Source organism: Chromobacterium sp. INPA-IVC, from assembly GCF_059047085.1.
Window position 1 is genome coordinate 1 of sequence record NZ_JBTNLS010000014.1, and the last position, 56,767, is coordinate 56,767.

A 56,767-nucleotide genomic window follows, 5' to 3' on the forward strand; every position below is an offset into this window, starting at 1 on the left:
TATGTCTGGTGGCCTTAGCGAGGTGGTCCCACGCCTTCCCATCCCGAACAGGACCGTGAAACGCCTTAGCGCCGATGATAGTGTGGCATTCGCCATGTGAAAGTAGGACACCGCCAGACGCCCAATACGATAGCGCCGAGTCCATTCGACTCGGCGCTTCGCTTCGAAAGAAGCGAATCCAGAATTACGCGACAGCGTTCACGTTTTTTCTGGCGACCATAGCGAGATGGTCCCACGCCTTCCCATTCCGAACAGGACCGTGAAACATCTTAGCGCCGATGATAGTGTGGCATTCGCCATGTGAAAGTAGGACATCGCCAGATTCCCAATCAAAAGCCCCAGGCATTAGCCTGGGGCTTTTTGCATTTCTGGCTCCGGGCAGAGTCGGGGGTGAAATTTTTTGTCGCATCCTGCCGCTGTATATTAATCTGATCTATGAAATGCAGACAGTATTCGATTGCTATCAAATCTGAAATGCGTGCCGGCTTGGCGGGATATCGGAGCGGTTAGTCGGGTGAGGCTGCGGGCGAGGAGTGGGTTTGGTCATGCCTACGGGGTGAGGTCGCGATGGGTTTGATCTGCTTGGAAAGCCTTGCGCTGGCTGATTTTGATAGCGTTTAAGTGCTAAAGAATATTTTATATTGTCAAACAAAACTGTCATCTCTTGTATACAATAGACGGTTCACCCGGACGCGAGGCCGGGGCTGCAAACAATACCGGAGAAACCCATGCAATTCGAATCCTTTGCTCATCAGCAGTCCGCTCTGCGTGACGCCATCACCGCCGCCTACCGGCGCGATGAACGCGAATGCGTACAGGCGCTGTTGTCGCAGGCGGCGATGAGTCCCGAGCAAATCGCATCAGTGCAAGACCTTGCGCGCCGACTGGTGACCGAGGTCCGCCGCGAGCGCACCCGCTCCAGCGGCGTGGACGCGCTGATGCACGAGTTCTCGTTGGACAGCAGCGAAGGGATCGCCCTGATGTGTCTGGCTGAGGCGCTGCTGCGCATCCCGGACCGCGAGACAGCCGACAAGCTGATCCGCGACAAGATTTCCCGCGGCGACTGGAAGGCCCACCTGGGCAACAGCTCGTCGTTGTTCGTCAACGCCGCCGCCTGGGGCCTGCTGGTGACCGGCAAGCTGGTTTCCTCGCACAGCGCCAACGGCCTGTCGGCCGCGATGACGCGGCTGATCGCCAAGGGCGGCGAGCCGCTGATCCGCAAGGGCGTCGACATGGCGATGCGCATGCTGGGCAAGCAGTTCGTCACCGGCGAAACGATTGAAGAGGCGCTGGCCAACGGCCGCGAGCGCGAGGCGCGCGGCTACCGCTTCAGCTACGACATGCTGGGCGAGGCGGCGATGACCGAGGCCGACGCGCAGCGTTATCTAAAGGACTATGTCACCGCCATCCATGCGATTGGCAAAGAATCGAATGGCCGCGGCATTTACGACGGCCCCGGCATCTCGGTGAAGCTGTCCGCCATCCACCCGCGTTACAGCCGCCTGAAGCACGAGCGGATGATGGCCGAGCTGTTGCCGCGGCTGAAGGGATTGTTCCTGCTGGCCAAGCAGTACAATATCGGTCTGAACATCGATGCCGAAGAGGCCGACCGTCTGGAAATCTCGATGGACCTGGTCGAGGCGCTGGCCAACGATCCGGAGCTGAACGGCTTCGAAGGCATCGGCATCGTGGTGCAGGCCTACCAGAAACGCTGTCCCTTCGTGATCGACTTCCTGATCGACCTGGCGCGCCGCACCGGCCACCGCTTCATGGTGCGGCTGGTGAAGGGCGCCTACTGGGATGCAGAAATCAAGCGCGCCCAGGTGGACGGCCTGCCGGGCTATCCGGTGTATACGCGCAAGGTGTACACCGACGTGTCCTACCTCGCCTGCGCCAAGAAGCTGTTGGCCGCCCAGGATGCGATCTATCCGCAGTTCGCTACCCACAATGCCTACAGCCTGGCCGCGGTCTACAACCTGGCCGCCGGCAAGGATTACGAATTCCAGTGCCTGCATGGCATGGGAGAGACCCTGTACGACCAGGTGGTCGGCAAGGACAAGCTGGGCAAGGCCTGCCGCATCTACGCGCCGGTGGGTTCGCATGAGACGCTGCTGGCTTACCTGGTGCGCCGCCTGCTGGAAAACGGCGCCAACTCCTCCTTCGTCAACCGCATCGTCGACGAAAGCGTATCCCTTGACGAGCTGGTGACCGATCCGGTGGCCGAAGCGGCCGCCTCCGCCGGCATGCCGCACAGCAAGATTTCGCTGCCGGAGTCGCTGTACGGCGACGGCCGCCGCAATTCCAAGGGCCTGGATTTGTCCAGCGAGCACGTGCTGGCCACGTTGCAGCTGGGCCTGCAGACGTCGGAGCAGCAGCGCTGGGCGGCGTTCCCGATGCTGGGCGACGGCGACGTCACCGATGGCGAGCTGCTGGAAGTGCGCAACCCGGCCGATCATGGCGACGTGGTCGGCAAGGTATTGGAAGCCACTGCCGCCGACGTGGACCGAGCGCTGGCGCAGTCGGCGGCCATCGCCGCAGCCTGGGCCGCTACGCCGGTGGCCGAACGCGCCGCCAGCATCAAGCGCATGGCCGATCTGATGGAAATCAATATGCCGGCGCTGATGGGGCTGGCGGTGCGCGAGGCGGGCAAGACGCTGAACAACGCCATCGCCGAAGTGCGCGAGGCGGTGGACTTCTGCCGCTATTACGCGGCGCAGATCGTTTCCGAGTTCGACAACGCCAGCCACCAGCCGCTGGGTCCGGTGGTATGCATCAGCCCGTGGAACTTCCCGCTGGCCATCTTCATCGGCGAGGTTGTCGCGTCTTTGGCCGCCGGCAACACCGTGCTGGCCAAGCCGGCCGAACAGACCAGCCTGATCGCGGCCTACGCGGTGCGCCTGCTGCACGAGGCCGGCGTTCCGCGCGCCGCGCTGCAGTTCCTGCCGGGCCGCGGCGAGGTGGTCGGCGCCGCATTGACCGGCGACGCGCGCATCCAGGGCGTGATCTTCACCGGCTCCACCGAAGTGGCGCAGATCATCAACCGCACGCTGGCCAAGCGCCACGATGATCCAGTACTGGTGGCGGAAACCGGCGGCATGAACGCAATGATCGTCGATAGCTCGGCGCTGCCGGAGCAGGTCGTCACCGATGTGCTGAGCTCGGCTTTCGATTCCGCCGGCCAGCGCTGTTCCGCGCTGCGCGTGCTGTATTTGCAGAATGATATCGCCGATAAGGTGATCGCGATGATCAAGGGCGCGATGGATGAGCTGGAAGTCGGCAATCCGGCCAAGATCACCACCGACGTCGGCCCGGTGATCGACGCCGAAGCCCAGGCTGGCCTGCTGGCCCACATCGCCAGGATGAAGAACTCCGCCCGCGCGATGCACCAGACCAAGCTGTCCGCCGAGTGCGAGCAGGGCACTTTCGTCGCGCCGACGCTGTTCGAGATCGACAATTTGTCGGAACTGAAGCGCGAGGTGTTCGGCCCGGTGCTGCATGTGCTGCGCTACGCCGCGTCGGATCTGGACAAGGTGGTGGCCGAGATCAACGCCACCGGCTACGGCCTGACCCACGGCATCCACAGCCGCATCGACGAAACCATTGCCGACATCTGCGGCAAGATCAAGGTGGGCAACATCTACGTCAACCGCAACATCGTCGGCGCGGTGGTGGGCGTGCAGCCGTTCGGCGGCGAAGGCAAGTCCGGCACCGGTCCCAAGGCCGGCGGCCCGTACTACCTGTACCGTCTGACCCGCGCCGCCTGGCAGCCCAAGCTGGCGGCTGCGCATCAGACCGCCGATCTGTCCGCGCTGGATGCGCTGGCCGCCGCCGCCAAGGCGCAGAGTCTGTCGCTGGACGGCGTCATCGCCGCCGCGCGCAAGGAAAGCCCGCTGGCGCATAACGTAATCTTGCCGGGCCCGACCGGCGAGAACAATGTCTTGTCCTTCGCGGGCCGCGGCCGCGTCGGCTGCGTCGCCGACGACGCGCAGGCGCTGGCCGAGCAATTGGCCGCCGTCTTCGCAGCAGGCAACCGCGCGGTGGTCGCCGATGGCGAACTGGGCCGTCGATTCGCCTCCGCCTTGAACGGCCATGTATCTGTTGTGGCCGATGTGCTGGAAGCGGATGTCGAAGCGGTGTTGTACGCCGGCGCCAAGGCCGAGGAGGCCCGGCGCGAGCTGGCCGCCCGCGACGGCGCGCTGGTTCCGCTGATCCTGCGCGGCGAAAATGGCTACAATGTGCATCGGCTGGTGGTGGAGCGCGCGCTCAGCGTCAATACCACGGCGGCAGGCGGCAATGCCAGCCTGATGAGCATGACCGAATGATCAACTTGCCAGCCTCTGGCCGCGTTGGAATAATGCGGCCAGAGTTTTTACTTTAAGAGCAAGACTGGGATCCGGCCCCAAGCCGGTTGTGTAGAAGCGCGAAGTTGAAGCAACAAGGAAGAGGAACGAAGAGATGCAAGTATCCAAGCTGTCCACCCTGACCCTGGCGGTTGCAGCCGCTGTCGCCCTGTCCGCTTGCGGCAAGAAGGAAGAAGCCGCGCCCGCGGCCGGCGCCTCCGCTCCGGCCCAGGCCAGCGCAGGCGGCGACGTGATCAAGATCGGCTTTGCCGCTCCGCTGACCGGCCCGCAATCGCACTACGGCGAGGAATACAAGAATGGCGTGACCCTGGCCATCGAAGACGCCAACGCCGCCAAGCCGACCATCGCCGGCAAGCCGGTGACCTTCGAACTGGACGCCCAAGACGACCAGGCTGATCCGAAAACCGCCACCCAGCTGGCCCAGAAGTTCGTCGACGAGAAAGTCGCCGGCATCATCGGCCACTTCAACTCCGGCACCGCCATTCCGGCTTCCAAGATCTATTCCGACGCCGGCATTCCGATGATCGCGATGGCGACTTCGCCGGTGTTCACCTCGCAGGGCTTCAAGAACACCTTCCGCTCGATGACCTCCGACACCCAGCAGGGCAGCGTGATGGGCAAGTTCGCGGTTGAGAAGCTGCACGCGAAGAAGATCGTCATCGTCGATGACCGCACCGCTTACGGCCAGGGTCTGGCCGACGAGTTCGAAAAGGCGGCCCGCGCTTCCGGCGGCGACGTGGTTAAGCGCGAGTTCACCAACGACAAGGCCACCGACTTCACCGCCATCCTGACCTCGATCAAGGGCGCGAATCCGGACGTGGTGTTCTACGGCGGCGCCGACGCGCAGTCCGCGCCGATGGTCAAGCAGATGAAGCGCCTGGGTCTCAAGGCTCCGCTGATTTCCGGCGAAATGACCAAGACCCCGACCTTCCTGCAACTGGCCGGCAAGGAAGCCGACGGCACCATCGCCTCGCTGGCGGGCCTGCCGCTGGAGCAGATGCCGGGCGGCAAGGACTACGAAACCCGCTACAAGGCCCGCTTCAAGGCCGACGTGGCCACTTACTCGCCGTACGGTTACGACGCCACCCGCGCGTTGATCCAGGCGATGGAGCAAGCCAACTCGGCCGATCCGAAGGCCTACCTGCCGGTGCTGGCCAAGATCACCCACCAAGGCGTGACGTCCAGCAACTGGACCTATGACGACAAGGGCGATCTGAAGGATGGCGGCATCACCGTCTACAAGGTCCAGAACGGCCAGTGGACCGTGATGGAAACCGTGGGCGGCGGCGCGGCGGCCAAGGACGCTTCCGCAGCCAAGTAAGCGGATTCGCTTCATGGCAAACGGCGCGGATATCCGCGCCGTTTTTGTTTGCGCGGACAAGCGGCGAGGCCCGCGCTAATATCGTCAACGACACATTCAAAGGGAGAGGCGCATGAAACGGGCAAGCATGGAAACGCCGCCGCCGTCGCCCTGCATCGGCGTATGCCGTCTGGACGACGGCGGGCAGGTCTGCACCGGTTGCCGCCGCACGCTGGACGAGATCGCCGGCTGGTCCAGCTACGACAAGGAACAGAAGGAGCAGGTATGGCAGCGGTTGTTGGCCTTGCCGCTGCCGGTGCAAGCCAAGACCTGTCCGCAATGCGGCAATGGCTTCACCTGCGGCGCGGGGGGAGAGAGCGGCGGCTGTTGGTGCGCCGATCTGCCTCAGGAGCTGTCGCCGAGCGGCGCGGACAGTGACTGTTTGTGCGCGGTGTGTTTGCAGAAGCGGCTGCTATCCGGCAGTTGACGCAGGTGCCATGCGGTGTTTTCTTTGTTCTCTCTCGTGTTTTTGCGGTGGAGCGTGTCGTTTGGGCTTGCCATGGATGCGGAGCGCGGATTTAAATGCCATTGTGCTTGATGCGATGTTTCAGAATGGCATGATCGGCTGATCGCAACGGAGATCCCACCATGAAAGCAAGCGGAGCGGAAGCGGGGGCGGCATGGCCGTCCAGCTTGGAAGCGGCGTTGGATGACAGGCTGGCGATGTTGAGGCGGCAAATACGGGAGCGGGCGCAGGAGATTTCCAGCGCCCAGTCTGGAGGAGGCCCGACCGCGACCGGGATGGATGTCAGCGCGCTGGGCCGGGCGGTGGACGAGCTGCTGCAAGGGAGCTCGGTGGCGGAGCGGCCCGGCTTCTTTGATCTGTTTCCCCCTTTTACCTGCGTATGCGCGCTGCTGTGCCTGGCTTTCGCCAGCTTTGGCCTGCTGTTTCCATTGTTCGCCGACTCGGTGGCCGGCGCAGGCAAGGGCTCGGCGCTGGTGGCCGGTTTCCTGGACATCGCCAAGATTTTCGCCGGCGCGATCGTCGGCTCCACTTCTTCCGTCGTGCTTTCGGCGTCGCGCGCGTGCCGTTCCGGCTGATTTCGCTTGGGAAAAAAATATGGCTTATCAAGTGTTGGTTTCGGGCGAGCGCCGCGCGCTGGAATGGCGTGGCGAGTTGAGCGACGCATCCCAGGCGGTTGAGCTGGTTTCCGCCTGCATCGGCGAAGGCTGCGAACGCTTGCTGATTTCGCATGAGGTTTTGCCGGCGGCTTTTTTCCAGCTGAGCAGCCGGTTCGCCGGCGAATTCCTGCAGAAGCTGCAGAATTATCGATTGCAGACCGCGGTGGTGATAGACGCGGAGCGGGACTATGGCGAGCGCTTCGGCGAATACCTGCGCGAAGCGAGGCGCGGGCGTTTTTCGCGGCTGTTCCTGAGCCGGGAGGAGGCGCTGGCTTGGCTGGCGGCGCGCTGACAGTCGCCGCCGCGCTGCCGATAGATTGGCGCGGGCGCCCGCAAGCTTCGCCGGCGGTTGATTCGAGGCAGGCCGCGCCTGTTCGGCGTGGACGAGCCCGCGGTTCGGAAGGCTCGATCTTACAACTTGATGCCGCGCCCTGGCGGCGCGGCAGGCACGGAGGCGGGATGCTGGAACGGGATGTGGTGCGCAGCAAGGCGGAGGGCGGCATCGCACGGCTGGAGCTGAACCGGCCGGACTGTCTGAACGCGATGAACCGCCAGCTGCTGCGGCAGCTGCTGGCCGCGCTGGAGTGGGCGGCGGCCGATGACGCGGTGAGGGCGGTGATCATCACCGGCCATGGCCGGGTGTTTTCCGCAGGAGCCGACATCCGCTATCTGAACCGGGCGCCGGCGGCCGAAGTGCGGGAGCTGGCCAGGCTGGCGGTGGCGGTCACCGGGCGGATCGAGACGTTGGGCAAGCCGGTGCTGGCCGCGATCAACGGCGACGCGCTGGGCGGCGGCCTGGAGATTTCCGAGGCATGCGCTTTGCGGGTGGCGGCCTCGCACGCCCGCTTTGGCCATCCGGAAGTGAAGATAGGCGCGGTGGCCGGTTTCGGCGGCACCACCCGTTTGCCCAGGCTGATCGGCAAGGGCAGGGCGGCGGAGATGTTGCTGACCGGCAGGCTGATAGACGCCGAGGAAGCGTGCCGGCTGGGCCTGGTCAACCGGGTGGTGGCGGCCGAAGTGCTGATGACCGAGTCGGAGGCGCTGCTGGGCGAGGTGCTGGCCCAATCGCCGCTGGCGGTGAGGCTGAGCTGGGAAGCGATGCATCGCGGCTTGTCCTTGTCCGAGGACGAATCGGCGCGGCTGGGCGCAGACTACTTCGGCCTGGCGGCGCAGAGCGAGGACTTCCGCATCGGCACCCGCGCTTTTCTGGACAAACGGCTGCCCAAGTTCAAGGGGCGGTGAGGAGGCGATCATGAAGCCGCGCATCACCTTGCTGACGCTGGGCGTCGATGATCTGGAACGCTCGCTGGCGTTTTACCGCGACGGGCTGGGATTGGCGAGCGAGGGCATCATCGGCGCCGAGTTCGAGCACGGCGCCGTCGCCTTTTTCGAGCTGGAAGGCGGATTGAGGCTGGCGCTGTTTCCGCGGGATAGCCTGGCGCGCGACGCCGGCCTGCCGCGGCAGCCGGCCAGCGCCACCGAATTGACGATAGGCCACAACGTCGCTTCCCGAGCGGAGGTGGACGCGGTGATGGCGCAGGCCAGCATAGCCGGCGCGGCCATCGTCAAGCCGGCCCAGGATACGTTCTGGGGCGGCTACGCCGGGTATTTCCAGGACCCGGACGGCCATTTGTGGGAAGTGGCGTGGAATCCGGAGTGGGACGTGCCGGCGTGACGGCCGCTTAGCGCCGGCGCATGATTTCAGGCTTCCGGCCAACGCTCGTCGTAGACCAGATCGGCCAGGTTTTGCCGCCGCGCCCAGTTTTCCTGTTCCAGCATCGGTTTCTCGTAAAAGGCTTCGACGTGGCCGATGCACAGTATCGCCACCGGCCGCGCGCCGGCCGGTATGGCCAGCAGCGCGGCCAGCTTGGCGGGATCGAAGATGGATACCCAGCCCAGGCCCAGGCCTTCGGCGCGGGCGGCCAGCCACATGTTCTGGATCGCGCAGGCCACCGAGGCCAGGTCCATCTCCGGCAGCGTGCGGCGGCCGAACACGTGCCGCTCGCGGCCGTCCATCAGCGCCGCCACCAGCACTTCGCCGCAATCCAGCAGGCCCTCTACCTTCAGCCTCATGAATTCATCCTCGCGCTCGCCCAGCGCGCGGGCGGTCTGGACGCGCTCCTCTTCCACCAAGGCATGCAACTGGCGGCGCAGCTCCGCGCCGCGGATGCGGATGAAGCGCCAGGGTTGCATGAAGCCGACGCTGGGCGCGAAGTGGGCGGCGGCGAGTAGCCGCTGCAGGGTGTCGGGATCTACCGGGTCCGGCTTGAAGTGGCGCATGTCGCGGCGTTCGCGGATGGCGCGGTATACGGCGTCGATATCGGCTTGCGGGTAACGGTTCATGGCAGAAACAGGCTCGCTGCGGCTAGGGGATTGGACGGGAAGTAAGCATGGAAATAGCTGGCCAGCAGGCTACCGCGGCGGTACAGCGCCTCGCCGGTTCCGGCGCCGCTGGCGCGCGCGGCGCGGGCGATCGGTTCCAGAGCCGTTTCCAGCCGGGTGTAGTGGAAGGTATGGCCGCGCAGCGCGCCGCCGGGGAAGTCCATTTGCTGCAGGCCCAACCCGCACAGCCGCGCTTGCAGCGTGGCGTGGCCGGGCAGCAGCCCCAGCATCGCCGCGCTGTCGTTATCGCGGTTGGTCAGCCTGTCCAGCAGGTAGAGCATGCCGCCGCACTCGGCGTACAGCGGCTTGCCGGCCTCGATGTGCCCGTGCAGCGCCGCGTTCAGCGCAGTATTGGCGGACAGCGTATCCTGATGCAGCTCAGGGTAGCCGCCGGGCAGGTAGACGGCGTCGCAATCGGGCAGGGCGGCGTCGGCCAGCGGAGAGAAGAAGGCCAGCTCCGCGCCCAGTTGGACCAGGGTTTCGAGGTTTGCCGGATAGACGAAGGCGAAGGCCGCGTCGCGGGCGATGGCGATGCGCTTGCCGGCCAGCAGTTGCGGCCATTCTGTTTGCCTGGCGGCGGGAAACGCCACCGGCGGCGGCAGCGCGGCCAGCGCGGTGGCCGCGATCTGCGACGCCGCGCGGTTGAGGCGTTCGTCCAGATCGGCGATTTCCTGCGCCTGCACCAGGCCCAGATGGCGTTCCGGCAGCCGAACCGCCTCGTCGCGGCGCAGCGCGGCCAGCAGCGGCAGGCGCTCAGGCAGTTGCTGGGCCAGCATCTCGGCGTGGCGCTCGCTGGCGACGTGGTTGGCGACGAAGCCGTGAAAGGCCAGGCCGGGGCGGAAGCTGGCCAGGCCGTGGGCGACGGCGGCGAAGGTCTGCGCCATGCCGGCGGCGTCTATCACTGCCGCCAGCGGCACGCCAAGCAGGGCGGCCAGGTCGGCGCTGCTGGGCGTGCCGTCGAACAGGCCCATGCTGCCTTCGATCAGGATCAGGTCGGCGTCGGCGGCGGCCTGATGCAGCCGGGCGCGGCAGTCGTCCTCGCCGTTCATCCACAGGTCCAGGCCATAGACGGTGTGGCCGCTGGCCCGCTCGAGAATATAGGGATCGAGGAAGTCCGGCCCAGTCTTGAACACCCGCACCCGGCGGCCTTGATTGCGGTGATGGCGGGCCAGCGCCGCCGTCACCGTGGTCTTGCCCTGGTGCGAGGCGGGGGCGGTCAGGAACAGCGCCGGACAGCGGCGGGCCGTCATCAGAATTCCACTCCGCGCTGCGCCTTGATGCCCTGCTCGCGGTACGGGTGTTTGACCAGTCGCATCTCGGTGACCAGGTCGGCGGCCTCCAGCAAGGCTTCCGGCGCGTGGCGGCCGGTGACCACCACGTGCTGCATCGCCGGCCGGGCGGCGAAGGCGGCCAGCACTTCGTCCAGCGGCAAGTATTCGTATTTCAGCACCACGTTCAGTTCGTCGAGGATAACCATCTCGTAGTCCTCGCTTGCCAGCATCGCCAGCGCCTGTTCCCAGCCCTTGCGCGCGGTGGCGATGTCGGCCTCGCGGTCCTGGGTGTTCCAGGTATAGCCTTCGCCCATGGTGTGGAAGTCGCAGTTGTCGAAGCCGCCCAGCAGGTCGCGCTCGGCGGTGTGCAATGCGCCCTTGATGAACTGCACCACGCCCAGGCGCATGCCGTGGCCGACGGCGCGCAGGCCCATGCCGAAGGCGGCGCTGCTCTTGCCTTTGCCGGTGCCGGTGTTGACGATGAGCAGGCCCTTCTCGCCGGTGGCGGCGGCCTTTTTCTTCTCGAAGCCCGCCTTGCGCTTCTCGGTCATGCGCTGGTGGGAGGCCGGATCGGTTTTCATGGTGTCGTCCTTGTGTGGGGCCGGCGCCGTCAGCGGCGCAGCAGCCAGATGAAGAAGGCGCCGCCGACGGCGGCGGTGCCGACGCCCACCGGGATGTCTTCCGGCGCGATCAGCGTGCGCGCGGCGGCGTCCACCCAGATCAGGAACAGCGCGCCCAGCAGCGCGCAGGCCGGCAGCAAGCGGCGGTGGTCGGCGCCGACGCAGCGGCGGGCGATATGCGGAATCATCAGGCCGACGAAGCCTATCGCCCCGCTGACCGCCACCATGGTGCCGGTCAGCAGCGACGATGCGGCGAACACCGCCAGCCGCAGCCGGGTCACGCGGATGCCCAGCGTGACCGCGGTCTGCTCGCCGGCCATCAGCGCGTTCAGCGGCCGCGCCACCGCCAGCAGCGCGATCAGGCCCAGGCACAGCGCGGCCAGCGGCGCCGGCAGCAGCTCCCAGCGCGCCTGGCCCAGGCCGCCCAGCATCCAGAACAGCACCGCCGAGGCCGAGCGGTGATCGCCCAGATACAGCATCAGATTGGCCAGCGCCATCAGCAGGAAGGACACGGCCACGCCGGCCAGCAGCAGCCGCTCGGCTTGCAAGCGGCGCTGGCGCACGGCGATGCCGGTGACCAGCAGGGTGGCCAGCAAGGCGCCGGTGAAGGCGGCCAGCGGCAGGGTGGCGCCGCCCAGCACATTGCCGCTGAACAGCAATACCGTCACCGCGCCCAGCGTGGCGCCGGAGCTGACGCCCAGCAGGTGCGGGTCGGCCAGCTGGTTGCGGGTGGTGGCCTGCAGCGCTGCGCCCACCAGCGCCAGGCCGGCACCGACCATGCCGCCCAGCAGCACGCGGGGCAGCCTAAGCTGCCAGATGATCAGGTCCTGGCCCGGCTGCCAGGCCGGCGCCACCGGCAGGCCCAGCTGGTGCAGCAGCACATTGGAGCTGACGGCGAACTCGACCGGCGCGGCGCCCAGGCCGGAAGCCAGCGGCAGCGACAGCGCGAGCAGGACCAGCAAGGCGCCCAGCAGCGGCCAGGCCGGCGGACGGTTGGCGGCGGAGCGGATCACTTGGCGAAGGCCTCCGGGTGCAGGCCGCGCGCCAGCGCGCTGATCGCGTCGGCATTGGCGATGCCGGGCGTCGCGCTGTCATAGGGCAGCACGATGAAGCGCTTGTCGCGCACCGCCGCGATCTTGTTCAGCGCCGGGTGTTTCTGCAGGAAGGCGATCTTCTGCTGCGCGGTGACCTTGCCGTAATCGATGATCACGATGGCCTGCGGATTGCGCGCCACCACGGTTTCCCAGTCGACGCGGGTCCAGCTGGCGTTGACGTCGCTCAGGATGTTGCGGCCGCCGGCGGCCTGGATCAGCGCGTCGGGCATCGCCAGCCGGCCGGCGCTGAAGGGACGGTCCTCGCCGCTGTCGTAAACGAAGACCGACGGCGTGGCCTTGCGCTTGGCGACGCGGGCGGAGATGCCGTCCACTTTTGCGCGCATGTCGGCCACCACTTTTTGCGCGCGCGGCTCCACATCGAAGATGCGGCCGAGGGCATTGATGTCGCGGTAGACGTCGTCCAGGCTCGCCGCCGGGCGCTTCATCACGTGGGCGCAGGATTCGCTGAGCTCGTAGACATTGATGCCCAGGGGCGCCAGCGAGGCCGGCGTCACCGGACCGCCGACGCGCAGGCCGTAGTTCCAGCCGGCGAAGAAGAAGTCGGCGTTGCGGGCCAGCAGCGCTTCCGACGACGGATAGTCGCCGGCCAGCTCCGGCAGCGGGCCCAGCGCCTGCTTCAGCGGCGCGTTCAGCTTGTTCCAGGCGCTGATGCCGGTGTAGCCGACCATGCGGTTCTGCAGGCCCAGCGACACCATCATCTCGGTCAGGTTGATGTCGTGGCTGACGGCGCGCTGCGGCGCGCGCTGGAAGGTGACCTTGCGGTTGCAACTGTCCACGGTGAGCGGGTAGCGGGTGGCGTGGACTTGGGCGGACAGCAGCGCGGCCAGGCCGCAGGCGATGAGCAAAGGCGGATTCAGTTTCATGCGTTTTCTTCTTCCAACAGGGTGATGCGGGGATGGCCGGCCTGAGGGTGGCGGTCCACCAGCGCGTGCACGCCGAACACCTCGGCCAGCAAGGACGGCGTCAGCACTGCTTCCGGCGCGCCGCTGGCGACGACGCGGCCGGCCTTCAGCGCGTACAGCCGGTGGCAGAAGGCGGCGGCCAGGTTCAGGTCGTGCAGCGTGGCGACGGCGGCGATGCCCAGCCGGCGCACCAGGCGCAGCAGCGACAATTGGTGGCGCAGGTCCAGGTGGTTGGTCGGCTCGTCCAGGATCAGCAGCTCCGGCTTCTGGGCCAGCGCCCGCGCCAGCAGCGCGCGCTGCTTCTCGCCGCCGGACAGGGTGGCGAAAGGCTGGTGTTGCTGCGACGTCAGGCCCACCTGGGTCAGCGCCTCGTCGACGATGGCGTGGTCGGCGGCGCTGCCGCCGCGCAGCAGCGACTGGTGCGGAATGCGGCCCATGTCCGCCACCTCGCGCACGGTCAGGCCGAAGTCCTCCGGGAATTCCTGCAGCACCACCGCGACGCGGCGGGCGAAGGAGGCGGCGGATTGGCCCCAGATGTCGGCGCCGTCGAGTTTGGCTTCGCCGGCCAGCGGCTTGTTGAAGCGGAAGGCGCAACGCAGCGTGCTGGTCTTGCCGCTGCCGTTGGGGCCGATGACGCCGACGAATTCGCCGGGCCGCACGGTCAGCGCGATGTCGCGCAGCAGCCTCGCCTCAGGCGCTGTCGCGGCGTCCGGCGACCAGTCCAGGCCGCATAGTTCCAATGCGCTCACCGCCTAGCTCCAGTGCGCGCCGGTGATGTCGCGCAGCAAGGCCACCACGCGCGGGCGGCTGGGGTGGTAGCCGATGAACACCAGCTGAGCCTGGCGCGGCGCGGCCAGCGCCTCGTCGTGGCTCAACTCGATGCGGTTGCGCACGCCCTGGGCCAGCAGCCGGCCGGGGCCTTCGGCGCAGGCGGCGAAGCCCTTGATCCTGAGCAGCGGCTCCTCGCGGGCGATGGCCTCCAGCGCCGCCGCCAGCTTGTCGGCATGCTGGGCTTCCTTGCTGCGGATCATGAACGATTGCCAGCCAGGGTCCTGATCGTGGAAATGCTTGTGGGTGGACAGGCCGTGGCTGTGCGCGGCCTGGCCGCCGTGGCTGTGGCCGTCCAGCAAGGCCTGGTTGGCCAGCGGCCGCATCGCGAGCCCGGGCATGCTGGCCACCGGGCCGTAATGGCGGTGCGCGGCCGGCGAGGCTTCGTGCAGATGCAGGCCCAGCGTCAGCCGGGTGTCCAGCTTGGCTTCATAAGCCAGTTCGATGAAGCGGATCGACGGCGCCTGCCTGCGCACGGCTTCTTCCGCCGCCAGCAGTTCATCTGCCGACAGCGCGTCTATCTTGTTCAGCACCACGATGTCGGCGTGGCCCAGCTGCTGGTCGAACAGCTCCGCCACCGCGTCGGTCTTGCCGCCGTCTCCGGCCGGCGCGAAATGGCCGGCCAGCAGCAGCGGGGTGTCGACCACCGCCAGCGTGGCATCCAGCACGAAATAGGGCGCCAGCGCCTCGCTCTGCAGCTGCGCCATCACCGCGCTGGGCAGGGCGAGGCCGGAGGTTTCGATCAGCACGTGGTCTATCTGCTGGCGGCGTTGCCACAGCGCCAGCATGGTGGGCAGGAAGTCGGCGTCGTCGTCATAGGCGACCAGGCCGTTGGCCAGGTCGTGGATTTCCACGCCGCCGGCGTCGGCGTCGCGCAGCAGTCCGCCGTCTATCGACACCTCGCCGAACTCGTTGACCAGGATGGCCAGCCGGCGCTGCTTGTTGTTCTCCAGCAGCTTGGACAGCAGCGTGGTCTTGCCGGCGCCGAGGAAGCCGGTCAGCACGGTGACGGGAAGGCGCGGCGCGCTCATGCCTGGCCTCCCTGCGGCAGGGCCGCCAGCACGGCGTCAAAGTCGCTGAATGTTTGCGGATAGTCCAGTCGCGGCCGGTCGATGACGATGAACGGGATGCCCAGCGCCGCCGCGGCAGCCGCCTTGGCGTCGAAGCCGCCGGCCTCGCCACCGTCCTTGCTGATCACGCAGTCGATTTCCCAATCGCGCCACAGCGCCTCGTTGGCGGCCTGCGAGAACGGGCCTTGCATCGCGCAGATGCGCGAACGCGAGAGACCTAAGTCCAGCGCCCGCTGCAGGTGCTGCGGGTCCGGGGCTAGGCGGACGAACCATTGATGTTTTTGCACCGCGTCGGCAGCGACGAAGCGGTGCAGCTCCTTGCTGCCGGTGGCGAGGAAAACGCGTTTTCCTTTTGTCATCGCCAGCTTGGCGGCTTCATCGCTGTCGGCGCAACGGATCACCGGATGCTCGCTGCCGCTGGCCGGCCGTTCGTAGCGCAGATAGGGCAGGGCCAGCTCCTCGGCTAGCGCCATCAGCTGCTGCGACATCTCGCTGGCGTACGGGTGGGTGGCGTCGACGATGGCGCTGGCCTGGCTGCCGGAGAGCAGCTCGCGGCGGCGCTCAACGCCGAGACGGCCGCTGACGGTGGCCACGCCGGGCACGGCCTGCTGCGCCTGTTCGTTGCCGTAATCGCTGGCGCTGCTGATCACCACGGGGCGGCCGGCGTCGGCGATGGCGCGCGACAGCGCGTTGCCGTCGCTGGTGCCGGAAAACACCCAGGCGGCGCCGATGGGCAGCGTGTCGGCCTTCACCGTGTCGCTGGTGTTGTCCCAGTTGAAGTAGCCGCGCGGGGTGAACATCCAGTTGCGTTTGCGGCGGGTGAAGCGGTTGCCGATGACGATGCTGGTCAGCATGTCGAAGCGGCGGGTGCGCAGCTCGGCCAGCGTGACGATCTCCACTGCCTGGTCCTCGCGGTAGGCGTTGCGGACGATGCCGCACAATGTCTCAGGCTTTTTGTGCTCCAGCATGATGTCCAGGATGCGGTAGACGCCTTCCTGGCGCTGGCGGCTTTGCACGTTGTAGAACACCACCGCCAGGTCTGCCTGGGCGATGTGGCGGGCGCGGGTTTCGATCCATTCCCACGGGCACAGCAGGTCGGACAGGCTCAGCGTGGCGAAATCGTGCGACAGCGGCGCGCCGAGCAGCGACGCGCAGGAGTTGGCCGAGGTGATGCCGGGAATCAGCTGCACGTCGAAACCATCGTCCTCGCGCATGTCCTCGTAAGCCAGCGTGGCCATCGCGTAGACGCCGATGTCGCCGCTGGACAGCAGGGCCACGGTCTTGCCGGCGCGGGCTTCCTCCAGCGCCAGCTGGGCGCGCTCGCGCTCCTGGGTCAGCGGCAGCGTGCGGATGTCCTTGCCGGCGATCCAGGGTTGCACCCAGGTCAGGTAGAGATCGTAGGAGACGATCACGTCGCTTGCGGCTAGCGCCTGGCGGGCGAGGTCGGGGATCAGTTCGGCGCGGCCGGGGCCGACCGAGACGAGGTAGAGTTTGCCGGTCATGGATGTGTTCTCTTGATTTTGCATTCTGTAATTGTTTTGGCGCTGTTGATGTGTGGTTCCGCCCGGCGGGCGGGTAAGGGGGCTGCGCGGCCAGCCCCTACGCTGAGCGAATCAAAGATTCGCACGCTTACAACCCCAGGCCGCCCCTGCGTCGCGCGAATTCCCGGCAAACATCAGGCTGGCAAGGCGCTGCCGAACTCGCCGTGCGCTAGCGTCGCACGGCTCAAACAAGCGGCAGCTTAAAACCTTGCCAGCCTGATTTTTACCGGCGCGCGCCAAAGGGGAGTGGGGGCGCATCGATTGCGTTTCATGTTGCATTAGGACCTGCATGGCGACGCTTACGTTAAATTCCATGCTGGCTTATCCTCCACTACCGCCACCGTTACCCCATCCAACGCAGTCTTGGGCACGATCAACCTCCCCCGCGGGCTGGCGATCAGCGCGCACGGCTCGCACACGCCGTCGACGCCGACGTTCTGCCGCACCCAGTCCGACGGCGCGCCGGTCCAACCGCGGGCGGCGACGTCTTCGCGGGCGATGACGCGCAGCGGCAGCGCGTGGCGGGCGCAGAATGCCAACAGGCCGGCTTCGTCGGCCTTCAGGTCTATCGTCGCCGCTTCGCGAACGTCGGACAGCGGCCGGCCGGCCAGCGCGTGCAGTACCGCTTGCTCGATGGCTTCCATGCTTTTGCCGCGGCGGCAGCCGATTCCCAGCGCCAGCGGCTTGACGGCCTCGGTGGCGGTGGTTACGGCCGGGATGGCGCCGGTCAGCCGCGCCGCTTCGTAGGCAAGGTCATTCGCTCCGCCTTCGTGGCCGGACAACAGCGGGATGGCGAAGCGGGCGGCTTCGTCCATCACCACCACCGCCGGATCGCTGTACTTGCTTTGCGGCAGGCCGTCGAGATAGCGGACGGCGATGCCGCTGGCCATCACCAGCACCCAGTGGCTGTGCGCATGGAAGGCGGCGCGGAATTGCTCGCGGCCGCTGGCGTCGGGCTCCAGCCACGGCTGGTACAGCCGGGCGTCCAGCGCCGATGCCAGCCTCTGTCCCAAGGGCAGCGCCTCGGCGCGCACCAGCCACACGGCGCGGCTCATGCCTGGTTTTCTTTCTGCAGGCTGGCCCGCTTGGTCTTGCGCTCGTCGCCGTCGCGGAAGATGTGGGTGAAGCCGGCCGCGTACAGGCTGGATTCGACGCCGCCTTCGCGCGACAGCGCCTCGCCCACCAGCAGCAATGTGGTCAGCAGCCAGTCTTTCTGCTTCACCTCGGACAGCATCTTGCCCAGCGTGGAGCGGTGCACGGACTGGTCCGGCCAGCTGGCGCGGCGCACCAGCGCCACCGGGGTGCTGGGCGGGTAGTGCAGCGACAGGTCGGCGACGGTCTGTTTCAGCCGCTGGCCGGACAGGAAGATGCACATCGTCGCGCGGTGGGCGGCGAAGCTGGCGATGGACTCGGTCTCCGGCACCGCGCTGGCGCGGCCGCTGGTGCGGGTGAGGATGATGGATTGCGACACCTCGGGGCGGGTCAGCTCGCTGCCCAATGCGGCGGCGGCGGCGGTGAACGAGGACACGCCGGGAACGACTTCATAGGCAATGCCCAGCGCTTCCAGCCGGCGCATCTGCTCATTGGTGGCGCCGTAGATCGCCGGATCGCCGGAGTGCAGCCGGGCGACGTCCTTGTCCTCGGCCTGGGCGCGGCGGTACAGCGCCTCCTGTTGGTCCAGGTTCAGTTCGGCGGTGTCGTGGATCTCCGCGTCCGGACGGCAGTGGCTCAGCATCTCGGCCGGCACCAGCGAGCCGGCGTACAGCACCATGGGGGCCGAGCCCAGCAGGCGGCTGCCGCGCAGCGTGATCAGGTCGGCGGCGCCGGGGCCGGCGCCGATGAAATACACTTTCATGAATGGCGTCTTTCTCTGGCTGTCTTGCGGATCAGCATGGTGGCGAGGTAGCCGCTGGCGTCTGCGCTCAGTTGCGAGGCGTCGGCGCACAGCACTTCGCCGGGCAGGCCGATGCGGCGGGCGAAGGCGCACAGCTGGGCGATGCCCATCTGGTTCAGCAGCGCCAGCACGTCCGGCAGCCGCTTGCCTATCTTCATCAGCACCACGATGTCGTGGCTGTCGATATCGGCTTGCAGCTCGGTCATGTCGTCGGGGCAGGGCAGGATCAGGATGCGTTCCTTGCCTTCGCCCAGCGGCCAGGACAATGCCGACGCGGTGGCGGCGAAGCTGGTGACGCCGGGGAAGGTCTGCGTCTCCAGTTGCGGCAGCATTTCGCGCAGCGCCGCCAGCAGGTAGCCGTAGGTGGAGTAGGTCATCGAATCGCCTATGGTCAGGTAGGCGACGTTCCGGCCGGTTTCCAATTCGGCGGCCAGTCGCTCGGCCAGCGCGCCGTAATGGCGCGACAGCGCGCCGCGGTCCGGATTCATCTCGAATTCGATTTCGCAAAAGCGGCTTTCGTCCAGCCCCAGTCCGGCCAGGCATTGCCGGGCGACGGAGGTGTCGCTGGATGTCGCGCGCGGCAGGTAGACGATGTCGGCCTCGCGCAGCGCGGCCAGCGCCGCCACCGGAATCAAGCCGGCCGGTCCCGGCCCCACGCCTATGCCGATGAGCTTGCCCAGTTTCATGCGGCCTCTCCCAGCGGCGTGCCGTCCATGCTGAACAGCCGCACCGCCACCTGCCGCACGCTGGGCACCTTGGTGGCCATCAGCGCCGCGGTGCGGTGTTCTATTTCCATCCAGTAGCTGCGCGCGTCCGGCTGGCTGCTCATGATCTGCACTACGTTCTCCACGGTATTCGCTTGTTTGATTGTTTCCACCAGCTCGGGCGCATGGCCCAGGTCGGCGGCGACGCCGGCGACGGCGTCCATCGCCATGCCGCTCTTGCCGGAGTGGGTGTCCCACACGCCGTCCAGCAGCTTGGCGATCTTGCCGGGGTGGCCCAGCACCCACAGCGTGTCGAGGATGCGGCCCTGTTCGATCAGCACCGATTCGGCGAAGTCCAGCGAATCGCCGACGAAGTTGGCGATCTGCACCACCTGCTTTTTTTCCAGCCCCAGCGTGTCGGCGGCGTAGCCGCGGCCTATCTTGCCGGGGGTGAAGGCGATGGCAGTCGGCAGTTCGCCCAGCGCCACCCGCACATAGACTTCGATCGACGCGATCCACGCCGCCTGCGACATCGGCTCGACGATGCCGCTGGTGCCCAGGATCGAGATGCCGCCGACGATGCCCAGCATAGGGTTGAAGGTGCGCTTGGCGATCTTGTCGCCGTCGACGCAGCCTATCGCCAGGTCAATGCCGGGGTCGGGCCGGCCGGCCAGCACTTCGTCCACCGCCATCCGCATCATCTGCCGCGGCACCGGGTTGATCGCCGGCTCGCCGGGCGGGATGCGCAGGCCGGGCTGGGTGACCATGCCGACGCCGGCTGCGGCCAGGAAGCGTAGCGCGCCGCTGCCGTTGAGTTTTACCTCGGCGAAGATCGTCGCGCCGTCGGTGTTGTCCGGGTCGTCGCCGGCGTACTTCAGCACTTCGGCGCGGACGGTGCCCGCATCCAGCCAGGCCACGCTTTCTACCGGCACCGCCAGGTAGAAGTCCGGGTCCGGCAGGCTGATGAAGACCTCGTCGGCATCGACGCCGTCCAGCAGCAGCATCAGCGCCGCCTTGACGGCGGCGGTGGCGCAACTGCCGGTGGTGCGGCCGCGGCGCATGCCGTTGGGCGCGGGGGCGGCGAGGTCGTAAGGCTGGCGCACCGGGCTCAGACTTCCTGCTGTTGCTGATAGACGTGTTCGATTGCGTCTATCATCAGCGCGTTGACCACGGTGGCCGCCCACGGCGAGCCGCCGCGGGTGCCGCGGTTGGTGATGCGCGGCACTTGCAGCAGCGCGCGCAGTTCTTCCTTGCATTCGCGGGTGCCGACGAAGCCCACCGGCAGGCCCACCACCAGCTGCGGCCGCCAGCCGTGATCGCGCACCAGCCGCACCACTTCGCGGATGGCGGTCGGCGCGTCGCCTATCGCCACCACGCAGTCGTTGCCGAACTTCTGCCAGGCGCGGCGGATGCCGGCGGCGGAGCGGGTGAGGCCGCTGGCTTCGGCCAAGAGCCGGGTTTCCTCGTCGTGCACGCCGCACCAGGTTTCCACTTCCAGCTGGCGCAGCACTTCGCGTTTGAGGCCGGTTTCCACCATGGTGACGTCGGTGACCACGCGGCGGCAGCGCAGCAGCGCGCGCATGCCGGTTTCGCAAGCGCCGGCAGAGAAGAACAGGTCGTCCACGCTGTTGAAGTCGCCGGTGGTGTGCACCAGCCGCATCAGCGCGGTGCGCTGCTCGGCGGGGAAGGCCGACCAGTCGCGGCCTTCATCAATAATGCGCATGCTTTCCGCTTCGATAGGATGCGGGGTATAGCGTTTCCAGGCCGGCGGCTGATTGGCGGCAGGCTCGCGCTCCAGCAGGCCGCGCACCTTGCCGTGGTGGCCGCGTTGCGGCTCGCCCACCTGCTGCTCGAAACCGACAATCTGCACCCGGTATTTGCACAGCGCGCAGTTCATCGCCGCGCGGCCTTCCGCGCCTTCCTGCGCCCGCTCCAGGAACACCTCGGCCACTTGGGCATCCGGGCCCAGGTAGGCCGCGCTCAGCACCTCGATTTCCGGATGGCGCGCCGCCAGGTCCGCGGCCGCGCCGTAGATGCGCTTGACCAGCACGCCGTCGAACAGGAAGTAGGGCAGCACCACGATGCGGCGGTAGCCCAGCAGGGCGGCGGCGCGCAGGCCGTCGGCCACCAGCGGCTTGGCGGTGCCGGAATAGCAGACGAAGGAGGCGGCGAAGCCCAGGCCTTCCTCCAGCATCCGCGCGAGCTTGGAGATTTCGGAATTGGCGTCCGGGTCCGAGGTGCCGCGGCCGACGATGACCAGACAGGCGTCGTTGCGCGAGACGGTGTGCGGCGACGCCGCCTCGGCCTCGACGATGCGCTGGCGGCATAGCGCCAGCAGCCGCGGATGCAGGTCCAGCGCCGCGCCGAAGTGAAAGGCTACGCCAGGATGGGCCTGCTGCAGCGCCAACAGCTCGCTGGGCATGTCGTTCTTGGCGTGGGTGGCGGCCAAGAGCACGCCTGGCACCATCACCACGGTCTTGGCGCCGGCGGCGATCACCTGGCCCACCGCCTCGTCTATGGTCGGGGTGGCGAACTCAAGAAAGCCGTGGGCGACCGGCCGCTCGCCGGCGCGCGCCTTAAGCGCGTCCACCAGCTGCATGAACTCGTTCACCCCGTCCGGATCGCGGCTGCCGTGGCCGGCGAGCACGATGGCGTAATCTTGCTGGCTCATTTGTGGGTCGGCTCGATCTGGCTGTCCATAGGCGCGAGCGTGCGGATCAGCATGATGCTCATGTCGGAAAAGCGCTGCTCGGCGCATTCGGCCAGCGTGCCGCGCCATTCCGCCTCGTTGCGGGTCAGGTTTTCCCACACCTCCACCGGCTGGCCGGCCGGGATGCCGTTTTCCAGCAGATAGGCGGCGATGTGCCAGGGCATGAAGGAGCGCGCCTCGTCCCACGGGCAGGGGATCACGATGGCGTTGCGGCCATCTTGAAGCACGTGAACCAGGTGGCGCTTGAACGGGGTCAGGTCGCCGCGGCGGTGGAAGGTGATGAAGCTGGTCTCGTCGAAGCACACCTTGCCGCGCGAGGCCAGGATCTGCGCCGACGAGATGCCGGGTATCGTTTCCACCGGGTGGCCGCAGGCGCGCTCCACCCGCTCCAGGTACTGGAAGCCGCTGAAGTGGATGTCGCCCATGAACACCACCACGCACTTTTTGCCGGCGCGGTGGCGCTCGGCGACGATGTCCAGCTGGGCCACCTGGTCGCGGTAGCCCATCTGGATCACTTCGGCGCTGTCCGGGATCAGCGGGCGCACCACGTCCACCACCGCGTTGAAGCCGGCCACCACGTCGGCCTCGCGTATCAGTTGGGCCGAGCGTTGCGGCAGGTAGCCGATGTCGCCGGGGCCGGCGCCTATGCAGATGATCATGCGTATTCCTTCCTTGTGTCGTTGGCGGCGGACGGGCTACAGGACGCCAGCGCCACCGTCGGTCCGATGACGATCAGCGCCGGGCTGTGGATGCCGGCCGCGCTCATGTCTTGTTCCAGCGCGTCCAGGGTGCTCAGCACCTGGCGCTGCTGCGGCAGCGTGCCGTTTTCTATCGCCGCCGCCGGGGTGTCGGGTTTCAGGCCGTGGCGCAGCAGTTCGGCGCGGATCAAGGGCAGCCGTTTGACGCCCATATAGATCACCAGCGTCATGCCGCTTTGCGCCAGCGCCTGCCAATTGGGCTCGTCGCCGTCCTGGTGCGGGTGGCCGGAGACGAAGGTGACGCCGTGGACGAAATGGCGGTGGGTCAGCGGGATGCCCAGCGTGGCCGGCACCGCCAGGCCGGCGCTGAGACCGTTTACGATCTCCACCTCGACGCCGGCCGCTTGCAGCGTCAGCATTTCCTCGCCGCCGCGGCCGAAGACGAAGGGGTCGCCGCCCTTGAGGCGCGCCACGGTCTTGCCGGCGCGGGCCTCGTCTATCATCCGCTGCTCGATGGCCGCCTGCGGCGTCGACGGACAGCCGCCGCGCTTGCCGACCGGCACGATTTCGGTATCCGGCCGCAGCAGGGTGTGGATGTCGGGATGCACCAGATCGTCCACCAGCGCCACGTCGGCCAGCTGCAGGCAGCGCGCGGCCTTCAGCGTCAGCATTTCCAGGTCGCCGGGGCCGGCGCCTATCAGGTAAACCTTGCCCGTCATCTCAGCGGCCCAGTCTTTGTTGAATCGTCAATGTCAGCTGCTCGCCGGTCAGGGCGTCGCAAGCCAGGTATTCCGCGCCCAGCGCCTCGGCCAGCTCGCGGGCGCGGCCCAGGCGGACGAAGTCCTGCTCGGTGTCCAGCACCAGCGCCGGCGCGCCGACCAGCTGGCCGGCCAGGTCCAGCGCCTGCCGCCACGGGTCGCCGTCTCCGTCCAGCGCCACATTGGCGCGGCCGTCGCTGAGGATGACCAACAGCGGCGCCGGGCCGCCCAGCTGGCGGGACAGCGTGTCGGCGGCCAGCGCCAGCGCGTGCGCCAGCGGCGTGCGGCCGCCGGTGGGCAGCTCGCGCAATGCCAGCTCGGCCTGTTCGACGCGGTTGCACGGCGGCAGCAGCAGTTCGGCCTTTTGGCCGCGGAAGGCGATCAGCGCCACCTGGTCGCGGCGGCGGTAGGCGTCTTCCAGCAGGCTCAGCACCGTGCCCTTGACCTGCTCCATCCGCTGGCGCGCGGCCATCGATCCCGAGGCGTCGACGACCAGCAGGATCAGGTTGCCCTGCTTGGCGACGCGCACCTTGTCGTGCAGGTCGGCGCGTGTGACGGCGAAATGGTCCGGATCGCGCAGAATCGCGTGGCGCAGCGTGGCGTCCACCGCCAGCTGGGCCGGCTGCGGATTGGCCTCGGCGCGCACGTAATGGCCGCGCTGGCGGCTGGCGCCGTCGCTGCGGCGGCCGGCCGCGTCGCCAGCCGACGGCGCCTGGACGCGGATGCGGGCGATGTCGCCGGCCGGCGCGGCGGCGAAAATCTGCTCCAAGCCGTGGCCGGATGGATTCTGTTCCTGCTCGCTGTCGCCATCCGGCGGCGGCTGCGTGGCGTCGCCCTGGTCCTGCGGCGGCGGAGGAGGCGGGTTGGACGCCTGTTGCGTCATCTGCTCCAGCTTGTCCTGATCCAGCCCGCTTTGCTCGAACGGTTTGCGGCGGCGGCGGTGCGGCAGCACCAGCCGGGCGGCGTCGCGGATGTCTTCGGCGCTGGCGTCGGCGCGGCCGTCCAGCGCCGCCAGCGCGCGCGCGGCCTTGTTCAGCACGATGTCGGCGCGCAGGCTGCTGACGTCGAATTCGCAGCACAGCTCGCTGACGAAGTGGAACAGGCTGTCGCTGAGCCGGGTTTGCGGCATCAGCGCGCGGGCGGCGGCGATGTTTTCGCGCAGCGCCTCGCTGTCGGCCTGCCACTGGGCGGCGAAGCCGGCCGGGTCGGCCTCGAAGGCCAGGCGGCGGCGCACCACTTCGGCGCGCAGAAGAGGCTCGCGCGGCGCGGCCACGTCCACCATCAGGCCGAAGCGGTCCAGCAATTGCGGCCGCAGATCGCCTTCCTCCTGGTTCATGGTGCCGAGCAGCGTCACCCGCGCCGGGTGGCTGACCGCCAGACCCTCTCGCTCCACGGTGTTGACGCCCATCGCGGCGGCATCCAGCAGCACGTCCACCAGGTGGTCGGCCAACAGATTCACTTCGTCGATGTAGAGCATGCCGCGGTGGGCGGCGGCCAACAGGCCGGGCTTGAACGCCTGTTTGCCGCCCTGCAGTGCCTTTTCGAAGTCCAGGCTGCCCAGCACGCGGTCCTCGGTGGCGCCCAGCGGCAGGTTGATGAAGGGCACCGGGCCGTCATGCAGCGCGCGCGCGTCGCCGGAGCACACCGGGCACAGCGGCAGCGGATGGTCGGGCTCGCAGTTGTAGCCGCAGCCGGTCGCCCGGCGTATCGCCGGCAGCACGGCGGCCAGACCGCGGGCGGCGGTGCTCTTGGCGCTGCCCTTGTCGCCGCGGACCAACACGCCGCCGACCGTCGGGTCCACCGCGCAGATCAGCAGCGCCTGCTTCAGTTGCTCTTGGCCGACGATGGCGGCGAAGGGGTAAATCGGGCTCATGCTTTATTTTCTCCGCGAGCTTCCAGCAGCGCTTCGCTATCCAGGTGCAGCTGGCGCAGGGCGGCCAGCGTCTCCGGGTCCGGCTCCGCCCACAGCTGGCGCTGCGCGGCTTCCAGCAGGCGGTCGGTGATGGCGTTCAGCGCCCACGGGTTGCTGTCGGCGAAGAATTGCTGCATCGCCGGGTCCAGCGCGTAGCTTTGCGCCAGTTGTTCATAGACCCAGTCGTCCACCACCTGGGCGGTGGCGTCGTAGCCGAACAGGTAATCGACGGTGGCGGTCAGCTCCAGCGCGCCTTTGTAGCCGTGCTTCTGGATGCCGGCTATCCACTTCGGGTTGGCCACCCGGGAGCGGAACACTCGCAGCACTTCCTCCTTCAGCCCGCGAACCGCGGGCGCTTCCGGATTGTGGCTGTCGCCGAAGAAGGCGCGCGGCTGGCGGCCGCTGAGGCTGCGTATCGTCGCGATCATCCCGCCGTGGTATTGCAGGTAGTCGTCGCTGTCGAAGATGTCGTGCTCGCGGTTGTCCTGGTTGTGCAGGGCGACCTCGACGCCCGCCAGCCGATGGCGCAGCGCGTCGCGGGCGTCGGCGCCGTTGGCCTCGCGGCCGTAGGCGTAGCCGCCCCAGTTGACATAGGCGGTGGCGAAGTCGGCGTCGTTCTGCCAGTTCTGCTCGTTGATCAGCGGCAGGATGCCGGCGCCGTAACTGCCCGGTTTGGCGCCGAACACGCGGTACAGCGACTGCGCGTCGGCGTCGGGCAGAGCACCCAGCAGTTCATTCTTCAGGTCGGCCAGGTAGTGTTTGCGCAGGAAGTTCTGCTCCGCCGGCTCGTCGAGCCGCGCCACGGTGTGCACCGCCTCGTCCACCAGCGAAATCAGGTGCGGGAAGGCATCGCGGAAGAAGCCGCTGATGCGCACGGTGACGTCGATGCGCGGCCGGCCCAGCTCGGCCAGGGGGATCACTTCCAGGCCCTGCACGCGGCGGCTTTCCTGCTGCCAGCGCGGCTTGACGCCGAGCAGGGACAGGATTTCGGCGATGTCGTCGCCGTGGGTGCGCATCGCGCTGGTGCCCCACACGCTGATGGCCACCGATTCCGGATATTGGCCGGTTTCCTTCAGATGGCGGGCCAGCATCTCGCGCGCCAGGCCGTCGCCGATGCGCCAGGCGGCTTGCGATGGCAGGCTGCGCGGGTCCACCGAGTAGAAATTGCGGCCGGTAGGCAGGATGTGGGCCATGCCGCGCGTCGGCGCGCCGCTGGGGCCGGCCGGCACGTAGCCGCCTTCCAGGCCGCGCAAGAGATTGTCTATCTCCTCGGCGGTGCGGGCCAGCTTCAGGCACAGTTCGGCGCAGACGAAGTTCAGCACCCGCTCCAGATCGGCGTTCGGCTCGATGCCGGGCAGGATGTTTTCGACGGCGGCCGGGATGGCGGCGGCAGCGTAGCCGCGCGCGGCCAGATCGGCGATCAGCGCACGCGACAGCTTCATCACCGCGTCGTGCGCGTCGGCGCGGGTGGCCAGCGCCTGGCCAGTCAGACGGGCCAATTCAATCGGTGCTTCGGCCAGCCGCTTGCCCTGGTCCTGCTGCCACAGCGGCCAGTCGCCGCCGCAGGCCGCAGCCACGCTGGCGGGCAGGCCGGGGATGCCGAGGTTGGGCAGCCGGGTCAGCGCCAGCAGCATGTCGATCAGCGCCTCGCCCTGCGGCGCGTTGCCGAGCACGTGCAGGCCGTCGCGGATTTGCGCCGCGCCCAGCTCGCACAGATAGCCGTCTATGTCCTCGATCAGGTGGGCGACGTCGACGCCGTCCATCTTGGCCAGGCTCAGCGGCACGCCGTCTTCGTTCAGCGTGTCGTCCCAGTCGTGGTCATGGTCGTGGTGGTCGTGGCCGTGATGATCATGATGATGGTGGTCATGGTGGCCGTGGTGATGGTCATGGTCGCCGTGATCGTGGTGGTGATGGTGCCCATGATCGTGGCTGTGCGCGGCCTTGGCTGGACGGTATTTCGCCGCCGCGGCCGTCGCTGGTTTCATCGCGGCCGCCGGCTTGGCCGCCTGCGCCCGGTACTTGCCGTGGACGGCGGCGGGCGCGTGCTGGTGTCCACCATGCGGGTGATCATGGTCGTGATGGTCGTGGCCGTGGTGATCATGGCCATGGTCGTGATGATGCTCGTGCTCATGCTCATGCCCGTGATCGTGGTCGTGGTCGTGCTTCAGCATCGCCGCCAGGTCGGTGTCGAGCTTGGCTTCCTTGATCAGGTCCCAGATCTGCTGTTGCAGCAGCGGCAGCTTATTCGGGTCCAGCAGCTCCACCTGGTAGTACTCATCCACCAGCTGGGTTAGCTGCGCCAGCGGGCCGTAGCTGTCGGCGGTGGTCATCGTCGGCGTCAGGTGGTCGATGATCACCGCGTGGCCGCGGCGCTTGGCCTGCGAGCCTTCGCCCGGATCGTTGACGATGAAGGGGTAGAACAGCGGCATGTCGCCCAAGAGCGCGTCCGGGAAGCAGTTCTGCGACAGGCCCACGCCCTTGCCCGGCAGCCATTCCAGCGTGCCGTGCTTGCCGACGTGGACGATGGCGTCGGCCCGCCAGTCGTCGCGCAGCCAGCGGTACAGCGCGTAGTAGTGGTGGGTGGGCGGCAGGTCCGGCGTGTGGTAGATGGCGTCCGGGTCCATGCCGTAGCCGCGCGGCGGCTGCAGCGCGACGAAGACATTGCCGTAATCGAGGCCGGAAAACACCAACTCGTCGCCGTCGACGTAGGCGCCGCCCGGCGGCTGGCCCCAGCGCTGCAGCATCTTGTCGCGCAGCGCGTCAGGCAGCTCGTCGAACCAGGCCTGGTAGCGCTTGGCCGGCACGCGAGCGGCGGCGTTTTTCATCTGCTCGGCGCTCAGGTAATCCTGATCGTAAGCGCCGCGGTCTATCAACTCGTGCATCAGCGCGTCGCTGTCTGGCGGCAGCTCATCCATCCGGTAGCCGCGGCCTTGCATGCCGCGCAGCATCGAGTATAGAGACGCGGGCGAATCCAGGCCCACCGCGTTGCCTATCTGCGAGGCCTTGCTGTTGGAGTTGGTGAAGATGAAGGCGATGCGCTTATCGGTATTGGACACATGGCGCAGCCGCGCCAGGCGCGCGGCGATGCCGGCCAGGCGGCGGGCGCGGTCCGGCAGCGGCGCGTATTGTTCGGCCTGGCCGGCTTCCGCCGGCTGCTTGAAGCTCAGCGGCACGCCGATGATACGGCCGTCGAACTCCGGCAGCGCCACGTTCATCGCGGTGTCCAGCGGGTTGAAGCCGCGGTCGGACGCTTCCCATTGCTCGCGGGTCATGCTGCTGGTGATGGCCTGCAGCACCGGTAGGTCTAGCCGGTCCGACGCCTCCACCGCCCAGCCGGGCTGGGTGGGGCCGTCGTTGTTGATGTCGCCCATCGCGAACGAGGTGGTGTTGATCAGCAAGGACACCTGGGCGCGCGGGTCGGCCAGCAGCGCCAATGCCGCCGGCAGGCCATCTTGAGCGATGGTCCGCAAGGACGAGGTGAACACCGGCAGCGCGTTGACGCCGCGTTCGGCCAGGCAATCCACCAGCAGGTCGATGAAGCGGGTGTTGCCGGACAGCCAGTGGGCGCGGTAGAAGCACAGGCCGACGGTGGGCCAGTCCGGATGGCGGATTTCAAGCCAATCTTCCAGCGAGCAGGGCGCGGCCAGCTCAGGATGGTAGACGCCGTGCTCGGGCAGCGGCTGCGGGCTCTGGTAGCCGAAGCCGGTCAGCAGCAATCTATCCGCCAGGCAGCGCATCATCTCGCCCAGGTTGGCGCTGCCGCCGGCCTGCAGATAGGCGTGAACGTCCTGCTGGAGCGACACCGGCGCGCTGCACAGCGCTTGCAGCTCCGGGTCCGGTTCGCCGGTGCCGCTGACCACGATGACCGCGGCCTGCAGCCGGCGGGCGTGGGCCAGCAATAGCTCCAGCCCCGGTATCGCGTCGGCGCGGCCCAGCACGCGCAGCACGATGGCGCGGACATCGGCCAATTGGCCGTCCAGCAGCGCCCGCATCGCGGCTTCGTCGGCAATGCCTTGCAGCGCGATGCCGGCGACGGCGGGGAAATCTTCCGGCCAGCGCGCGCGCGACAGCGCGGCGAGGTCGGTGCCGGCGTGGCTCAACAATACGATTTCGGCGCTCATGCCTGGGTCTCCGGGGCGATGTCGCCGATGCCGGTTTTATGGAAGATCAATTCTTCGACGGGCGAGCCGCCCTTCAGATGCTGGCAGACGATGCGCTCGACGTCGGCTTCGTTGACCTTGCGGTACCAGACGCCGTCCGGGTACACCACCATCACCGGGCCTTCCTTGCACACGGCGAAGCAGTGGCTGCGGGTGCGTTTGGCGCGCAGGCCTTCGCAGGCGTCTATGGTGCGGCCCAGGTGCAGGAACATCGCCTCGGAACCCTGTCCGTCCGGCGTGCAGCGCGGGCCAGTGCACATCAGCACGTGTTTGTCGTGGGTTCTCATCGCGCCTCCGGCGTCAGTTGGTCGAAGCGTTTCCACTTGTAGATGCCGGCGGAGGCGAGCCAGGTGAACAGGAAGACGGCGACGACGAAGTAGCCGAAGTGGGCCAGATCGTCGTTGAGCGCGGATATCCAGTCCCAGAAGCCGCCGGTCAGCTGCAGCTTGTCCGCCAGCAGGCCCAGGCCTTCCAGCCCGCCGATGCCGACGGCGACGATCACGGAGACGAAGGTGATGGTCAGGTTGTACCAGAGCTTGCGCACCGGATTGACGAAGGCCCAGCCATAGACTTCCACCATCATCATGCTGTCCAGCGTGTCCACCAGCGCCATGCCGGCGGTGAACAGCACCGGGAACACCATGATGTGCCACAGCGCCACGCCGTTGGCGCTCTGCGAGGTGGCGATGGCGAACAGGCCGATTTCGGTGGCGGTGTCGAAGCCCAGGCCGAACAGGAGGCCGATGGGCAGCATATGCCAGCTCTTGGTCACCATCTTGAACAGGGGCTTGAGCATGCGCGCGATCAGGCCGCGGTTGTTCAGCATCAGGTCCAGTTGCTCGTCGCAGATGGCTTCGCCGGCGCGGGCGCGGCGGAAAGCGCCCCATACCGCGCGCAGGGACGACAGGTTGATCAGCGCCAGCGTCAGCAGGAAGAAGGCCGACACGCTGGTGCCGATGACGCCGCCTATCTCCTTGAAGCCGGTGACGCGGCTTTGCAGCGCGCTGGCGGCGAACACTATCAGCGCGACGGCGATGACGACCACTGTCGAATGGCCCAAGGAAAAGAACAGGCCCACGGCGGACGGCCGGCGGCCTTCCTGCATCAGCTTGCGCACGGTGTTGTCGATGGCGGCGATGTGGTCGGCGTCCACCGCGTGGCGCAGGCCGAACAGATAGGCGAGCAGGGCGGTGGCGAGCTGGGCCGGATGGTCGGCGAAGGCGGCGAACGCCCAGGCCCAGGCCAGCAGATTGGCCAGGACCAGCCCGGCGATGATGGGCGCGTGGCGCGCCAGGCGGCTGCCGGCGGACGGCGCGGTGGATGGATGCATGGTGCCCTCGAAGACGATTCTCGTCGCGCAAGCGAGGGCACATCATTCCGTTTTCTATCCATGAACGGAGCTTGTGCGTATCCCCCGGTACACCCCGCCCGGCTTCTGCTTGCGTCGACACGTATGACGGCCGGTCTCCTGGCTCGCGCGTCGCCGTCCGGGCGCCGCCTTCCCGACCTTGCTAAGGGCCAGTGGCGTCAGGCGTGGACTCTGCGCTTACAGTTGCGGGGGCAGCCGCGGTTTCGCACCGCGTTCCCGTTTCACCCTCTAGGGGCACCGTCATTGATTGGACTGGATCATACGTGACAACGCCCAGGCTGTGAACAAGGCGCGGCTTGGCGTGTCGATGGCCGGCGCGGGGGCGGGAAGCGCTAAGGCATTGGCGGATTTGGCGTTTTCCTCTGGCGCGGGGTATGATTCGGGTCCGCGTCCAGTCGATTGGGCGCGTTTCCCATCAGATTTCGTTCGTAGGCAAAGGCTTTGCATGTTGGAGATTGCAATCACTCGATGACCTGACCCGTCCGTGCGCAAGCATGGCTGGCTGGTTGTCTACGCCCATTGTTTCGCGTGCCCATCCCCATGGCGCACGCGGCTGTCGCGTACCTGATTCGCCTGATTTCCGACAATATGAATTTATCCATGCCCGAGCAAAGGACGCTGCACGTCCTCGCCAAAGGCGGCCGCATCGCGCAGATACGCGATGACGCCGGCCGAATCCGTTCCGTCGAATGCTATACCCGCGAAGGGTATTTGCTGTCCGACTGCAGCTACCTCGTTTTCGCCAAGCTGAAGAGCAAGCGGTTGATCCAGTCGCGCAATGGCCAGCCCTATCTGATCAACCGGGCAGGCCTCTGCGCGGTGCGCGCGCAGCTCGACAACCGTTAACCCCCGGCCCGCGCCGCCGGCGGGTTGCCGCGGCGCGGCCGTTCTCAAGGAACAATCGCATGACCATCACCATTCGCAAGGAACAAACCGCCGACATCGGCGCCATTTTCACGCTGACTGAGGAGGCCTTTCGCGACGAGGCCCATTCCAGCCATACCGAGCAGTTCATCGTCGACGCGCTGCGCCGGCGCGGCCAGCTGACCGTTTCCCTGGTAGCCGATGAAGGCGGCGGCATCGTCGGCCACGTCGCCATTTCGCCGGTGGCAGTGTCTTCCGGCGCGGCTGGCTGGTATGGGCTGGGACCGATCTCGGTTTCCCCGGCGCGGCAGAAGCGGGGAATCGGCGCTCAATTGATGCGCGAGGCGCTGCGGGTGTTGCACGAGCAGGGCGCGCAAGGCTGCGTGGTGCTGGGCGATCCGGCTTACTATGGCCGCTTCGGCTTCCGCGCGCATCCCGGCCTGACTTTGCCGGGCATTCCGGCCGAGTATTTCCAGGCGCTGGCTTTCGGCGCGGAAACGCCGGTTGGAGAGGTGGCTTACGATGAGGCGTTCAACGCCGCCTAAGCGCCGCTAACAAAAATCCTGATGCTGCGTTGCGCCGACTTGCCGTACTGCTTGTACTGTCTGCGTCGGCGCGCCTTGCCTCAGGCGTGAAACAGAATTTTGTTAGCCGCTCTAAAGTCTTGAGGCAGGCGGCGCGTTCGTTCAATCGCGGATGGCGTGCCGCCGCCAGTCGGTGAGCGCCTGCTCCAGCCGAACCCAGTCGGCGTCGGCCTTGGGCAGGCCGAAGCGCAGGCTGGGGATGGATTCGAAGTAGCGGGTCAGGATGCCGCGGCCGGCCAGGTAGCGGTGCATCGCCAGGCTGTGCGCATCCGGCACCCATTGAAACAGTTCGCAGCCGCCAGCCGGCGCGAGGCCGTGCCGCTCCAGGCAGCGTTGCAGCCGCGCGCTGTCGCGTTGCAGCTTGCTGGCCATGGCCCGCTGCCATTCCACATCCCGCAGAGCTAGCTTCACCGCCTCCCGCGCAGGGCCGGCCACCGTCCATGGCCCCAGCTCTTCGGCCAGCGCCTGAAGCAGTTCCGGCCAGCCGAACACGAAGCCAGCGCGCGCGCCGGCCAGGCCGAAGAACTTGCCGATCGAGCGCAGCACGATTAGCCCCGGCTTGCCGACATGCGACAGCATGCTGTCCTCCGGCGCCGCGTCCAGAAACGCCTCATCCACCACCAGCCAGCCGCCGCGCGCGGCCAGCCGCTGCCGCCAGCTTTCCAGCAGCGCCGGGTCGAAGCGGTCGCCGGTGGGGTTGTTGGGGTTGCACAGCAATACCACGTCCAGTTGGTCTATGCCGGCGGCCAGCTCGTCAGGCGACAGCCTGAACAGCTGGTGTCCGCGCTTCTGCCAGTGGTGGGGGTGCTCGGCGTAGCACAGCGCCAGCATGCCGACGCGGCAGGGCGCGCGCAGCCGGGGCAGCAACTGGATCGCCGGCTGCGAACCGGCCACGGCCAGCAGCTTGTCGCTGCCGTAATATTCCGCCGCCGCCGCCTCCAGCCCGTCATGGTTTTGCGGCAACCGCAGCCAGCTGTCGGCCGATAGCTGCGGCACCGGCCAGCCATTGGGATTGACGCCGGTGGACAGGTCCAGCCAGTCGCCGGCCGGGATGCCGTATTCGACCGCGGCGCGCAGCAGGCCGCCTCCGTGTTCAAGCATGGATCGCTCCGATCAAGATGGCGGCCGCCAGCGACAACGCCGCCCACAGCCACATGCCCCGGTTGACCAGCCGCACCGCGCGGCCGATGTCTTCATGCGTGGGAGTGGGACCGCAACCGAGCGGCGGACGTTCCTTCCACTGGCCGTGATAGCGCGCGCCGCCGCCCAGGCTGACGCCCAGTGCGCCGGCGCCGGCCGCCATCACCGGGCCGGCGTTGGGGCTGTACCAGGTCGGCGCCTGGGTGCGCCAGCAGCGCCAGCCGTCGGAGGCATGGCCCAGCAGCAAATAGGTGAGGGCGGCCAGCCGCGCCGGGAGATAGTTCATCACGTCGTCGAAGCGGGCGGCGGCCCAGCCGAAGTGCAGGTAGCGATCGTTTTTGTAGCCCCACATCGCGTCCAGCGTGTTGGACAGCCGGTACAGCACCGCGCCCGGCGCGCCCAGAACCAGAAACCAGAACAGCGCGGCGAAGACGGCGTCGCTGCCGTTCTCCAGCACTGACTCGATCGTCGCGCGCGCGACGCCGGCTTCATCCAGCTCGCTGGTGTCGCGGCTGACGATCCAGCCGACGCGCTCGCGGGCTAGGGCCAAATCGCCGTCGGCCAAGGCTTTTCGCACCACTTCGGCGTGCTGGGCCAGGCTCTGCGCGCCGACGGCCAGATACAGCAGGACGATGGGAACGATGGCGCCCAGCCACGGCAGTTTCGCCAGCGCCCAGGCCAACAGCGTGAAAGGCAGGATCAGCAGCGAGATGGCGGCCGCGCCGCGCAGCCGCATGCGCCAGACCGGCTCAGCCTCCGGCGCGGACGGGTAGGCCAGCCGCTCCATGGCCTTGACCAGCCGGCCGAAGCCGACCAGCGGGTGCCAGCGCGGCGGCTCGCCCAGCAGACGGTCCAGCAGCAGCGCGATCGGCAGAAACAATGCGGAATTCAACAAGCGGCCCTATATAATGGCCGACCGCCGCTAGAAATTATCCAATGCGCAATTCTGTCGCGCTTTGGGCGGCCGGAATGAATCAAGCCGCCATTCTAAGCGTTGTCAGCCATCCATGCGCAGGGAGATCGCCATGACCGCCAAAACCATCATGATCCAGGGCGCCACGTCCGACGCCGGCAAGAGCGCGCTGGCCACCGGCCTGTGCCGGCTGCTGGCCCGGCGCGGCGTGAGAGTGGCGCCGTTCAAGCCGCAGAACATGGCGCTCAACAGCGCGGTGACGGCGGACGGCGGCGAGATCGGCCGCTCGCAGGCGGTGCAGGCGCTGGCCTGCGGGGTGGAGCCGCATACCGACATGAACCCGGTGCTGCTCAAGCCCAACAGCCACACCGGCTCGCAGGTGATCATCCAGGGCCGCGCCATCGGCAATATGGAGGCGCGCGGCTATCACGGCTACAAGCCCGTCGCGATGAAGGCGGTGCTGGAGTCGCATGCGCGGCTGGCGGAACAGTATCAATGCATCGTCGCCGAGGGCGCGGGCAGCCCGGCGGAGATCAATCTGCGCGACGGCGACATCGCCAATATGGGCTTCGCCGAGGCGGTGGACTGCCCGGTGATCCTGGTGGCCGACATCGAGCGCGGCGGCGTGTTCGCCCATCTGGCCGGCACGCTGGCGCTGCTGTCCGAATCCGAGCGCGCCCGCGTCGTCGGCCTTGTGATCAACCGCTTCCGCGGCGACCCATCCCTGCTCAAGACCGGCGTCGACTGGCTGGAGCAGCACACCGGCAAGCCGGTGCTGGGCGTGTTGCCCTATCTGTACGACCTGCACCTGGAGGCCGAGGACAGCATGGGCCTGGACAAGCCGGGCGGCGCGAGGGATGGGGGAGACAAGCTGCGGGTGGCGGCGCCCGCCGCGCCGCGCGTCAGCAATCACACCGATTTCGATCCGTTGCGCCTGCACCCGCAGGTGGAGTTCACACTGGTGCGCGCCGGCCAGCCCATCCCGCCGGCCGACCTGATCGTGCTGCCGGGCAGCAAGAACGTGCTGGCGGACTTGGCCTGGCTGCGGGAGCAGGGCTGGGAGGAGGCGCTGCGCCGCCACCTGCGCTACGGCGGCAAGGTGCTGGGCATTTGCGGCGGCCTGCAGATGCTGGGCAGAAAGCTGCATGATCCGGATGGATTGGAAGGCGAGCCGGGCAGCGGCGACGGCCTGGGCTGGCTGGACATGGAAACCACGCTGGCGCCGGAGAAGCGGCTGACGCGGATGCGTGGCCGGCTGACGCTGGATGAGGCCGAGGCTAGCGGTTACGAAATCCATATGGGCGTCAGCCAGGGGGCGGCGCTGGCGCATCCGGCTGTCAGGTTTGAAGATGGCTCGGTGGATGGCGCGCGCTCGGACGACGGCCAGATTTTCGCCACCTATCTGCACGGCGTGTTGGACGAACCCGCCGCCTGCCAGGCCATCCTGCGCTGGGCGGGGCTGGCGGAGCCCGAGGCGCTGGATTACCCGGCGCTGCGCGAGGCCAATATCGACAAGCTGGCGGACATGCTGGAGAAGCATCTGGATCTGGAGCCTATCCGTCACTGTCTGTTCGCCGACTCGTGAATCGGAAATGAAAAACACGGACCGCGTGCTTGCGATCCGTGTTGGCTTGCGCTGCGCTTGAAGGCGCAGCGATTCCTCAGCTTTTCAGATTATCCTTTTTGTCGAACTTCAGCAGAGCGCCTTCCGTAGCATCGCTTGGCGTTTTGTTGCTGGATGTTTGCGGATTCGGAACGCGGATGACGGATAGCGTTTCCGCATGAAAACCGTTCTTCTGATTGTTTCGTGCCGTCAGCCAGTCGCCGCGAAGCGTCGATAGCGACGAGGCATTGAAGCCATGGCCGTTGTTGCCGTCGGCCACGGCGGCGTCGCCATACAAAACTGCGTTTTCCAGCGCGCTGAAGCCGTGCTGTTTATTGCTGGATGCTTGCGCCACCGTGATGTCCATCGTCGCGCCATCGGCGGCGAGGAAGCCTTCCTTGCCGTTGCCGGATGCCTTGGCGGAATTGGCGTTGATGAAGGAACCTGCACCCTGGGCGAAATAACCTGGCCCCTGATTGTTCAGCGCGGCGCTGGCGGTGTCGCCGTATTTGTTCGCCTCGATCTTGCCGCCTTCAACGGCAATGAAGCCATTGCGGGCATTTCGTTCCGCTATGGCACCATGCGCCCAAATCGATCCGCCGGTCAGCGCATTGAAGCCGGCGATACCGCAATCTGAGGCGCGGGATTGCGATGCGTCCAGCGAGCCGGCCAGTTCCGCGCAAAAGCCAAAGCCCAGACCCTCCTTGGTGTGAGCCGCGGCGATGGCGGTGCAGCCCTGCGCGTCCAGCGAGCCGCCGGCGAAGGCGTGGAAGGCTACGTCGCCAGCCTCGGTGACGACTACGCCGGGTTCGCAGCGGATGGCGGAGCCGTAGCGGCTGCTGACGCCGTAGTAGAACTTGTTGATGCGCATCGCGCCGCCGACCAGCACTTGGCTGTTGTAGTTGGCGAACACGCCGCCGCCATACGATTGATCGGCCCAGACGCCGTGGGAGATCCAGCCATTGCCGTTCAGCGTCATGCCGTTGATCCGGCGGATGCTGTTGCCGCGCAGGAACAGGAAGCCGCAGCCGTTGTTGCCGGCGCTGTTGAAGTTCAGCACCACTTTGTCTGGGTTGGCCTCGTTGCCAATGATTTCGACGCGGTCGCCGTAGGCGATTTGCGGCTCCAGCGCGGACAGGCCATCGTAGACGCCGTCTTCCAGCTGGATGCGGATATAGCCTTTGCCGCGGATGCTGGCTTTGGCGCAGAAATCGAGCGCGCCCTGTATCGTCGGGAAGACCGAGGGAACGGACAGCATGACGAAGCCTTCGATCGCGCCGGGGCTCAGCGTCAGGCCTTTGTACGACAGCTTGCCGGGGCCGCTGTAGCTGAAAAGATCGGCCAGCAGCGCGAAATCGCTGACCAGGAACACGCCTGCGGGCAAGCGCTTGACGCCTTGGGCGGCCGCGGCCCGCAGGGCGGCGGTGCTGTCGGTCGCGCCGTCGCCTACCGCGCCGAAGTCCAGCACGGACGCGGAGGCCAGCGGTTCCGAGCTGTTCCACTTGCCGCCGGCCCATACCGACAGGCGGTTGCGCTTGTTGTCATAGGCGACCGGCGCGTTGCCCGGCGCGGTTTGGGCCGGCGCGGCCGGCAGCGCGTCGTAGGCCGGAAGGCTCTGGGAAGGGGGGAGGTTGATGGCGGCGTCGCCGCTGACGCCGATGGTGACGGTTACTTCGGACATGGTGCGGCCTTTCTTCTGGCGTGTTGATCCAGCGCCAGTATCGCGGCCGCGCGCGTTTGGGTTCAGATGGCGCTGTTCAGTGGCGGCATCTCAGCCAGCTTCCGCCGCGATCGCAGCCAGCAGCGTCGCAGCCAGCTCCGGCCGGCAGATCAGCAGGTCCGGCATTTTCACGTCCGCCTGGTTGAACACGCAGGGCGAGCCGTCTATCCGCGACGCGTGCAGGCCGGCGGCCAGCGCCACGCCCACCGGCGCGCAGGTGTCCCATTCGTTCATGCCGCCGGCGTGCAGATAGGCGTGGGCCTCGCCGCGCAGCACCGTCATCGCCTTGGCGCCGGCCGAGCCCATCGGCACCAGCTCCGCGTTCAGCCTGGCGGCAACGCGTTCGGCCAGCGCCGGCGGGCGGCTGCGGCTGACCAGGATTTTCAGCCGGCCTTCCGGCGCGGGGGCAAGCAGGGGGGCGGGAGTGGACAATAATTCGCCGCGGGCAGGCAGGGCCACGGCGGCGGCGGCGGGCGCGCCGTCCACCGCCAGCGCGACGTGCACCGCCCAGTCGTCGCGGTCTGGCTCGCAATATTCGCGGGTGCCGTCCAGCGGGTCGACGATCCAGACTCTGCGTTTTTCCAGTCGGCCGGGTTCCGGCGCCGATTCCTCCGACAAAATGCCGTCGTCCGGGCGCGCCGCGCGCAGCAGCTCAAGGATCAGGGCGTTGGATTCGGCGTCGCCGCGCGCGCCCAGCGCCTTGCCGCCCTCAGGCGGGCAGCGGCGCAGGTCCTGCAGCAAGCGGGCGGCTGCGGCGGCCGCGCGGGCGGCGAGTTGATGATCTTCCGGCATGGGTGGCTCCTGGCGTCGATGCGGGAGTGATACACCGTATCGGCGGGCGCGGCAATGGCAGGGCTCAGAAGTACTCCACGCCGGGCAGAGGCTTGGCGTCGGCCTGGCGCAGGATGAAGTCCTCCACCTCGGCGGCAGGCAGCGGCTTGCACAGCAGATAGCCCTGCACCACGTCGACGTGGATGCTGGTCAGGAAGGTCAGCTGCTGCTGGGTTTCCACGCCTTCTGCCACCACCTGCAGGCCCATGCGGTGGGCGAGATAGGCGATGGTGTCGCACAGCGCGCTGCCTTTTTCGTCATTGTTGATGTTGCGGATGAAGGACTGGTCTATCTTCAGCGTGTCCACCGGGAAGCGGGTCAGATAGGCCAGCGCGGAATGGCCGGTGCCGAAGTCGTCTATCGAGCTGTGTATGCCCATCGAGCGGAATTGCTCCATCATGGTGATGGACTGCTGCGGCGACAGCATGGTGCAGGACTCGGTGATCTCCAGCTCCAGATGGCGGGCGGCCACGCCGGTTTCCTTCAGCACGTTGGCGACGAATTCCGGCAGCTCGTGGTCGGTGAATTGCGCGACGCTCAGGTTCACCGCCATCCGCAGCTCGGCGCCGCCCTTGTCCTGCCACACTTTAAGCTGGCGGCAGGCCTCGCGCAGCACCCAGCGCCCCAGCGGCAGGATCAGGCCCGACTGCTCGGCGATGGGGATGAACTGCATCGGCGAGATCATGCCCTTTTTCGGATGCTGCCAGCGCACCAGCGCCTCGACGCCCACCGCGCGTCCGGTGGACAGCTCGACCTGCGGCTGGTAGTGCAGCACCAGCTCGCCATGGTCTATCGCGTGGCGCAGCGATTTTTCCAGTTCGACGCGTTCCCGCATCTGGCGGCCCAGCTCTTCTTCATAGACCTGGATCCTGCGGGTGCCGCGCTGCTTGGCCTGGTACAGCGCCATGTCGGCGCGGGTCAGCAGCTCCTGTCCGTCGGCGCCGTGCGCCGGACCCAGGCTGACGCCTACGCTGGCGGTCAGGCTGAGCATCATTTCGTCCACCGGGAACGGTTCGCTGATGGCATCCAGCACCTGTCCGGCGATGGATTCCGCCTCGGCGGCGTCCGCTACGCGGGTGAGGATGGCCGCGAACTCCACGCCGCCCAGCCGGGCGGCATGGCCCCGCGCGCCCAGCGTTTTCCGCAGCCGCTGCGCGACATGGCGCAGCAGCAGGTCGCCGATGCGGTTGCCGTACACGTCGTTGATGAATTTGAAGTCTCCCAGGTCCACCAGCAGCGCGGCGAACGGCTGGCGCTCTCCGGCGATGGCGAACAAGGCGTTCAATTGCTCCAGCAGGCCGCTTTCATTGTGTAGGCCGGTCAGGGTGTCGAAATAGGCCAGGCGGTTGATTTTTTCCTGGGCGGCCACGCGCGAGGAAATGTCGATGTAGCTGACGCGCAGCAGGTGGCCGGTTTCGCTGGGCAGCTTGCTCAGCCGGACTTCGCAGGGAATGGTGCTGCCGTCCGGGCGCTGGAGGATGCGCTCGAACGGCGCGATCTCGCCTTGCTGCGCCCGCTCGGCGTGAAGGATGACGCTTTCCGCGACGGGCAGGCCGTCGGGCTGCTCCGCCGCGTACAGCGAGGTCGGGCTGGTGCCGACCAGCGCCTGCAGCGTGCGTCCGGTCAACTTCTCCGCCTGCTGGTTGGCGTCGACGAAGCGGCCGCTGTCCAGGTTGTATACCAGGATGGCTTCCGGCGCCTGTTCGATCAGCGCGCGGAAGCGCTGCTCGCTCAGCCGCAGCGATTCGGTCTTTTCTTCCACCAGCTTGCTCAGCCGTTTCTTCAACCGGGCCAGATCGAGGTGGGTGTTGACGCGCGCCAACAGCTCGCTGCGCTCGAAGGGCTTGATGATGAAGTCGACCGCGCCGGCGGCGAAGCCGTCGACCTTGGTTTGCGAGTCGCTGACCGAGCTGAGGAACAGCACGGGAATGTCGCGGGTGCGCGGGTTCTGCTTGAGTTCGCGGCACACGGCCAGCCCATCCATGTCCGGCATGCTGAAATCCAGCAGGATCAGGTCCGGCGGATGTTTTTGCACCAGGTCCAGCGCCTCGGCCCCGCTTTGGGCGGAGCTGACCTGATAGCCCTGAGTGGATAGCAGGGCCACCAGCATCATCAGCGCGGTCATGGTGTCGTCGACAACCAGAATGTCACCTGGCACCGGCATTCGGCTTCTCCCGCAAATAATTCCACCACATCCAGTCTAGTCGTTTTCAAATCCATTAGTAGTATTCCTGATTGTCTACACTTCAACATCGGCATGGCGGCGAATGGGAGAGCGGAGTGAAGCTTACTGTCGGCAAGAACATGGCATTGCTGGTGTTGGCGGCGCTGTTGGGCCTGGCGCTGTTGACCGGACTGGAGCAATACCTGATGGAGAAAGTGTATGACGGCGCCAATTTCGGCAACGTCAACGCGGTGCCCAGCCTCAAGGTGCTGGGCGAGCTGCGGCGCGCGTTCCAGGATTGCAGCACGCAGGCGGGACGGCTCGATTACGACACCGACAAGGGCGAGCGGGCCAAGATAGAAAAGAAGGTCCAGGAGGCCCGCGATGGGGTGAGCAATTCGATCCGGTCTTATGAAACGGACGGCTGCGCCGGCGGCAATTGCTTCGCCGACGAAATAGACAAGTCCTGGCTGGAAAAGGAAAAGCCGGTCTGGCTGCGCTATCAGGCCAGCCTGGACAAGGTGCTGCAGGCGGGCGGCAATGGCGAGCAGGGCGCGGTCAAGGCGCACCAGCTGCTGCTGGCGCTGGACCCGATCTCCGACCAGATGCTTGAGTTGATAGACAAGCATATCGATTACAACATCGTCATCGCCAAGAAGTTTTCCGACGAAGCCGTGGTCACCAAGCGCAACGCCATCGCGCTGACGCTGATCATCTGCGCGGTGATGCTGGTGGCCATCGCGCTGATCGGCTACTGGACCAGCCGCTCCATCCTGGGGCAGCTGGGCGGCGAGCCTTCCGAGGCAGCCGCCATCGCCGCGCGGCTGGCGGAGGGCGACCTGGCGAGCGACATCCTGTTGCGGCCGGGAGACGACAGCAGTCTGATGGCCAGGCTGCAAAGCCTGATCGCGTCGCTGGAGGATCTGGCCAGCCGGGCTTACGCCATCGGCCAAGGCGACTTGAGCCAGGAAGTGAAGCTGGCGTCGGACAAGGACAGGCTGGGCATCGCCATCAACGAGATGATACGGATGCTGCGCGGCGCGCGCGCCGAGGACGAGCGGCGCAACTGGCTGAAGGACGGCTACGGCCAGATTTCAGCCGCGCTGACCGGGGACCTGGCGACCGAGCAACTGGCTGACGCCGCCATCGGCCTGATCGGCCGCTATCTCGACGCCGGGCGCGGCGTGTTCTACCTGTACCGCGAGGACGAGCTGCGGCTGGACCTGGTCGGCAGCTATATGTACACCGAGCGCAACAACCTGGGCGCCAGCTTCGCGCTGGGCGAGGGCGCGGTGGGGCAGGTGGCGCGCGAGCGCAAGCCCATCATCCTGGAAGTGAGCGGCGATGATGCCGCCGCGCCCATCGTCACCGGCACCATGCTGGCCTTGCCGCGCTACACCTACACCTATCCCTTGCTGCACGAAAAAGAGCTGGTCGGGGTGGTAGAGCTGTCCAGTTTCGAGCATTTCGACGAGCGCAAGCTGGAATTCCTGTCCAATGTCGGCGGCATGCTGGCGTCCTTCTTGTTCGTCGCCGAGCAGCGGGTCCACATCCGCAAGCTGCTGGCGGCCAGCGAGGCGGCGGAAAAGGAAATGCGGGAGCAGAGCGAGCAGCTGCGCGAAAGCAATGCGCGGATGGAAGAGCAGCAGCAGCAACTGCAGCAGCAGTCGGAAGAGCTGCAGCAGAGCAACGCGCAGATGGAAGAGGCGCAGCAGCAGTTGCGGCAGCAAACCGAAGAGCTGCAGCAGACCAATGCGCAGATGGAGGAATCGCAGCAGCAGCTGGAACAGCAGAACCGCGAGCTGGAGGAGTCGAGGCTGCTGCAGGAGGCCAGGGCGAAGCAGCTGGACCAGGCCAGCAAGTACAAGTCGGAGTTCCTCGCCAATATGTCGCACGAGCTGCGCACGCCGTTGAACTCCATCATCCTGCTGTCGAAGATGATGGTGAACAACGAGGACGGCACGGTGAAGGACGAGGCGCTGAAGTGGGCGCAGGTGATCCACCGTTCCGGCGAGGACCTGCTGCGGCTGATCAACGACGTGCTGGACCTGTCCAAAGTGGAGGCCGGCCGGATGGACGTGCACCTGGCCACGCTGAGCAGCCGGGACGTATGCAGCGAGCTGCAGGGCATGTTCGAGCATCTGGCGCGCGACAAGGGGCTGGACTTTGTCGTCGACGACAGCCTGAAGAGCGATTTCGTATCCGATCCGGACAAGCTGTCGCAAATCCTGCGCAATCTGCTGACCAACGCGATCAAATTCACCCGCAGCGGCGGCGTCACGCTTTCCATGAGCCGCCACCCGGACGCGGCGCTGCCGATACGCATCAGCGTGCGCGACAGCGGCATCGGCATTCCGGCGGAAAAGCGGAGCGTGATCTTCGAGGCCTTCCAGCAGGCGGACGGCTCCACCTCGCGCGAATTCGGCGGCACCGGCCTGGGCCTCACCATCAGCCTGCGCTTCGCCCAGATGCTGGGCGGCACCATCGAGCTGGAGAGCGAGCCGGGCGAGGGCAGCGAGTTCATCGTCTGGCTGCCTGAGAGCGGCAGGCCGGAAACGGCGGCGGCCGGACCGGTTTCATTGGAGGTGGCGGACGACAGGGCGGCGCTGCGGCGCGGCGACAAGGCCATTCTGCTGATAGACGACGACTCGGTGTTCGGCCAGATGCTGGTGGCGATGAACCGGCGGCTGGGCTACAAGACGCTGCTGGCGCAAAGCGGGGCAGAGGGGCTGGAGCTGGCCGCCGAGCACGGGCCGGCCGGCATTCTGCTGGATCTGGGCTTGCCGGATATGGACGGCACCCAGGTGCTGCATGAGATCAAGACCCGACCGGCGCTGGCGGACATCCCGGTTTATATCGTTTCCGCGCGCGACCGCGACGAGGCGCTGCTGCAGCAGGGCGCCATCGGCTTCCTTCGCAAGCCCGCCAGCGACAAGCTGCTGGCGGCGGCCGAGGCCGAGCTGGTCAAGGCGGTGGGCGGCAAGGAAGGCGGCATCCTGGTGGTGGAGCGCGGCGGCATCAGCCGCGATGAGGTGTCCAAGCTGGTCGGCGGCATCGGCGGCGACATCGTGGCGGCCGCGCCCGACGCCGACTGGAAGGCGCTGCTGAAACGGCACCGCAGCCAGCTGGCGGTGCTGGACCTGGGCAAGGCGGAGGTCGCGGACAGCGTGGCCGTAGCCGAGGCGCTGCGCGGCGTGGATCCCGACATCTCGCTGGTGTTCTACGCCAGCGGCAAGCCCAGCGAGGAGGACGAGGCGGCGTTGCGGGCCTATTCCGACTGCGTGATCGTCAAGACGCCGCAGGCCGGCCAGCGGCTGTTGGAAAACGTGGAGCGCTTCCTGAAGGACGTGCCCAGGCAGCGGGCCGAGCTCAAGGCGCCGATGGCGCCCGCGGGCAGCAAGCTGCTGGCCGACCGGCACGTGCTGGTGGTGGACGACGATCCGCGCAATCTGTTCGTGATCACTGCGGCGCTGGAGCGGCACGGCGCCAAGCTCAACAGCGCGGTCAACGGCCGGCGGGCGCTGGAGTTCCTGCAGCACCAGAGCGTGGACCTGGTGCTGATGGACATCATGATGCCGGAAATGGACGGCTACCAGGCCATTGCCGCCATCCGCGCCAACCCAGCCTGGAAGGACATTCCTGTGGTGGCGATCACGGCGAAGGCGTTGCCGGCCGAGCGCGAGAAGATCCTGGCCACCGGGGCCGACGACTATCTGTCCAAACCGGTGGATTACGACGTGCTGGTGGCCAAGGTGGCGCAATGGTGCGCGGGGCGGGCTAAGTGAGCGTGACGGTGCAGCAGCGCTCCGGCCAGTGCAAGGTCGCCATTCTGGGGCGGCTGGACCGGCAGGAAGACCGCAATGTGGTGCTGGACCTGCTGCGCGCCAATCCGGAGCAGGCGCTGGAGTTGAGCTTTTACGATGCTGATTTATTGTGCGTGGAGCTGTTGTGCGCGATGGCGGACCGGCTGAACGGGGGCGGCAAGCTGAAGATCGTCGCCTACCATGCCTTGCTGGCGCATGGCCTGACGCGGCTGAATCTGCCCGTGCGGCTGGTGTCCGGCCGGACCGCGCCGGCCGACGCGCGGCCAAATCCGCGGGCGCTGGCGCTGGCCGGGTCCGCGCAAAGCCTGGAGTGCATCCTGCACATCGTCGAGCGGCTGCCGATGTCCGAGATGACGGTCTTCGTCGCCCAGCACGTGCAGGAAAACCAGGTGAATCTGCTCGATCAGCTGCTGAAATCGCGCACCGGCTACAACGTGGAAATGCCGCAGCACATGGCGCCGGTGAAAACGGGGACGATCTACGTGGCCCCGCCCGGCCACCATATGCGGGTGGGGCATGGCTATGTTTACCTGACCCGCGACCGCCAGATCCAGTTCGCGCGGCCTTCCATCGACGTGCTGTTCGAGTCGCTGGCCGGCGAGTACGGCGCGGAGGCGATGGCGGTGTTGTTGTGCGGCTTCGGCCAGGACGGCACCGACGGCTGCGCCGCGCTGCGCGCCGCCGGCGCCTGCGTGATCATCCAGGATGGCGGCGAGTGCGCGCCGGCGCGCGTGATGCCGGACGCGGCGCGCAACGCCGGCCATTACGATTACCTGATGAGGCTGCCGGCGATCGCCAGCGTGGTCGCGGCCGCGGCGGCCGGCGCCGAGGCCCAGCCGGAGGGGGAGCTGCTGGAGCTGTTCCTGGCCGCGCTGGTCAGCCATTACGGCTATGATTTTCGCAATTACCAGCGCGACAGCCTGAAGCGCCGGATCCGCAACCTGATGGGGCAGTTCCACATGGGCGGCTTCGCCGATTTCCAGCGCGCGGTGCTGTCCGACGTCGCGCTGTTCGAGCGCCTGTGCGCGGAGCTGCCGGTGGGCGTGACCAGCTTCTTCCGCCATCCAGAGCAGCTGAAGCTGCTGCGCGAGGAGATCCTGCCCTATCTGTCCAGCTTTCCGCTGATCAAGCTGTGGTCGGCCGGCTGCTCCAGCGGCGAAGAGGCCTATTCGCTGGCCATCGTGCTGGACGAGCTGGGCTTGCTGGACCGCAGCCACCTGTTCGCCACCGACTTCAATCCCTATCTGCTGGCCCAGGGCAGCAGCGCGCTGTTTCCCGCCCAGGCGCTGGACGCCAACCGCGCCAACTACCTGGGCAGCGGCGGCAAGCGGCTGTTCGACGCCTATCTGTCCCGCAACGGCCGCTTCCTGCAGGCCGACGATCATCTGCGACAGCGCATCCTGTTTTACCGCCATTCGCTGACCGACGAAGGCATCTTCAACGAATTCCAGCTGGTGGTCTGCCGCAACGTGCTGATCTATTTCGACACCGAACTGCAGCGCCAGGTGCTGCGGCGCTTCGCGCAATCGTTGCATGCCGAGGGCTTCCTGGTGCTGGGGCCGCAGGACGGCCTGAACCGCCTGGCGCTGGACATGGGCTTCGAGCTCTATCGCAGCGGCAGCCATATCTATCGCGTGGGACGGAGCGCCGCGTCATGAGCCGGAAATTCGTGATACTGGTGGTGGACGACAATGGCAACAACCGCGTCACCCTGCAGGCCCTGCTTGGCCGGCTGGACGATTGCGAGGTGCTGGAGGCGGGCTCCGGCGAGGAGGCCCTGCTGATCACGCTGGAGCGGGAGGTCAACCTGATCCTGCTCGACGTGCAGATGCCGGGCATGGACGGCTTCGAAACCGCCAGCCATCTGCAGATGACCGAACGCACGCGCGGCATTCCCATCGTCTTCGTCACCGCCATTTTCAAGGCCGACGAATTCATCGGCCGCGGCTACGGCCTGGGCGCGGTGGATTACCTGATGAAGCCGCTGGACGACAACCTGCTGCTCAACCGCGTCCGGCTGTACCAGAAGCTGCACGAGCGCGAGATGGCGCTGGAGGCGCGCAGCCAGGCCTTGCTGGACGCCAATGCCCAGCTGACCGAGGCGCGCGACGCGGCGGAGGCGGCCAATCGCGCCAAGAGCGAATTCCTGGCGGTGATGAGCCACGAAATCCGCACGCCGCTCAACGGCGTGATCGGCATGACCGACCTGCTGAGGCGAACCCGGCTGGACGAGCGGCAGCGCCACTACGTCAGCGTGGTCCACCGCTCTGGCGAGAGCCTGCTGGCCATCATCAGCGACATCCTGGACTTTTCCAAGATAGAAGCCGGCAAGTTCGAGCTGGACAATCGGCCGTTCTCCCTCAACCTGCTGGTGGAGGAAATCGTCGAGCGGCTGGCGCCGGTGGCCTACGGCAAGGGGCTGGAGCTGATGTGCGCGCTGCCGCTGATGCCGGTGGACGTGGTCGGCGATGGCAAGCGCCTGGGCCAGGTGCTGACCAATCTGGTGGGCAACGCGATCAAGTTCACCGAGTCCGGCCAGGTGCTGGCGCGGGTGGACAGCGTGGCGGAGACGGCGTCGGAGCTGACCTGCCGGATCAGCGTCCGGGATACTGGCATCGGCATCTCGCCGGAGCAGCAGAAGCGGCTGTTCCAGCCCTTCTCCCAGGCTGACAGCTCCACCACCCGGCGCTTCGGCGGCACCGGGCTGGGCCTGGTGATCTCCCAGCGGCTGGTCGGCATGATGGGCGGGAGCATCGAATTGGCCAGCGAGCCCGGCGCCGGCGCCGAGTTCCACTTCACGCTGAGCCTGCCGCGCGCGTCGAGCAGCCTGTCGCCGCCGCCTCCGGCCGACGGCGTGGCGCGGATGAGGGTGCTGGTGCTGGACGACAACGTCACCAATCTGGAGATTCTGGAGCAGCAGCTGGCGTCCTGGAAGTGCCACATCCACGCCTTCCATGAGCCCGGGAAGGCGCTGGACTGGCTGGCGGCGGGGCATGAGGCGGATCTGATCGTGTCGGACATGATGATGCCGGAGATGGATGGGCAGATGTTCTTGAGCCTGGTGCGGGAGCGGTTGGGGACGTCGGCTCCGCCGGCCATCATCCTCAGTTCCGCCGCCGACGACTTCCAGCAGTTGAACGGCGCCGCGCAGCTGGCGCGCCAGGTGTTGACCAAGCCGGTGCGCCGGTCTGAGTTGTACAACGCCTTGTTGCAGCTGGGATCGTCCGTCGCCAGGGTGGCGCCGGGGGAAGAGGGCGGAGACGACGGGCAGTCGAGGCTGAAAGGCCGAGTCTTGCTGGTGGAGGACAATCTGGTCAATCAGGAGCTGGCGACGGCGATGCTGGGAAATCTGGGTTGCGAGATGGAGCTGGCGCGTAATGGCGAAGAGGCGCTGCGCTTGTGGCAGGACGGGGCGTTCGATCTGGCGCTGATGGACTGCGAGATGCCGGTGATGGACGGCTGGCAGGCCACCGGGGCGATCCGGGAGCGGGAGAGGGAGCGCGGCGGCGGCGCGCGCCTGGCCATCGTCGCGCTGACCGCCAACGCCGGCATGGGCGAGCGGGAACGCTGCCTGGAGGCCGGCATGGATGATTATCTGGCCAAACCCTTTACCCAGCAGGAGCTATGGTCGGCGCTGTCCCGCTGGCTGCCTTTGGGCGGGGAGGCACCTGCCGGAGCGGAAGCGGCGGCGGGCGATGCGGAGAGGCGAGATGGCGAATGGCTGGATGCCGGCACGCTGGACGCGATCCGGGGAATCAAGGCGGATTTGCTGCCGCGCATGCTGAGCGCCTGGATGGGCGAGGGGCCGCGGCTGTTGATCGACATTCGGCAGGCGGTGGACGCCGGCGATGGTTCCGGCCTGTTCCGCGCGGCCCACGCGCTGAAGAATTGCGCCGGCAGCGTGGGCGCCCAGCCGCTGGCTTCGCTGTGCCTGGCGCTGGAGCAGTTGGGCAAGGGAGAGGGGCTGGCGCCGGCCGTGGATTTGCTGCCGGAGCTGGAGCGGGCGTTCGGCTGCACCATAGAGGCGTTGCGCGCGCTGGACGAGGGCAAGGGGCTCGATTGAGGGGGAAAGGGACGCGCGGAAATGAAAAACGGCGCAGGCAGTGCCTGCGCCGTCGGCGTCTGGAACGCGGAAGCGTTTATTCTTCCGGCACGTTCAAGGCATTGACGCTGTAGCCGGCGTCGACGTAGGTGATCTCGCCGGTGATGCCGGAGGCCAGGTCGGACAGCATGAAGGCGGCGGCGTTGCCCACTTCCTCGGTGGTCACGTTGCGGCGCAGGCAGGCCTGGCTGGAAGCCATGTTCAGCAGCTTGGAGAAGCCGGAGATGCCCGCGGCGGCCAGGGTCTTGATCGGACCGGCGGAGATGCCGTTGACGCGGATGCCTTCCTTGCCCAGGCTGGCGGCCATGAAGCGCACCGACGCTTCCAGGCTGGCCTTGGCCAAGCCCATCACGTTGTAGTTCGGGATCGCCCGCACCGCGCCCAGGTAGGACAGCGTCAGCAGCGCGGCCTTGCGGCCCTGCATCATCGGACGCGCGGCCTTGGCCAGCGCCGGGAAGCTGTAGGACGACACGTCGTGGGCGATCTGGAACGCTTCGCGGCTCAGAGAATCCAGGAAGTCGCCTTCCAGCGCTTCGCGCGGGGCGAAGCCGATCGAGTGCACCAGACCGTCCAGGCCGTCCCATTGCTTGGCGAGGTCGGCGAACAACTGATTGATCTCGTCGTCGTTCTGCACGTCGCAGCGGTAAACCAGCTTGGAGCCGAAGTCGGCCGCCATTTCGCGGACACGGTCCTCCAGCTTGTCCACCACGTAAGTGAACGCCAGCTCGGCGCCTTCGCGATGACAGGCCTGGGCGATGCCATAGGCGATCGAGCGGTTGGAGATCATGCCGGTGATCAGGATTTTCTTGCCTTGCAGAAAGCCCATTTGGTGTCCTTCACATGTAAACAGCCAGCCATTATACCGAATGCCGGCGATTTGCAGCAGCGTCGTGGAAGCTAAGCGCCGGTTTCGGCAAGGATAACCCCTTGGACATAGGGGGAACGGAACTTTGTGGCGCAGGTTGCCGCCCGCTCCACCGCTTGCTACCATCCCGAATTAAGCACACCCAATTTTGACGAGGAAGCCATGAGCGATCTGATCCTGCACGTAACCGACGATTCTTTTGAAAACGATGTCCTGAAGGCCGACAGCCCGGTGCTGGTCGATTACTGGGCCGAATGGTGCGGTCCGTGCAAGATGATCGCCCCGATCCTGGACGAAGTGGCCAAGGAATACGAAGGCAAGCTGAAAGTCGCTAAGCTGAACATCGACCAGAACGAGCAGACTCCGCCCAAATTCGGCATCCGCGGCATCCCGACTCTGATGCTGTTCAAGGACGGCCAAGTCGCCGCCACCAAGGTCGGCGCGCTGTCCAAGAGCCAGCTGACCGCCTTCATTGACAGTCAACTGTAAAGCGTCTATTCTCCACGCACAATCTTTCATGACGGGTGGCATAAACAAGCCGCCCGTTTCGTTTACGCTTCCACACCCCCGACAGGCGCTCCGCCTCACTACTACCGAGTCGACCTCACGACCGCTATGCACTTATCTGATCTCAAACATCTCCACGTATCCGAGCTCGTTGAAATGGCCATTTCCAACGAGATCGACGGCGCCAACCGGTTGCGCAAGCAGGATCTGATCTTTGCGCTTTTGAAGAACCAGGCCAAGAAGGGCGAGAGCATTTTCGGCGAGGGTACGCTGGAAGTGTTGCCGGATGGCTTTGGTTTTCTGCGCAGCCCGGACACGTCCTATCTGGCGGGCCCGGACGACATCTACGTCAGCCCCTCGCAGATCCGCCGCTTCAACCTGCATACCGGCGATTCGATCGAAGGCGAGATCCGCACGCCCAAGGACGGCGAGCGCTATTTCGCGCTGGTGAAGGTGGATAAGGTAAATGGCGAGGCGCCGGAGAATTCCAAGCACAAGATTCTGTTCGAGAATCTGACGCCGCTGTTCCCGACCGAACAGTTCAAGCTGGAGCGCGACATCCGCGCCGAAGAAAACATCACCGGCCGCATCATCGACCTGATCGCGCCGATCGGCCGCGGCCAGCGCGCGCTGCTGGTGGCGCCGCCGAAGTCCGGCAAAACCGTGATGCTGCAGCATATCGCCCACGCGATCACCGCCAACCACCCGGACGCGGTGCTGATCGTGCTGCTGATCGACGAGCGTCCGGAAGAAGTGACGGAGATGCAACGCTCGGTGCGCGGCGAAGTGGTATCGTCCACCTTCGACGAGCCGGCCACCCGCCACGTGCAAGTCGCCGAGATGGTGATCGAAAAAGCCAAGCGCCTGGTCGAGCACAAGAAGGACGTGGTCATCCTGCTGGACTCCGTCACCCGTCTGGCCCGCGCCTACAACACCGTGGTGCCGGCTTCCGGCAAGGTGCTGACCGGCGGCGTGGACGCCAACGCGCTGCAGCGTCCCAAGCGCTTCTTCGGCGCCGCGCGCAATGTGGAGGAGGGCGGCAGCCTGACCATCATCGCCACCGCGCTGATCGACACCGGCAGCCGCATGGACGATGTGATCTACGAAGAATTCAAGGGCACCGGCAACTGCGAAATCCATCTGGACCGCAAGATGGCCGAAAAGCGCATCTTCCCGGCGATGAACATCAACCGCTCCGGCACCCGCCGCGAAGAGCTGCTGATTCCGCAGGACCAGCTGCAGCGTATCTGGGTGCTGCGCAAGCTGCTGTACCCGATGGACGACCTGGAGGCGATGGAATTCCTGCAGGACAAGATCAAGGCCACCAAGTCGAACCAGGCTTTCTTCGACTCGATGCGCCGCTGAGCGATATCCGCCCAGCCAAGATGCCAGACCATGCCGGTCTGGCATTTTTTTTGGTACATTGGAGACATGTCCGCCGCAAGAGCGGGCGCCGGGAGACAAAAGGATAACGATATGTGGTCCATGGAGGCAGACAAGGCCGCCGCGATGATCGCCGGACGGCTGCAATCCTACGATTTCACCGGCAGGGTCGCCGATCTGCCCTATCGGGCGGCATCGCCCGGCTTGAAGGCGGCCGCGGTGCTGGTGCCGCTGGTGTGGCACGCGGACGGCGCCACAGTGCTGTTCACACGCCGCACCGATCATTTATCCAGCCATCCCGGACAGGTCAGTTTTCCCGGCGGCAAGCTGGAGAGCGGCGACGCGTCGGCCCAGGCGGCCGCGCTGCGCGAGGCGCGCGAGGAGACGGGTCTGCCGGAGTCGTCGGTGCGGGTGTTGGGCAGCTTGCCGGAATACGTGACGGTGACCGGCTACCTGATCACGCCGGTGGTGGGCCTGCTGCATCCGCCGCTGGCGCTGGCGCCGGCGCCGGACGAGGTGGCGGAGGTGTTCGAAGTGCCGCTGCCGCTGCTGCTGGATCGGCAGGCGTACAGCCGGCACGATTATGTCCGCGACGGCGTGGCCGGCCAGTACCTGTCGCTGCAGTGGGACCGGCACACCATCTGGGGCGCGACCGCGGCGATGATGTGGATGCTGGCCGACGCGCTGGGCGGCGCGTCTTTCTAACGCCGGATTTGCCGGTTCACGCTTCTTCCTGATCCGACAGCACCACGTTGCGGCCAGCCTGCTTGGCGTCGTACAGCAGCTTGTCGGCGCGCGACATCATCAGCGCCGGGTTGTCGCCCGGCCGCCAGTCGGTGACGCCGCCGCTGAAAGTGATGCGTTGTTCGACGAAGGGGAAGGTGGTGTGAGTCAGGGCGATCTGCAGCCGGCTCATCACCTTTTGCGCGTCGCGCAGCCGCGTGTAGGGGAAGATCACCATGAACTCTTCGCCGCCGATGCGCGCGTTGATGTCGGTGTTGCGGGTGGTGTCGCGCAGCGCGTTGGCGACGGCCACCAGCACGTCGTCGCCGGCCTGGTGTCCATACTGGTCGTTGAAGCGCTTGAAGTGATCGATGTCGAACACCGCGATGGCCATGGTCTGGCCGTAGCGCTCGCAGCGGCTGATCTCGTCGCGCAGCACCATGTCGGCGTGGCGGCGGTTGTACAGGCGGGTCAGCGGATCGGTGACCGCCATCTCGGCCAGTTGCTGATTGCTTTCGTGCAGCTGTTGTTCCAGCAGCTTGCGGCCGGAGATGTCGTACAGCGCGATCAGCGCCGACGGCTGGCTGTCGTGCCCAAGCCGGCGCAGCGAAACGATCGCCCACAGCCGGCTCTTGTCCTCCATCTCCAGTTCCACCTCCTGTTGCAAGGCTTCCTCTCCCTCGCGCAGCCATTGCTCCACCGGCTGCAGCTTCAAGGGCAGGTTCAGCTCATTGTCGGCGGCCTGGTCGGGATCGCGCGGCGGCAGGCCCAGCATCTCCCGCGCCGGAGAGTTGGCGTGGCGGATGCGGACGGTCTGGGGATTCACCAGCAGCAATGCCAGCGGCGCGGTGTCCAGAATCAGCCTGGCCTGCTCCTCGCTGGCGCGGATGCGCTCATTGCCCTGCAGCAGCAACTGGTGCTGGCGCAGATTGGATAGATGCTTGCGCAGCGCCAGCAAGGTCAGGGCGGCGAGGAACAGCCAGCCCGGGATCGCCAGCCAGGCCTTGTCCCAGACATAGCGGGTGAAGTCTCGCCGAGACAGGCCTACCGCCACCTGAAACGGGTAGTTGCCGGTCTGGCGCATGCTGTACAGCCGCTCGCGGCCGTCGAAGCTGGATGGCGCGTCGAACAGCATCTGCCCCGGATCGTGGGACAGTATCTCGCGCGGCTGCAGCGGCCGGTAGCTTTGCGGGTCGTTGCCGCTGGTTTGCGGCCAGCGCGTCACCGTCAGCTGGCGCTGGTCCAGCACCAGGATCTCGCCGTGCTCCCCCACGGTCAGCCGGCTGACCTCGTCCTGGATGAAATTGTGCTTGATCAGACCGGTGGCCATGCCGATCAGATTGCCTTCGCCGTCGTACAGCTTGTTGGCCAGCACGATGCCGCCGTCGGTGGGGCTATGTATGACCGTGGTGTAGTTGCTTTCCTTGGGGTCGATCCGGTGCAGCCAGCGGCAGAATTCGTTGTGGTGCGGGCGGGGCGCGCCGTCGAGCTTGCTGCTGAACACCGTCTGGCAGGCGGTGTCGACGATTTCGACGCGGCTGAGGTAGGGCGCAAGCTGCAGCAGCTGCTGCAGCTTCTGCGTCAGGCTCTGGCGCGCGCCGGGCTCCAATGAGCCGCTGCGCAGCAGGCGCTGGATTTCGGGAATCTGGTTGCTGCTCTGCAGGATCAGGCCGGCTTCGTGGATGCCGGAGCTCAGCCTTTCCGCCAGCAGCTGACTGAGGCCGCTGGCTTGCCGGCCAGCCTCGGTTTCCAGCTGGCGATAGCTGGTGGACAGGTCCACCGCCAGCAGCGCGAGGGTCACCAGCAACAATAACGCGGCGCCCCATTTGGCGTGGCGGGCGGAGCGGGAGCCGAATCTGCGCGGAGTCATGTCCATGAACGGTGAGGGCTATGCTTTGCTTATAGTAGGCATGATCCCAGTATGACAGTTCTGCTCATGGGTGCGTAGCGCGTTACAGGGTAAAGCGCATGGACAGATCCAGCGCGCGCACGTCCTTGGTCAGCTTGCCCACGGAGATGCGGTCGACGCCGGTGGCGGCGATGGCGCGCACGCTGTCGAGGTCGATGCCGCCCGAGGCCTCTAGCTCGGCGCGGCCGGCGCTGAGCGCCACAGCGCGGCGCATGTCGTCCAGCGACATATTGTCCAGCAGCACCAGCTTGGCGCCGTGGCTCAGCGCCTCTTCCAGTTGCGCCAGGTTTTCCACTTCGATCTGCAGCGTGACGCCCGGCGGCAAGCCGGCCTGCGCCTGGGCCATCGCCTGGGCGACGCCGCCGGCGGCCATGATGTGGTTTTCCTTGATCAGGATGCCGTCGAACAGGCCGATACGCTGATTGGCGCCGCCGCCCACGGTGACCGCGTACTTCTGCGCCAGGCGCAGGCCGGGCACGGTCTTGCGGGTGTCCAGGATGCGGGCGCGATGGCCGGCCGCCGCGTCGACATAGCGGCGGGTCTCGCTGGCGACGCCGGACAGCAACTGCAGGAAATTGAGCGCGCTGCGCTCGGCGGTGAGCAGCGCGCGGGCCGGGCCGCTGATCCGGCACAGCTCGCGGCCCGCTTCCACGCATTCGCCTTCGGCCGCCAGCCACTCCACCGCGCAGCGCGCGTCGACCTGGCGGAAGCACTCGTCGAACCAGGCCTGGCCGCAGATCACCGCGTCTTCGCGGGCGATCACGCGGGCGGCCCCGGTTTTGTCTGCGGCTATCAGCCGGGCGGTCCAGTCGCAGGGGCCGATGTCTTCGGCCAGAGCCAGGGATACGTGTTGGGCGATCAGGTGGTGGGCGGGCAGGGGCATGAAGGTCTCCATCCAAAAGCGTATTGTAACGGCAGGAGCCGGAGTTGGCGCGTCCGCCGGCGGCGAAAGTCCCGGAGGGCGCGCGGGCATCTGTTATGCTGAAGCCCGGTTTCTTTCAATTTGAATGTCATGGATTTGTCCGCATTGCTGTTTGCCGGCTGGGCGCCGTGGCTGGGCGGCGCGCTTGCGGCCGCGGCGCTGGCTTTCGCCGCGCTCCGGGTGCGATGGCGCATGTTGGATCCGGCCGCGCTGAACGCCTGGATGGGGGCTTGCGTTCTGGATCTGGCGCTGTGGCTGCTGCGCGGCGGCCTGCAGCCGGGTTTGTCCTTCCATCTGCTGGGCGCTGCCTTGTTCACTTTGCTGATGGGGCCGTGGCTGGCGATGCTGGCGCTGGCGGCGGTGCAGCTGGCTCTGGCCGCGGCCGGCCACGCCGACTGGCGGGCGTTGGGGCTGAATTGGCTTTTGACGGCGCTGCCCGCGGTGGCGGTGACCGCCGGCATGCTGGAACTGGCGCGGAGGCGCTTGCCCGCGCATTTCTTCGTCTACATTTTCGTCAACGGTTTCCTGGCCGGCGGGGCCAGCCTGCTGGCCGCGGCCTTGTGCGGCGTGCTGGCGCTGGGCCTGGCCGGCGCCTATCCCTGGGACGCGCTGTTGGAGGAGGCGCTGCCTTATTACTTCTTGCTGTCGTGGTCGGAGGCCTTCACCACCGGCTTGCTGCTCGCAGTGCTGGTGGTGTACAAGCCGCGGTGGGTGGCGACCTTTGACGACGGGCGCTATCTTGGAGGCAAGCCGGGTCCCGGCTGAGCGGCGTTTGCCGCTGTCAAAACAAGGAGGAGTCGATGCCGTTCGTGCTATGGAGTCTGTTGTTGGCCGCGGTGCTGCCGCTGATCTGGGCCGGCGTGGCCAAGGCCGGGGTGCGTTACGACAACCATCGTCCGCGGGAGTGGGCGGCGCAGCTGGCGGGCCGCCGCCAGCGAGCCAACTGGGCGCAGCAGAACGCCTGGGAGGCGCTGCCCACTTATCTGGCGGCCGTGACGGCCGCCTGGCTGATGAAGGTGCCGGTGGTGGAGATGAACGCCGCCGCGGCCGTATTCTCGCTGGCGCGCGTCGCGCATGGCCTGCTGTACGTGGCGGACAAGGCGGCGCTGCGCTCGCTGGCCTGGCTGATCGGCCTGCTGGCCGTGCTTTACCTGTTTCTGCGCGCAGGCGGCGTGATCGCCCTATAGCCAGCCCTGCGCTTGCAGCGCGGCGCGGACCTGGGGCAGGCCCGCGGTGTGGAAGGCCTGCCAGCCCTGAGCGCGCGCGGCCTCCACGCATTCGATGTTGTCGTCGAAGAAGGCGATGGCTTCGGGCGCGACGCCCAGGGTCTGCTGGACGTGCTGGTAAATGGCGGCGTCCGGCTTGCGCAGATGCAGCAGATGGGAGGCGAAGGTGTGCCGGAAGTGAGGCAGCAGGCCGAATTCGCGGTCTATCTTGTCCCAGTGCAGCGCATTGTTGTTGCTGAGCGCGGCCAGCGGAAAGCGGCTGGACAGTTCGGCCAGCATTTCCGCTGCGCCGGGGTAGGCGCCGGCCAGCCAGTCGGACAGTTGCCCGAGCATCGCATCGGCGTCCAGGCCCAGCTGCAGGGTGTCGGTCATCGCGGCGGCGAACTCGCGCGGCGCGCATTCGCCCAGGTCCAGCTTGGCCACCCAGGGACTGTCGATCCAGAACCGGCGCGCCTGTTCGCGCTCCAACCGGCCATCCGACAGCCGCAGCAGCGGGTCGATGCCGTTCCAGTCCACCAATACGCCGCCCAGATCGAATACCAGAACTTCCGCTTGCTTGCTCATTTGCTCTCCAAAGACACTGCGTTGTCGGGGCTGGGCGCTTACAGGATCAGCGGTTCCGGCTCCAGCGCCACGCCGAATTTCTCTTTTACCGAGTCCTGTACCTTGCGCGCCAGCGCATGCATTTGGGCGCCGGTGGCCTGGCCGTG

At 67.0% G+C, this 56,767-nt stretch carries 47 protein-coding genes, 2 rRNA genes and 1 riboswitch (1 of these 50 cut by a window edge); of the genes, 20 read left to right on the plus strand and 29 right to left on the minus strand.

Annotation, left to right across the window (positions count from 1 at the left end; translation table 11 throughout):
* The first annotated feature begins 4 nt into the window (after window positions 1-4).
* From rrf (ACX17K_RS21500) to ACX17K_RS21540, 9 genes are all read left to right on the plus strand, one after another.
* A 5S ribosomal RNA gene (rrf, locus tag ACX17K_RS21500) occupies window positions 5-119 on the plus strand.
* An 89-nt stretch (window positions 120-208) separates the two neighbouring features.
* A 5S ribosomal RNA gene (rrf, locus tag ACX17K_RS21505) occupies window positions 209-323 on the plus strand.
* Between the two features lie 405 nt (window positions 324-728).
* On the plus strand, window positions 729-4,322 hold the full coding sequence (gene putA / locus ACX17K_RS21510; protein ID WP_493776363.1) for a trifunctional transcriptional regulator/proline dehydrogenase/L-glutamate gamma-semialdehyde dehydrogenase: 3,594 nt from the start codon (window positions 729-731) through the stop codon (window positions 4,320-4,322).
* 133 nt (window positions 4,323-4,455) lie between these two features.
* Window positions 4,456-5,682, plus strand: a complete 1,227-nt coding sequence (locus tag ACX17K_RS21515) for a branched-chain amino acid ABC transporter substrate-binding protein (RefSeq protein ID WP_493776364.1) — start codon at window positions 4,456-4,458, stop codon at window positions 5,680-5,682.
* Between the two features lie 112 nt (window positions 5,683-5,794).
* Window positions 5,795-6,148, plus strand: coding sequence for a cysteine-rich CWC family protein (locus tag ACX17K_RS21520; protein WP_493776365.1), 354 nt, complete (start codon window positions 5,795-5,797; stop codon window positions 6,146-6,148).
* A gap of 161 nt (window positions 6,149-6,309) precedes the next feature.
* A complete protein-coding gene (locus ACX17K_RS21525) occupies window positions 6,310-6,762 on the plus strand; it encodes a hypothetical protein (protein WP_493776366.1) in 453 nt (150 codons plus the stop codon).
* Between the two features lie 19 nt (window positions 6,763-6,781).
* Window positions 6,782-7,135, plus strand: coding sequence for a DUF4180 domain-containing protein (locus ACX17K_RS21530; RefSeq protein ID WP_493776367.1), 354 nt, complete (start codon window positions 6,782-6,784; stop codon window positions 7,133-7,135).
* Window positions 7,136-7,302: 167 nt separating this feature from the next.
* A complete protein-coding gene (locus ACX17K_RS21535; protein ID WP_493776368.1) occupies window positions 7,303-8,085 on the plus strand; it encodes an enoyl-CoA hydratase/isomerase family protein in 783 nt (260 codons plus the stop codon).
* Window positions 8,086-8,095: 10 nt separating this feature from the next.
* Window positions 8,096-8,518, plus strand: a complete 423-nt coding sequence (locus ACX17K_RS21540; RefSeq protein WP_493776369.1) for a VOC family protein — start codon at window positions 8,096-8,098, stop codon at window positions 8,516-8,518.
* Window positions 8,519-8,544: 26 nt separating this feature from the next.
* Here the strand turns inward: ACX17K_RS21540 and bluB are convergent, their stop codons facing one another.
* The 19 genes from bluB to ACX17K_RS21635 all read right to left on the minus strand — a co-directional run bounded on the left by bluB (window position 8,545) and on the right by ACX17K_RS21635 (window position 30,738).
* A complete protein-coding gene (gene bluB / locus ACX17K_RS21545) occupies window positions 8,545-9,186 on the minus strand; it encodes a 5,6-dimethylbenzimidazole synthase (protein ID WP_493776370.1) in 642 nt (213 codons plus the stop codon).
* Complete coding sequence (locus ACX17K_RS21550) at window positions 9,183-10,475, minus strand: cobyrinic acid a,c-diamide synthase CobB (RefSeq protein WP_493776371.1); 1,293 nt, start codon at window positions 10,473-10,475, stop codon at window positions 9,183-9,185. Before ACX17K_RS21550 ends, bluB begins: the two co-directional genes overlap by 4 nt.
* The gene (gene cobO / locus ACX17K_RS21555; RefSeq protein ID WP_231152872.1) at window positions 10,475-11,077 is read right to left on the minus strand and encodes a cob(I)yrinic acid a,c-diamide adenosyltransferase; all 603 of its coding nucleotides are present in this window, start codon (window positions 11,075-11,077) and stop codon (window positions 10,475-10,477) included. Before cobO ends, ACX17K_RS21550 begins: the two co-directional genes overlap by 1 nt.
* Before the next feature lie 29 nt (window positions 11,078-11,106).
* Window positions 11,107-12,129, minus strand: a complete 1,023-nt coding sequence (locus tag ACX17K_RS21560; protein ID WP_347369592.1) for a FecCD family ABC transporter permease — start codon at window positions 12,127-12,129, stop codon at window positions 11,107-11,109.
* Entirely contained in the window at window positions 12,126-13,094 is a 969-nt protein-coding gene (locus tag ACX17K_RS21565) for an ABC transporter substrate-binding protein (RefSeq protein ID WP_493776372.1), read from the minus strand. Before ACX17K_RS21565 ends, ACX17K_RS21560 begins: the two co-directional genes overlap by 4 nt.
* Window positions 13,091-13,882 (minus strand): ABC transporter ATP-binding protein, encoded by a 792-nt coding sequence (locus tag ACX17K_RS21570; protein ID WP_493776373.1) that lies wholly within the window; start codon window positions 13,880-13,882, stop codon window positions 13,091-13,093. Before ACX17K_RS21570 ends, ACX17K_RS21565 begins: the two co-directional genes overlap by 4 nt.
* Window positions 13,883-13,885: 3 nt before the next feature.
* Window positions 13,886-14,992 (minus strand): CobW family GTP-binding protein, encoded by a 1,107-nt coding sequence (locus ACX17K_RS21575; protein WP_493776374.1) that lies wholly within the window; start codon window positions 14,990-14,992, stop codon window positions 13,886-13,888.
* Complete coding sequence (cobJ, locus tag ACX17K_RS21580) at window positions 14,989-16,533, minus strand: precorrin-3B C(17)-methyltransferase (protein ID WP_493776375.1); 1,545 nt, start codon at window positions 16,531-16,533, stop codon at window positions 14,989-14,991. Before cobJ ends, ACX17K_RS21575 begins: the two co-directional genes overlap by 4 nt.
* Before the next feature lie 338 nt (window positions 16,534-16,871).
* Window positions 16,872-17,627: a cobalamin biosynthesis protein gene (locus ACX17K_RS21585; protein ID WP_493776376.1), complete on the minus strand. Its 756-nt coding sequence runs from the start codon at window positions 17,625-17,627 to the stop codon at window positions 16,872-16,874.
* Window positions 17,624-18,427, minus strand: a complete 804-nt coding sequence (gene cobM, locus ACX17K_RS21590; RefSeq protein ID WP_493776377.1) for a precorrin-4 C(11)-methyltransferase — start codon at window positions 18,425-18,427, stop codon at window positions 17,624-17,626. Before cobM ends, ACX17K_RS21585 begins: the two co-directional genes overlap by 4 nt.
* Complete coding sequence (cobI, locus tag ACX17K_RS21595; RefSeq protein ID WP_493776378.1) at window positions 18,424-19,152, minus strand: precorrin-2 C(20)-methyltransferase; 729 nt, start codon at window positions 19,150-19,152, stop codon at window positions 18,424-18,426. The genes cobM and cobI overlap by 4 nt, the downstream gene beginning before the upstream one ends.
* Complete coding sequence (gene cbiD / locus ACX17K_RS21600; protein ID WP_493776379.1) at window positions 19,149-20,273, minus strand: cobalt-precorrin-5B (C(1))-methyltransferase CbiD; 1,125 nt, start codon at window positions 20,271-20,273, stop codon at window positions 19,149-19,151. Before cbiD ends, cobI begins: the two co-directional genes overlap by 4 nt.
* A gap of 5 nt (window positions 20,274-20,278) precedes the next feature.
* Window positions 20,279-21,841 carry a precorrin-8X methylmutase gene (locus tag ACX17K_RS21605; RefSeq protein WP_493776380.1) on the minus strand — a complete coding sequence of 521 codons (1,563 nt, stop codon included), beginning with the start codon at window positions 21,839-21,841 and terminating at the stop codon, window positions 20,279-20,281.
* Complete coding sequence (locus ACX17K_RS21610; RefSeq protein ID WP_047258617.1) at window positions 21,838-22,539, minus strand: cobalt-precorrin-7 (C(5))-methyltransferase; 702 nt, start codon at window positions 22,537-22,539, stop codon at window positions 21,838-21,840. The genes ACX17K_RS21605 and ACX17K_RS21610 overlap by 4 nt, the downstream gene beginning before the upstream one ends.
* The gene (gene cobA, locus ACX17K_RS21615) at window positions 22,536-23,297 is read right to left on the minus strand and encodes a uroporphyrinogen-III C-methyltransferase (protein ID WP_493776381.1); all 762 of its coding nucleotides are present in this window, start codon (window positions 23,295-23,297) and stop codon (window positions 22,536-22,538) included. Before cobA ends, ACX17K_RS21610 begins: the two co-directional genes overlap by 4 nt.
* Window position 23,298: 1 nt before the next feature.
* Complete coding sequence (locus ACX17K_RS21620; protein WP_493776382.1) at window positions 23,299-25,209, minus strand: putative cobaltochelatase; 1,911 nt, start codon at window positions 25,207-25,209, stop codon at window positions 23,299-23,301.
* Window positions 25,206-29,369 (minus strand): cobaltochelatase subunit CobN, encoded by a 4,164-nt coding sequence (locus tag ACX17K_RS21625; RefSeq protein ID WP_493776383.1) that lies wholly within the window; start codon window positions 29,367-29,369, stop codon window positions 25,206-25,208. Before ACX17K_RS21625 ends, ACX17K_RS21620 begins: the two co-directional genes overlap by 4 nt.
* A complete protein-coding gene (locus ACX17K_RS21630) occupies window positions 29,366-29,695 on the minus strand; it encodes a (2Fe-2S) ferredoxin domain-containing protein (protein WP_493776384.1) in 330 nt (109 codons plus the stop codon). The genes ACX17K_RS21625 and ACX17K_RS21630 overlap by 4 nt, the downstream gene beginning before the upstream one ends.
* The gene (locus ACX17K_RS21635; RefSeq protein ID WP_493776385.1) at window positions 29,692-30,738 is read right to left on the minus strand and encodes a HoxN/HupN/NixA family nickel/cobalt transporter; all 1,047 of its coding nucleotides are present in this window, start codon (window positions 30,736-30,738) and stop codon (window positions 29,692-29,694) included. The genes ACX17K_RS21630 and ACX17K_RS21635 overlap by 4 nt, the downstream gene beginning before the upstream one ends.
* A gap of 111 nt (window positions 30,739-30,849) precedes the next feature.
* Window positions 30,850-31,034, minus strand: a riboswitch (cobalamin riboswitch).
* A 343-nt stretch (window positions 31,035-31,377) separates the two neighbouring features.
* Between ACX17K_RS21635 and ACX17K_RS21640 the strand changes: the two genes are divergently transcribed.
* Together ACX17K_RS21640 and ACX17K_RS21645 are read left to right on the plus strand one after the other, a co-directional pair.
* Entirely contained in the window at window positions 31,378-31,623 is a 246-nt protein-coding gene (locus ACX17K_RS21640; RefSeq protein WP_493776386.1) for a YjhX family toxin, read from the plus strand.
* A gap of 59 nt (window positions 31,624-31,682) precedes the next feature.
* Window positions 31,683-32,186: a GNAT family N-acetyltransferase gene (locus tag ACX17K_RS21645; protein ID WP_493776387.1), complete on the plus strand. Its 504-nt coding sequence runs from the start codon at window positions 31,683-31,685 to the stop codon at window positions 32,184-32,186.
* Window positions 32,187-32,327: 141 nt separating this feature from the next.
* Here ACX17K_RS21645 and cobD read toward each other — a convergent pair whose 3' ends face one another.
* Complete coding sequence (gene cobD, locus ACX17K_RS21650) at window positions 32,328-33,326, minus strand: threonine-phosphate decarboxylase CobD (protein WP_493776388.1); 999 nt, start codon at window positions 33,324-33,326, stop codon at window positions 32,328-32,330.
* Window positions 33,319-34,257: an adenosylcobinamide-phosphate synthase CbiB gene (gene cbiB, locus ACX17K_RS21655; RefSeq protein WP_493776389.1), complete on the minus strand. Its 939-nt coding sequence runs from the start codon at window positions 34,255-34,257 to the stop codon at window positions 33,319-33,321. The genes cobD and cbiB overlap by 8 nt, the downstream gene beginning before the upstream one ends.
* A 133-nt stretch (window positions 34,258-34,390) precedes the next feature.
* Here cbiB and ACX17K_RS21660 point away from each other — a divergent pair, with 133 nt between their 5' ends.
* Window positions 34,391-35,863 carry a cobyric acid synthase gene (locus ACX17K_RS21660; RefSeq protein ID WP_493776390.1) on the plus strand — a complete coding sequence of 491 codons (1,473 nt, stop codon included), beginning with the start codon at window positions 34,391-34,393 and terminating at the stop codon, window positions 35,861-35,863.
* A gap of 76 nt (window positions 35,864-35,939) precedes the next feature.
* On the opposite strand, the gene ACX17K_RS21665 is transcribed toward ACX17K_RS21660, so the two are convergent.
* The 3 genes from ACX17K_RS21665 to ACX17K_RS21675 all read right to left on the minus strand — a co-directional run bounded on the left by ACX17K_RS21665 (window position 35,940) and on the right by ACX17K_RS21675 (window position 40,596).
* On the minus strand, window positions 35,940-37,562 hold the full coding sequence (locus ACX17K_RS21665) for a hypothetical protein (RefSeq protein ID WP_493776391.1): 1,623 nt from the start codon (window positions 37,560-37,562) through the stop codon (window positions 35,940-35,942).
* A 90-nt stretch (window positions 37,563-37,652) separates the two neighbouring features.
* A complete protein-coding gene (locus ACX17K_RS21670) occupies window positions 37,653-38,393 on the minus strand; it encodes a 3'(2'),5'-bisphosphate nucleotidase CysQ (protein WP_493776392.1) in 741 nt (246 codons plus the stop codon).
* Between the two features lie 64 nt (window positions 38,394-38,457).
* Complete coding sequence (locus ACX17K_RS21675; RefSeq protein ID WP_493776393.1) at window positions 38,458-40,596, minus strand: putative bifunctional diguanylate cyclase/phosphodiesterase; 2,139 nt, start codon at window positions 40,594-40,596, stop codon at window positions 38,458-38,460.
* A gap of 116 nt (window positions 40,597-40,712) precedes the next feature.
* Between ACX17K_RS21675 and ACX17K_RS21680 the strand changes: the two genes are divergently transcribed.
* Genes ACX17K_RS21680 through ACX17K_RS21690 form a run of 3 tightly spaced genes read left to right on the plus strand, consistent with a single transcriptional unit; the run spans window position 40,713 to window position 48,483 of the window.
* Complete coding sequence (locus ACX17K_RS21680; RefSeq protein ID WP_493776394.1) at window positions 40,713-44,381, plus strand: response regulator; 3,669 nt, start codon at window positions 40,713-40,715, stop codon at window positions 44,379-44,381.
* Window positions 44,378-46,078, plus strand: coding sequence for a chemotaxis protein CheB (locus tag ACX17K_RS21685; protein WP_493776395.1), 1,701 nt, complete (start codon window positions 44,378-44,380; stop codon window positions 46,076-46,078). The genes ACX17K_RS21680 and ACX17K_RS21685 overlap by 4 nt, the downstream gene beginning before the upstream one ends.
* Window positions 46,075-48,483: a response regulator gene (locus tag ACX17K_RS21690; RefSeq protein WP_493776396.1), complete on the plus strand. Its 2,409-nt coding sequence runs from the start codon at window positions 46,075-46,077 to the stop codon at window positions 48,481-48,483. Before ACX17K_RS21685 ends, ACX17K_RS21690 begins: the two co-directional genes overlap by 4 nt.
* 76 nt (window positions 48,484-48,559) lie before the next feature.
* On the opposite strand, the gene fabI is transcribed toward ACX17K_RS21690, so the two are convergent.
* The gene (fabI, locus tag ACX17K_RS21695; protein ID WP_021476379.1) at window positions 48,560-49,348 is read right to left on the minus strand and encodes an enoyl-ACP reductase FabI; all 789 of its coding nucleotides are present in this window, start codon (window positions 49,346-49,348) and stop codon (window positions 48,560-48,562) included.
* A gap of 201 nt (window positions 49,349-49,549) precedes the next feature.
* Here fabI and trxA point away from each other — a divergent pair, with 201 nt between their 5' ends.
* The 3 genes from trxA to ACX17K_RS21710 all read left to right on the plus strand — a co-directional run bounded on the left by trxA (window position 49,550) and on the right by ACX17K_RS21710 (window position 51,982).
* Window positions 49,550-49,876, plus strand: coding sequence for a thioredoxin TrxA (trxA, locus tag ACX17K_RS21700; protein WP_021476378.1), 327 nt, complete (start codon window positions 49,550-49,552; stop codon window positions 49,874-49,876).
* A gap of 126 nt (window positions 49,877-50,002) precedes the next feature.
* Window positions 50,003-51,259 carry a transcription termination factor Rho gene (gene rho, locus ACX17K_RS21705; protein WP_021476377.1) on the plus strand — a complete coding sequence of 419 codons (1,257 nt, stop codon included), beginning with the start codon at window positions 50,003-50,005 and terminating at the stop codon, window positions 51,257-51,259.
* 111 nt (window positions 51,260-51,370) lie between these two features.
* Window positions 51,371-51,982, plus strand: coding sequence for a CoA pyrophosphatase (locus ACX17K_RS21710; protein ID WP_493776397.1), 612 nt, complete (start codon window positions 51,371-51,373; stop codon window positions 51,980-51,982).
* A 16-nt stretch (window positions 51,983-51,998) separates the two neighbouring features.
* Here ACX17K_RS21710 and ACX17K_RS21715 read toward each other — a convergent pair whose 3' ends face one another.
* The gene (locus tag ACX17K_RS21715; protein ID WP_493776398.1) at window positions 51,999-53,870 is read right to left on the minus strand and encodes a sensor domain-containing diguanylate cyclase; all 1,872 of its coding nucleotides are present in this window, start codon (window positions 53,868-53,870) and stop codon (window positions 51,999-52,001) included.
* An 82-nt stretch (window positions 53,871-53,952) separates the two neighbouring features.
* Window positions 53,953-54,792 carry a carboxylating nicotinate-nucleotide diphosphorylase gene (gene nadC / locus ACX17K_RS21720; protein WP_493776399.1) on the minus strand — a complete coding sequence of 280 codons (840 nt, stop codon included), beginning with the start codon at window positions 54,790-54,792 and terminating at the stop codon, window positions 53,953-53,955.
* A gap of 129 nt (window positions 54,793-54,921) precedes the next feature.
* On the opposite strand from nadC, the gene ACX17K_RS21725 reads away from it, so the two are divergent.
* Together ACX17K_RS21725 and ACX17K_RS21730 are read left to right on the plus strand one after the other, a co-directional pair.
* Entirely contained in the window at window positions 54,922-55,596 is a 675-nt protein-coding gene (locus tag ACX17K_RS21725) for an energy-coupling factor ABC transporter permease (protein WP_493776400.1), read from the plus strand.
* A gap of 35 nt (window positions 55,597-55,631) precedes the next feature.
* Complete coding sequence (locus tag ACX17K_RS21730) at window positions 55,632-56,018, plus strand: MAPEG family protein (RefSeq protein ID WP_493776401.1); 387 nt, start codon at window positions 55,632-55,634, stop codon at window positions 56,016-56,018.
* Here the strand turns inward: ACX17K_RS21730 and ACX17K_RS21735 are convergent.
* Together ACX17K_RS21735 and murB are read right to left on the minus strand one after the other, a co-directional pair.
* Entirely contained in the window at window positions 56,013-56,621 is a 609-nt protein-coding gene (locus ACX17K_RS21735) for an HAD family hydrolase (protein WP_493776402.1), read from the minus strand. The two genes, ACX17K_RS21730 and ACX17K_RS21735, sit on opposite strands and share 6 nt — an antisense overlap.
* A 38-nt stretch (window positions 56,622-56,659) precedes the next feature.
* A protein-coding gene (gene murB, locus ACX17K_RS21740; protein ID WP_493776403.1) for a UDP-N-acetylmuramate dehydrogenase crosses the window boundary here: on the minus strand, window positions 56,660-56,767 show its 3' end. 918 nt of this gene lie beyond the right edge of the window; 108 of the gene's 1,026 nt are visible here — the last part of the coding sequence; the start codon falls outside the window, past its right edge; the stop codon is at window positions 56,660-56,662.

Bases quoted from the DNA above. Each gene is read 5' to 3' on its own strand.
- ACX17K_RS21715 (WP_493776398.1), bottom strand. From the start codon at position 53,870: ATGACTCCGCGCAGATTCGGCTCCCGCTCCGCCCGCCACGCCAAATGG.
- bluB (WP_493776370.1), bottom strand. From the start codon at position 9,186: ATGAACCGTTACCCGCAAGCCGATATCGACGCCGTATACCGCGCCATC.
- trxA (WP_021476378.1), top strand. From the start codon at position 49,550: ATGAGCGATCTGATCCTGCACGTAACCGACGATTCTTTTGAAAACGAT.
- ACX17K_RS21640 (WP_493776386.1), top strand. From the start codon at position 31,378: ATGCCCGAGCAAAGGACGCTGCACGTCCTCGCCAAAGGCGGCCGCATC.
- cobA (WP_493776381.1), bottom strand. From the start codon at position 23,297: ATGACGGGCAAGGTTTACCTGATAGGCGCCGGCCCCGGCGACCTGGAA.
- cobI (WP_493776378.1), bottom strand. From the start codon at position 19,152: ATGAAACTGGGCAAGCTCATCGGCATAGGCGTGGGGCCGGGACCGGCC.
- ACX17K_RS21550 (WP_493776371.1), bottom strand. From the start codon at position 10,475: ATGACGGCCCGCCGCTGTCCGGCGCTGTTCCTGACCGCCCCCGCCTCG.
- ACX17K_RS21515 (WP_493776364.1), top strand. From the start codon at position 4,456: ATGCAAGTATCCAAGCTGTCCACCCTGACCCTGGCGGTTGCAGCCGCT.
- ACX17K_RS21645 (WP_493776387.1), top strand. From the start codon at position 31,683: ATGACCATCACCATTCGCAAGGAACAAACCGCCGACATCGGCGCCATT.
- nadC (WP_493776399.1), bottom strand. From the start codon at position 54,792: ATGCCCCTGCCCGCCCACCACCTGATCGCCCAACACGTATCCCTGGCT.
- ACX17K_RS21605 (WP_493776380.1), bottom strand. From the start codon at position 21,841: ATGAGCCAGCAAGATTACGCCATCGTGCTCGCCGGCCACGGCAGCCGC.
- ACX17K_RS21525 (WP_493776366.1), top strand. From the start codon at position 6,310: ATGAAAGCAAGCGGAGCGGAAGCGGGGGCGGCATGGCCGTCCAGCTTG.
- cobM (WP_493776377.1), bottom strand. From the start codon at position 18,427: ATGAAAGTGTATTTCATCGGCGCCGGCCCCGGCGCCGCCGACCTGATC.
- fabI (WP_021476379.1), bottom strand. From the start codon at position 49,348: ATGGGCTTTCTGCAAGGCAAGAAAATCCTGATCACCGGCATGATCTCC.
- ACX17K_RS21735 (WP_493776402.1), bottom strand. From the start codon at position 56,621: ATGAGCAAGCAAGCGGAAGTTCTGGTATTCGATCTGGGCGGCGTATTG.
- ACX17K_RS21530 (WP_493776367.1), top strand. From the start codon at position 6,782: ATGGCTTATCAAGTGTTGGTTTCGGGCGAGCGCCGCGCGCTGGAATGG.
- ACX17K_RS21660 (WP_493776390.1), top strand. From the start codon at position 34,391: ATGACCGCCAAAACCATCATGATCCAGGGCGCCACGTCCGACGCCGGC.
- ACX17K_RS21535 (WP_493776368.1), top strand. From the start codon at position 7,303: ATGCTGGAACGGGATGTGGTGCGCAGCAAGGCGGAGGGCGGCATCGCA.
- ACX17K_RS21620 (WP_493776382.1), bottom strand. From the start codon at position 25,209: ATGAGCCCGATTTACCCCTTCGCCGCCATCGTCGGCCAAGAGCAACTG.
- ACX17K_RS21670 (WP_493776392.1), bottom strand. From the start codon at position 38,393: ATGCCGGAAGATCATCAACTCGCCGCCCGCGCGGCCGCCGCAGCCGCC.
- ACX17K_RS21675 (WP_493776393.1), bottom strand. From the start codon at position 40,596: ATGCCGGTGCCAGGTGACATTCTGGTTGTCGACGACACCATGACCGCG.
- cobD (WP_493776388.1), bottom strand. From the start codon at position 33,326: ATGCTTGAACACGGAGGCGGCCTGCTGCGCGCCGCGGTCGAATACGGC.
- ACX17K_RS21625 (WP_493776383.1), bottom strand. From the start codon at position 29,369: ATGAGCGCCGAAATCGTATTGTTGAGCCACGCCGGCACCGACCTCGCC.
- ACX17K_RS21730 (WP_493776401.1), top strand. From the start codon at position 55,632: ATGCCGTTCGTGCTATGGAGTCTGTTGTTGGCCGCGGTGCTGCCGCTG.
- putA (WP_493776363.1), top strand. From the start codon at position 729: ATGCAATTCGAATCCTTTGCTCATCAGCAGTCCGCTCTGCGTGACGCC.
- ACX17K_RS21690 (WP_493776396.1), top strand. From the start codon at position 46,075: ATGAGCCGGAAATTCGTGATACTGGTGGTGGACGACAATGGCAACAAC.
- ACX17K_RS21585 (WP_493776376.1), bottom strand. From the start codon at position 17,627: ATGAGCCGCGCCGTGTGGCTGGTGCGCGCCGAGGCGCTGCCCTTGGGA.
- ACX17K_RS21540 (WP_493776369.1), top strand. From the start codon at position 8,096: ATGAAGCCGCGCATCACCTTGCTGACGCTGGGCGTCGATGATCTGGAA.
- ACX17K_RS21575 (WP_493776374.1), bottom strand. From the start codon at position 14,992: ATGAGCGCGCCGCGCCTTCCCGTCACCGTGCTGACCGGCTTCCTCGGC.
- ACX17K_RS21610 (WP_047258617.1), bottom strand. From the start codon at position 22,539: ATGATCATCTGCATAGGCGCCGGCCCCGGCGACATCGGCTACCTGCCG.
- ACX17K_RS21635 (WP_493776385.1), bottom strand. From the start codon at position 30,738: ATGCATCCATCCACCGCGCCGTCCGCCGGCAGCCGCCTGGCGCGCCAC.
- cobO (WP_231152872.1), bottom strand. From the start codon at position 11,077: ATGAAAACCGATCCGGCCTCCCACCAGCGCATGACCGAGAAGCGCAAG.
- ACX17K_RS21630 (WP_493776384.1), bottom strand. From the start codon at position 29,695: ATGAGAACCCACGACAAACACGTGCTGATGTGCACTGGCCCGCGCTGC.
- rho (WP_021476377.1), top strand. From the start codon at position 50,003: ATGCACTTATCTGATCTCAAACATCTCCACGTATCCGAGCTCGTTGAA.
- ACX17K_RS21665 (WP_493776391.1), bottom strand. From the start codon at position 37,562: ATGTCCGAAGTAACCGTCACCATCGGCGTCAGCGGCGACGCCGCCATC.
- ACX17K_RS21710 (WP_493776397.1), top strand. From the start codon at position 51,371: ATGTGGTCCATGGAGGCAGACAAGGCCGCCGCGATGATCGCCGGACGG.
- ACX17K_RS21565 (WP_493776372.1), bottom strand. From the start codon at position 13,094: ATGAAACTGAATCCGCCTTTGCTCATCGCCTGCGGCCTGGCCGCGCTG.
- cobJ (WP_493776375.1), bottom strand. From the start codon at position 16,533: ATGACCGGCAAACTCTACCTCGTCTCGGTCGGCCCCGGCCGCGCCGAA.
- ACX17K_RS21725 (WP_493776400.1), top strand. From the start codon at position 54,922: ATGGATTTGTCCGCATTGCTGTTTGCCGGCTGGGCGCCGTGGCTGGGC.
- ACX17K_RS21520 (WP_493776365.1), top strand. From the start codon at position 5,795: ATGAAACGGGCAAGCATGGAAACGCCGCCGCCGTCGCCCTGCATCGGC.